The sequence below is a fragment of the Pseudonocardia xinjiangensis genome (assembly GCF_050948425.1).
Taxonomy (GTDB): domain Bacteria; phylum Actinomycetota; class Actinomycetes; order Mycobacteriales; family Pseudonocardiaceae; genus Pseudonocardia; species Pseudonocardia xinjiangensis.
In genome coordinates, this window is record NZ_CP192009.1 from 1,585,226 (window position 1) to 1,642,068 (window position 56,843).

A 56,843-nucleotide genomic window follows, 5' to 3' on the forward strand; every position below is an offset into this window, starting at 1 on the left:
GGTGCTGCGGCTGCTGGGGAGCACGGACCGGCCCCTCGGGCTGAAGGAGATCGCGGCGGCCCTGGACCTCCCGCCTCCCACCGCCCACGGGATCGTCCGGACCCTGCGGGAGGTCGGGTTCGTCGAACAGGACGTGGAGAGCTCCCGCTACCGGCTCGGTCCGGGGCTGCAGGAGCTGGGCGGTGGCGGCTGGGACCCGCACGACCTGCGTGCCCGGGCGATGAACTGGGCGGACTCCCTCGCCGGCAGCACGGGGATGGCGGTGCAGGTGGGCATCGCGGCATCGACGTCGGTCCGGCTCGTCCACCACGTGTTCCGGCCGGACGGGTCACCCCAGCGGATCCGGACGGGGGAGGAGCAGCCCCTGCACGCCACCGCACTGGGCAAGTGCCTGCTCGCGTTCGCGCCGGTGGCCACCCCGCACGCCCGGGAGCTCGACCTGCAGCGCTGGACCGGCCGCACCTGCACCACGGTGGCGGCGCTGGAAGCCCACCTCGCCGTGGCCCGCCGTCGCGGCTGGGCGAGCGACACCGGCGAGTACGAGACGGGGGTGGGCGGGGCGGCGGCCCCGTTGCGGTCCAGCGGCGGAATGGTCGTCGCGGCGATCGCCGTGGTCGGTCCGGTGGAGGAGCTCTTCGGCCTGGGCGGGGAGTTGCGGCCGTGGATGCTGGAGCAGATGGTGGGCGCTGCGCGGGAGATCTCGGCGGCGCTGATGGAGGGGCGATGACGCGGCGGAGGGGGCAGCCATGACCGAGCGCGTCGTCGCCGCGATCGACCAGGGCACCACGTCCACCCGGTGCCTGTTGTTCAACCGGTCCGGGCGGATGATCGCCGTGGCGCAGCGCGAGCACCGCCAGTACTACCCGCGCCCCGGGCTCGTCGAGCACGACGCGGCGGAGATCTGGCGCAATGTCACGCGCGTCGTCCCGGCCGCCCTGCGCAACGCGGGCCTCACCCCGGACAACATCGTCGGGCTGGGGATCGCGAACCAGCGCGAGACCACCGTGATCTGGAACCGGCACACCGGCGTCCCCCTCGCGCCCGCGATCACCTGGCAGGACACGCGCACCGACGGCATCGTCGCCCGCCTGGCCGACGACGGGCACGCCGCCCTGATCAAGGACATCTGCGGGCTGCCGCCCGCCACCTACTTCGCCGGCCCGCGGCTGCGCTGGCTGCTGGACCACGTGCCGGGCGCCCGGGACGGCGCGGAGGCGGGCGACGTCCTGTTCGGCACGATGGAGAGCTGGCTCATCTGGCGGCTCACCGGCGGCCCGGACGGCGGCCGGCACGTCAGTGACGTCACCAACGCCAGCCGCACGATGCTGATGGACGTCCGGACGCTCGAGTGGTCGGAGAAGCTGCTGGAGGTGCTGGCGGTGCCCCGGCGGATGCTGCCCGAGATCCGCCCCAACGCCGAGGTGTACGGCACCTGCACGGCGGTGCTGCCCGGCGTTCCGGTGGCCGGGGCGCTCGGCGACCAGCAGGCCGCGCTCGTCGGGCAGGCGTGCTTCTCGCCCGGCGAGATCAAGTGCACCTACGGGACGGGCGCGTTCCTGCTGATGAACACCGGGACGCGGCTGGCCGAGTCGACCCACGGGCTGATCCCGACGGTCGGGTACGTGCTCGGGGACAAGCCCGTCTACGCGCTGGAGGGCGCGATCGCCATGACGGGGTCGCTCGTGCAGTGGTTCCGCGACTCGCTCGGGATGATCGCGACGGCCGCCCAGATCGAGACGCTCGCCAGTTCCGTCCCCGACAACGGCGGGTGCTACATCGTCCCCGCGTTCTCGGGGCTGTACTCACCGCGCTGGCACCCCGATGCGCGCGGCGTGATGGTCGGGCTGACGTCGTTCATCAACCGCGGCCACCTCGCCAGGGCCGTGCTCGAGGCCACCGGCTGGCAGACGCGCGAGGTGATCGACGCGATGAACGCCGACTCCGGGGTGCCGGTCACCAGGCTCAAGGTCGACGGCGGCATGACCGCCAACCACCTGCTGATGCAGTTCGTCGCGGACGTCCTCGACGTGCCGGTGGAGCGGCCGCTGGTGTCGGAGGCCGTCTCGCTGGGCGCTGCGTACGCGGCCGGGCTGGCGGTCGGGCACTGGTCCGACCTGGAGGTGCTGCGCGCGAACTGGCACCGTGCTGCCGCTTGGGAGCCCGCGATGGACGCGGCCCTGCGCCGGCGCGAGCACGAGAACTGGGGACGCGCGGTGAACCGCAGCTACGGCTGGGTGCAGACGCCCGCAGGCGACTGACCACCCCGTCGCGACCGGCACCGCGTCAGCTGGTCGCCGGGACCGGCACGGGTCCGTCGGGGTCGCGCTCCGACCAGCGCACCCCGCGACGGGCACCGGCGATCACCAGCACGACGGTGCCGAGCGCGATCGGGAAGAGCCACATCGCCACCACGTCCAGGGTCCCCCGGCCGTCGACGGCGAAGGCGCCGTCCGGGGCCCCCAGGTACTGGGCCACCCACTGGAACGCGAGGTGGAACCCGATGGGCGCCCATACGCTGCCGGCCACCACCCGCAGTGCACCGAGCGCCAGGCTGAACGAGAAGAACAGGAGCACCCGGTCCACCGAGCCGGCCGCCCCCAGCACCGTGCCCCAGACGGTGAACAGCGCCGCCTGCCCGGTGACGGCCGTCCAGCGCGTGAAGCGGTCCGCCAGGTTGCGGTACAGGTAGCCGCGGAATATCAGCTCCTCGGGAAGGGCCTCGAAGAGCACCACCAGCACCGGCAGGTAGAGGGCGAGCAGCAGCGCCTGTGCGTCGATGTCGACGACGGCGATCGTGGCCCCGCCCGCCGCGATGGTCACGGCCGTCCCGACGGCGGCCGCGCCGAGCCAGAACGCGGCCCCGGACAGCAGGGACCGCAGCCCCCCGCCGCGCAGCGGCGTGAGGGCCAGCCCCGCCCACGGGCGCGCGTCGAGGTGGCGGCGGCCCAGCACCACCAGTGGCACGGCCAGCACCGCCGTCAGCACGGCGCGCAGGGCGTGGCCGAGCCGGTCGTCGGGCGGGTTGCCGAAGAACGGGTCGAGCCCGGCGTCGACGGCGACCCAGATCAGGGTGGCCGCCCCGAGCACGACGACCGTCCGGACGGCCGGCGGTGGGCGCCATGACCTCAGCCGCCGGGATGCGGACGGTCCAGGCGGTACGGCCGAGCCCAGGTCCCCCATGGTCGTCGAGTGTGGCGGCGGGGAGCCGTGGCGGTCGTCATCCCTTCGTCGGATCCACGGCCCGCCGGCGGGAGAGCATCCAGTGGACGGCGAAGGCGATGCCGGCGCCGATGAACCAGCTGAACGCGGCGGCGCCCGCGGAACCGAGGAGCACCACGGCCATCGCGAGCGCCGCGCCCACCGCCGTGGCTCCGATCGCGATCGGGTTGTAGCCGCGGTGGAAGTGGTAGCTGCCGTCGGGGCGCAGCGTGTAGAGGTCGTCCACCACGACCCGGCGCCCCTTGATGAGGTAGTAGTCGGCGATCAGCACGCCGTAGAGCGGGCCGATGAACGCACCGAGCGTGTCGAGCGTGTAGTGGATGACGTCCGGGCTGGAGTACAGGTTCCACGGCGTGATCAGCACGGAGCCGACGGCGGCGATCATCCCGCCGGCCCGCCAGCTGATCTTCTGCGGGCTGACGTTGGAGAAGTCGAACGCGGGCGAGACGAAGTTGGCGACGATGTTGATCCCGATCGTGGCGATCATGAAGGTGAGGGCGCCGAGCACCACCGCGTAGGTGTTGTCGAGCCGCGCGACGGTCTCGACGGGGTCGGTGATGAGCTCGCCGAACACCGGCTGCGTCGCGGCAGCGGTGATCACCACGAGCAGCGCGAACACCAGGAAGTTCAGGGGCAGCCCGAGCAGGTTGCCGCGGCGCACCGCCGCGAAGCTGCGGCCGTAGCGGGCGAAGTCGCCGTAGTTGAGCATCGGCCCGGAGAAGTACGAGACGACCAGCGCGATCGCCGTGAGCATCACCGGCACCGTGGCCCAGCCGTGGATGCTCACCTCGGCGAGGTTCAGGTCGATGTTGCTCCAGCCCGCCTCCAGCACGAGGTAGCCCGCCAGCAGGAACATCACGACGTACACGGCGGGCCCGCAGAAGTCGATGAACTTCCGGATGGCCTCCATGCCGTTCCAGAACACGGCGGCCTGCAGCAGCCACATGGCCACGAACGCGACCCAGCCCACCAGCGACAGCCCGGCGAAGCCGTGCTGTGCCACGTCGGCGTAGGGCCCGAGCCCCGGCCACAGCTTGAGCCCGACGATCACCAGCGAGTGCGAGGCGAGGTAGGTCTGGATCCCGTACCAGGCCACCGCGATCAGCCCGCGGATGATCGCCGGCACGTTGGCGCCGAGCACCCCGAACGACGCCCGGCAGATCACGGGGTAGGGCGTGCCGGTCGCCTGGCTCGGCCGCGCGACGAGGTTGCACAGGACGTAGACGATCGAGATGCCGACGAGCAGCGCGACGAGCACCTGCCAGGCCGCGAGGCCGAGGGCGAACAGGCTGCCCGCCGTGACGTACCCGCCGACGCTGTGCACGTCGGACATCCAGAAGGCGAAGAAGTTGTACGAGGTCCAGTGCTGCTCCCGCAGCGGCGCGAGGTCCTCGTTGGTGAGCCGCGGGTCGTGCTCGGCGACCGGGGCCGGGCGTTCTCCGGCGTGTTCGAGCGAATCGGTCATGCTGACCTCCCGGGCGCGGCGATCGTGTACCGGAAAGGTAGGTGTCACGCCCGTACGCGGAGAAGCGATGCACAGCCCGTCACGAGATCTTCGCGCCGGGGAAACACCGGCCGCCTGGTTCAGGCGATCGTGAAATCTCGGAGCAACCCGGTGTAGGTCTTGGGTCGGGGAGCCGCGAACTCACCGCGCGCGCCGGTGCGCAGCCCGAGCGCCACCAGCGACTCCACGGTGCGCGTGGCGGCCGTGACGCCGTCCACGACCGGCACGCCGATGCGCGCGCTGATGTCCGTGCACAGGTCGGCCATGCCGGCGCACCCGAGCACGATCGCGTCCGATCCGTCCTCGGCCACCGCCCGGCGGCACTCCTCGGTGATCACCCCACGGGCGTCCGAGCCCGGGTCGTCCAGGTCGAGCACGGGGATCTCGCAGGCGCGCACCGCGCGGCAGAAGCGCTGCACGCCGTACCGCTCGGCGAGGTCCCAGGCGCGCCCGCAGGTCCGTCCCAGCGTCGTGACCACGCTGAACCCGCGGCCGAGGTACGTCGCCGTGCGCATGGCCGCCTCGGCGATGCCAACCACCGGACCGGTCGCGAGCTCGCGCGCGGCGTCGAGGCCGGGATCACCGAAGCACGCCACCACGTACCCGTCGACGCCGTCGGCCTCCCCGCGGGCGATCTCCGCGAGCAGGCCGGGGACGGCGAGCGCCTCGTCGTAGTGGCTCTCGATCGACGCAGGCCCCATGCCCGGGTTGACGGCGCGGACCGTGGTGCCCTCCGACGCCGCAGCCTGCGCGCACGCGCCGATCCGCTCCGTCATCGATGCGGTGGTGTTGGGGTTGACGACCAGGATCCGCACGGCGGTCAGTGGCGCGGCACGGGCGGGAGGGTGGACCAGACCTCGTCACCGCGCAGCGCCTCCGCCAGCGCCTCGATGTGGGGGACCACCAGCCGGGCCCCGTCCAGCTCGCCCGGCTCCGCGTACCCCCACGCCACCCCGACCGTCGGGATGCCGTGCTCCGCCGCGCCGTCGACGTCGTGGTGGCGGTCACCGACCATCACCACCGGCTGCCGGGCCGGGTCGACACCCAGCCGCTCGATCACGGACCGGACGACGGCCGCCTTGCCCACCCGGCCGCCCACGTGGTCGGCCCCTCCGACGAGGTCCAGGAACCCGGCGAGCCCGACACCCGCGACGATCTTGCGCGCGAGCTCCTCGGGCTTCGAGGTGGCGACCGCCAGCCGCAGGTCCGCCTCGCGCAGGCGCTCCAGCAGCGCGGGGACGCCGGGGTAGACGGGGGTGACCGTGGCGGCCACCGCGTCGTAGGAGGCGCGGTACGCGGTGATCGCGGCGGAGGTCTGCTCGTCGGTCAGCCCGAGCTCCGGCAGCGCGGTCTCGAACGGTGGCCCGACCAGCCGGCGCAACCGTTCCGCGTCCGGCACCGGGAAGCCGACCTCGGTCAGCGCGGCTGCGAGATGCTCGGTGATCGTGGCGGCGGAGTCGACGAGGGTGCCGTCGAGGTCGAGCAGGACAGTGCGCACCGACCCGAGCCTACGTCCCGGGCCGCGGGGAGCCACCGGTGCGCCGGGTGACGCCGTGCGGGGCCACCCCGCGGTGGCACTGCCGCACGGGGTGCGGTAGCCCTTCTCCCGTGACGGACTGGGGCAAGCTGATCATCGCGGTGGGACTGCGGGTGGAAGACTTCGCGGAGTCGGTGGTCGCGGCGCTGGCCCGCCTGCGCGGCCGGCGCCACCCGGTGATCGTCCCGTTCATCGGGCACGGCACCACCCGGCGCGTCCGGGTGGGTGCCCGGCTCGTGCTCGGGCGGGAGGCCGCCGCGCCGTCGGTGCTGGCCACGGCCTCGGGGGAGGGTCCGGCCACGCCGCGCTCGCGGCGCGCGGTGCTGCGGGCGAGCATCGCGCGGTTCCTCACCATCGAGGTGCCGGGTGCGGAGGTGACGATCCATCTCCCCGGCGGCGACGTCGTGGTCCGGACCGACCGTGACGGGTACGTCGACCACGAGGTCGAGCTGACCGACGTCGCGCCGGGGTGGCTGGAGGTCGGGCTGACCGGGCCAGCGGGATCCACCGCCACGGCGCGCGTGCTGGTGACCGACCCGGATGCGCGCATCGGGCTGGTCAGCGACGTGGACGACACGATCGTGGACACCGGGCTCACCCGCGGCCTGGACTTCCTGCGCGTCACCCTGCTCACCGACGTGCAGGACCGCACCCCGCTGCCCGGCGCCGCGGCCCTCTACCGCGCGCTCGTCACCACCCCGGCGGGCGAGCCGGCGCGTCCGGTCTTCTACGTCTCCACGAGCCCGTGGAACCTGCACGAGATGCTCCTGCAGTTCGTGGGCCTGCGCGGGTTCCCGCTCGGCCCGCTGCTGCTCACCGACTGGGGGCCCTCCCACACCGGGCTGTTCCGCATCGGGGCGCAGGCCCACAAGCTCGGGCTGGTGCGCCGGTTGCTCGACGAGCACCCGCACCTGCGGCTGATCCTGATCGGGGACAGCGGGCAGGAGGATCCCGAGATCTACGCGACGCTCGCCCGCGCGACCCCCGACCGGGTGGCCGCGGTGTACATCCGCCGCACCACGGGAGCCGATCCGGTGCGGCTGCGCCAGGTCGACGACCTCGCCGCCGAGATCACCGCTGCCGGGGTCCCGATGCTCGCCGTGGACGACAGCGCGCAGATCGCCGTCCATGCCGCCACGCTGGGACTGCTCGACCGGGCCGCGGTGGCTTCGGTCCGCGCGGAGCTCGCCCGCTGAACCGGCATCTCAGGTGTCCATGTCGCGCAGCGCACCGTGGGCGGTGGTCGTCGGCCTGACCTCGACCAGTTCGAACACCCGCATCCAGCCCGGCACCGTGGCTGCGCAGGTCAGGGGCCGCCCCGTCTCCACCCGCCGCTCGCGCAGCCGGACCGAGCAGGCGGGGTCGGCCAGCTCCACCCGCCAGCCGGGGCTGCCGTCCGCCTGCTGTTCGGCGACGATGTCGACGGGCCGCAGGGCATCCACCCCCGTCGCCCCGGTGGCCATCCGCGCATGGTGCTGCGCGGCCTGGACGGCCGGGGGCAGCGACGAGCGCCCGCGCATCCAGAGCGGGTCCAGCCGCCCGTCGGCGTAGTCGCGCACGACCGCGGGCGCGTCCTGCGCCGTCAGTCCGCCGAGCACGTAGCCGTGGGGGAGCAGGACCAGCGCCGGGGCGAAGCGGCAGCCGCCGATGTGGCTGCACTCCCAGACGGGGGCGGGGTCGGCGGCGGCGAGTGCGGCGGCCAGCGGGCGTCCGCGCACCGCGCAGCAGGTGTCGTGGCGGCCGTGGGTGCACACGAGGTGCAGCGGCCCCACGTACGGCACACCGGGGGCGTGCACCGCCTCCACCAGCTCCGCCTCGTCGACGAAGGTCCCGGTGCGGATCGACTCGTGCCCGGGGCGGGAGTCGACGCGGAACCAGCGGCGCGGCCACCCGGGGGTGTCGCCGGGGACGACGTCCTCGGTGGGGCCCGCCGCCCGGCCCGGCCGGCGCACGAGGACCAGCCGCCCGGCCTCGGTGGCCACCCAGGCCGAGATCGCGGCGACCGCCGCGGGATGTATCCCCGACTGCGAGAGGGGGACCCGGCCCCACGGTCCACCGTGTTCGACCACGAACCAGCGGTCGGCCGGGGGTGCCGTGCCCTCACGTGGGTCGTGTGCAGCGTCGGCGACGAACGAGCAGCGTGGCCAGGGCCCCGCCGCTGTCATGCGTGAGTGGCCGGCACCAGCACGCCCTCCCGAAGCAGGCGGCGCACCAGCACGAGCTGGTCGGCCTCGTCCATTCCCGGAAGGCTACCCACCGAGCAGGTCGTCCCGCTCACCAGCGCGCGCACCGCGGCCTCCGTGGCCGCGGGGAGCGTGATCTGCCGGTCGGGCAGGCTCAGCACGACTTGCTCGTCGCGCAGGGCGACCCGGTGGCGCAGCCCCACCCGGCGCCGCACGCCGTCCCCGGTGGCGAGATGCTCGATGAACGTCGCCACGGCCACCGGCCGCACCGGCTCGGGCCGCCCACCCGTCCAGACCCGCCCTCGGACGCGGCGTGCCACGTCCTCGGCGCTCACCTGCGGTAGTGCCTCGGCGAGGGCCGAGCGCACGGCGTCGAGATGCGGCGCGAGCTGCTCGGGGTCGGACACGTCGATGCCCAGGGGCAACGACGCCCGCAGCGCCGCGTCGTGGGCCACGAGCGCGGTCAGCGCCTCCACCAGCGCGTAGCGCGTGACGACGTGGACGCCGACCGTCAGGTGCGCCGAGACGTCGCCCAGCGCGGTGGCGGCGTGCAGCCAGCCCCGCGGCAGGTACATGACGTCGCCGGGCTCCAGGACCGTGTCGATGACCGGGGTGTCGTCACGCGCGCGGGCGGCCACCGCGGTGGCGTGCGCGTTCCACGGTTGGTCGCGCAACGGGTCGGCGTGCACCGGAGCGTGCACCGTCCAGTGCTTGCGCCCGGCGAGCTGCAGGACGAACACGTCGTGCACGTCGTAGTGGGCCGAGAACCCGCGCGAGGACGGGGGAGTCACGTAGGCGTTGGCCTGGACGGGATGGCCGAGCTCCTCGGACAGCAGCGTCGCGAAGTCGATCACTGCGGGCCACGTGCGGTGCAGCGCCTGCAGCACCACGGTGGTGCCGTCGGCGAAGAGCGCCGCCACCTTGTCGTCGTGGACCTGGTCGCCGATCTCCGCGCCCGCCCCGCCCGGGCCGGTGAACGAGCCGGAGTCGACAACGGAGCCGTTGCGCGCCAGGCGCAGGAACGGGGTGCGCAGGCCGCGCCGCGAGAGCAGCTCGTCCACGCCGTCGAGGTCGAGCAGGTCGCGGAAGCCGTCGGGGTCGGCGCCGCGCACGAGCCGTGGCTCCCGTCCCCAGTGCCGGGCACCGAAGGTGTCGGCGTCGAGCCCGGTGACCCGGGCGAGAGCACCGGGGGCGACGGCGTCCGGAGGCGGGGCGGTGGGTGCCGGCCGCCCCAGCACGGGGCGTCCGGCACCACCGGGTCGGGTGACCTCAGCGGGCACCGCTGTCCGCTCCGCCGTCGGCTCCGCCGTCGTGGACGCCCGGGGTGCCGCCGCCCGCCCCGGAGTCGGCCGGTCCCTCGGCGCCGGAGTCGGCCCCGCCGTCGGCTCCACCGTCGTGCACGCCCGGGGTGCCACCGCCCGCCCCCGAGTCGGCCGGTCCCTCGGCGCCGGAGTCGGCCCCGCCGTCCGCTCCGCCGTCGTGGACGCCAGGGGTGCCACCTGCGCCGGAGTCGGCCGGTCCCTCGGCGCCGGAGTCGGCTCCGCCGTCAGCCCCGCCGTCCGCTCCACCGTCGTGCACACCAGGGGTGCCGCCGCCCGCGCCGGAGTCGGCCGGGCCCTCGTTACCGCCGCCTGCAGTCGTCGTCATGTCGTCGTCGTCGAGCGCCATCGAGCTCCTCCTCTGCTGGTGCGTCACCACTGCGATGACGGCCGGGGACTACCCGGTTCCCTCCGGTTATAGGCCGATGCGGGATCGGTCACCCTCCCCGCTGGTCGCAGCCACCCGGTTGTCGGCGGAACCCCACAGGTACCCCCACCGTTGGGTAAAGCGTTCGTAATGCCATGGGCGATGTTGGAGGACCACGTGCTGGAGATCAGCGGGCTCACCTGGGCGGTGACGATCGGACTGGTCGTCGCGCTACTGGCGCTCGACCTCGTGCTGGCGGCGGTGCGCCCGCACCGCATCGGCTTCCGTGAGGCCACGGCGTGGTCGGTGTTCTACGTCGGGGTCGCCGTCGCGTTCGGCGTGTGGTTCGCCATGACCTACGGCGGTGACTTCGGCACGCAGTACTTCGCCGGCTACATCGTCGAGAAGAGCCTGTCGGTCGACAACCTGTTCGTCTTCGTCATCATCATGACGACGTTCGCCGTGCCGGAGGAGCACCAGCACAAGGTCCTGACCTTCGGGATCGTGCTCGCTCTCATCATGCGGGCGATCTTCATCGCGCTCGGCGCCACGCTGCTCTCGTTGTTCTCGTTCATGTTCCTGCTGTTCGGCCTGCTGCTGGTCTACACCGCCGTGCAGATGTTCCGGCATCGCAACGAGGATCCGGACGTGGAGGACAACGCGGTGATCCGCAGCGCCCGGCGCGTTCTGCCGATCACCGACGAGTACGTCGGCGGCCGGATCGTCACGAGGGTCGACGGTCGCCGCATGCTGACACCGCTCTTCATCGTGCTGATCGCGATCGGCAGCATCGACCTGTTGTTCGCGCTCGACTCGATCCCCGCCGTGTTCGGGGTGACCGAGGAGGCCTACATCGTCTTCGCGGCCAACGCGTTCGCCCTGCTCGGCCTGCGGGCGCTGTTCTTCCTGGTGAAGGGCCTGCTCGACCGTTTGGTGTACCTGTCGATGGGCCTGTCGATCATCCTGGCCTTCATCGGGGCCAAGCTGATCCTGCACTGGGCCCACGTGGACCTGAGCCCGAGCGTCCCGGAGATCTCCACGCCGGTGAGCCTCGGCGTGATCGTCGTGGTGCTCGCCGTGGTCACCGTGGCGAGCCTGGCAAAGACCAGGAGCGACCCGACGGCGAAGGCCCACGCCGGTTCGTTGCGCGCCCGCAAGCATGTGACGGCCGATCAGGAGCGCGGCGGGGCCTGACCCCGCGCCCGTTCTCCGTGCACTAAATCGAGTGCGGCGCGGATATGTCGGGTTATGTCTGATCTATCGGTTTGGTCGTGTGGGAGCGCTCACCTTGCGAGCGCTGTTCCGATGATAGATATTAGGCATAATCTAATGCGGATCGCATTTCTGCCATGCCGCTGACCACGGAGAACGGGCGAATCTGCATGAGTTCCTTCACGGCCGGTTACGACTTCGTCATCGTGGGCGCCGGCTCGGCCGGGTGCGTCCTCGCAGCCCGGCTGTCGCAGGACGGGAGTGCGCACGTACTGCTGCTCGAGGCCGGCAGCAGCCAGCGTACGGAGTCGATGGCTCTGCCCCCCGCGTGGCCGACGCTGATCGGTTCGTCGGCGGACTGGGGTGACGCCACGGTCGTGCAGGCGGCGAACGGGATGGCCATCCCCTTTCCGAGGGGAAAGGCGCTCGGTGGGTCGTCGGCCATCAACGCGATGTTCTTCGTCCGCGGCCACCGATCGAGCTACGACGCGTGGCCGGCGGCCGGGGCGAAGGGCTGGGGGTTCGACGATCTGCTCCCGTACTTCCGGCGCTCCGAGCGGGCGCACGGCCGTGATCCGGCCCTGCGCGGGGACGAGGGCCCCGTGGTGGTCGCGCCGATGGAGCCGGACCCCTTCATGACGGCGGGGCTGCAGGCGGCAGTCGAGGCCGGCCACCGCGCGGCGACCGACGTCAGCGGCGGCCTGGAGGAGGGCTTCGGCTGGATGGACGTGAGCATCCGCGACGGGCGGCGCTGCGGTGCTGCTGAGGCGTATCTCGACGCGGAGGTCCGCAGCCGGCCCAACCTGACGGTGGTCACCGACGCGCTGGTGCATCGCGTGCGGGTGCACGACGGGCGGTGCACCGGGGTCGAGTACAGCGTCGAGCACGGCACGGGGTCCCAGGTGCTCGTCGCGGAGTGCCGGGGGGAGGTCGTGCTCACCGCCGGCGCGGTGGGCTCGGCGCAGCTGCTGATGCTCTCCGGTGTCGGCCCGCAGGCGCACCTCGACGAGAGGGGAGTCGAGGTGGTCCTGGACCTCCCCGGGGTGGGAGCGAACTTCCATGATCATCCGCTGTCCATGGTGGCCTACACCCCGGTGCAGCCCGTGCCGACCGGAGTCGGCAACCACAGTGGGGTGATCGGCCTGATGAGCAGCCCCGTCGCTGCGGACGGGCCCGACCTCCAGCTGATCATCTCGGACATGCCGCTGTACGGGCCCGGGCTGCGTGGACCGGACCATGCGTACGCCATCGTCTTCTCGGCCGTGCGGCCCTACAGCCGCGGCACGGTCCGCCTGGGCAGCGCCGAACCCGGAGCGGCGCCGCTCATCGACCCGAACTACTACGCCGACCCCCGTGACCTCGACGTCATGGCGGCCGGACTGGACGCGGCCCGGACGCTCGGTCGCACGCTCGCCCTTGACCCGTGGCGCGGCGAGGAGGTCGTGCCCGGGCCCGGCGTGCGGGATGCCGAGGGTGTGCGCGACTACCTGCGCCGGAGCCTCGGGACCTACTTCCACCCGGCGGGCACGTGCAGGATCGGCCCGGACGGCGACGGCATGGCCGTGGTCGATCCCGACCTTCGCGTCCACGGGATCAGCGGGCTCAGGGTCGCGGACGCGTCCGTGATGCCCTCGATCGTGTCGGGGAACACGAACTCGACCGTCTACGCCATCGCCGAACGTGCGGCGGACCTGATCCGGCGGTAGCAGCACGCCGCCCGTGCCCGGGGGCGACGGCGCCCCCGGGCACACCCCGCCGGTTCGGCTCCCGCGACCGAGCCTCCCGCGGGGCACCGCCATGTCCAGCACCAGGGAACGGAGTACTCCTTGTCACGCCCCACAGAGGCCTCGGACGCCGGCCCGGCTCGCCCGGGTGAGCAGGCGCCACCGTCAGGAGGAGGCACCGCCGTCACGGTGGCGGCCCGCCTGGACCGGTTGCCGATCACGCGCACCCATCGGCTGATCACGGTCACGATCGGCATCGGCATGTTCTTCGACATCTACGAGGTGTTCCTGACCAGCGCCGTGTCGGGTGCGCTGACCAGCGAGTTCCACCTCACCAGCGCCGTACTGGCCCCGGTGCTGGCCTCGACGTTCGTCGGCATGTTCATCGGTTCGATCGTGCTGGGCCGGATGGCAGACCGGGTCGGCCGCCGCCGCGCGTTCATGATCAACCTGGCCCTGTACTCGCTGGCATCGCTGGCCGGCGCCTTCAGCCCGAACGCGGTCTGGCTGATGATCAGCCGGTTCGTCGCCGGCCTCGGTGTCGGTGCCGAACTCCCGCTGGCCGACGCCTACCTCTCGGACATGCTCCCGGCCCGCCAGCGCGGCCGCTACACCGCGTGGGCGTACACCATCTCGTTCATCGCCGTGCCGATCGTCGGGTTCCTGGCCCGCGGTTCCGTCGGCCACCTCGCCGGGATCGCCGGTTGGCGCTGGATCTTCGCTCTCGGTGCGCTCGGTTCCGCCATCGTCTTCCTTCTCCGCACCACGCTCCCGGAGTCGCCGCGATGGCTGGAGGCCGTCGGGCGCGGTCCGGAAGCGGACCGCATCACGTCCCGGATCGAGGCGGAGGCCCTCCGCGGCGGTCACCGGCTCACCGAACCGACGCGGCGTGACCCGGAAGCCCCCGTCCGACCCGCTCGTGCCGGAGTGCGTGTGCTCCTGACGCCCCCGCTCCGCCGGCGCACGCTGATGATGGCCGTGTTCCAGGTCTTCCAGGTCTTCGGCTACTACGGGTTCGGCACGCTGGTGCCGCTGATCCTGGCCGCGAAGGGCTACGCGCTGAGCACGTCGTTGCTGTTCACGGCACTGACCTTCCTCGGCTACCCCGTGGGTTCCCTGCTGTCGCTCCCGCTGGTGGAACGATTCGAGCGGAAGTACCTCGTGGTGGGATCGGTTGTCGCGATGGCCGCGTTCGGGCTGGCGTTCGGCTTCTCGAACTCGATGGTGCCGATCGTGATCTTCGGTTTCCTCTACACCGCCGCCAGCAACGTCTTCTCCAACGGCTACCACATCTACCAGGCGGAGATCTTCCCGACGGCCGTCCGTTCGACCGCGGCGAGCGGCACCTACGCGATCTCCCGGCTGGCGACCGGTGCCATGCCGTTCGTCCTCCTGCCGGTACTGGCGGCGGCGGGGTCGGCCTGGGTGTTCGTCGTCATCTGCGGTGCCCTCGTCGTCGTCGCCCTCGACATCGGCCTCGTCGGGCCACGGACCACCGGGCTGTCCACCGAGGACGTCGTGGTGGCCTGAGTGGGCGCGCGCTCAGTCGGTGGCCAGCCCGGTGCCCCCGAGGGGGCGCAGGTCCACCAGCTCCGGCGGGCCGGCCAGCAGTTCGAGCACCTCGCCGATGCCGACCTCGCCGAGGTCGGCGGACAGGGCCCGATCGGACGCCTCCTCGTCGGCCCACACCTCGGTGACCCACACGGTGTCGGGCTCGTCGGCCGACAGGTTGATCACGTACAGCTCGCAGCCCGGGGCGCCGCGCAGTCCCTCCGCCACGCGGAGCAGGGTGTCGGCCAGAGCCGCTCCCCGGCCCGGCTGCGCGACCATGCGCACGTAGCGTCCGACACGCCCCGGGTCCTGCACGGATGACATCCGACGACCGTAGCGGCGCCGTCCGTGCGAGGTTGGGTCGGGTGGTGCGCGTGCCGGTGCGGATTCGCCGGCGGCCTCTGTCCGCTCACCCACCGAGTTCCCAGCGATCGGAGCGGCATGACCCTCATCACCGTCAACGACGTCGAGCTCGACGTGCAGATCAGCGGCGCGGGCCCCACGGTGCTCCTCGTGCACGGCTGGCCGGACACCCACGCCTGCTGGCGGCACCAGGTGGCTGCGCTCAACGCCGCGGGCTACCGCACCGTCGCCCCGGACCTGCGGGGCTTCGGCGCCTCCGGCAAACCGGAGGACCTGGCGCGGCTCACGGTCGGCGACCACGTCGGCGACCTGATCGGTCTCCTGCGTCACCTCGATGTCGAGAAGGCGCACCTCGTGGGGCACGACTGGGGCTCGGCCCTCGTGCAACAGGTCGCCATGGCGGCGCCCGTGCTGACCAGCAGCCTCACCTGCATGTCGGTCGGGCATGCGGCCGCCTTCTACGGCAGCGGGCTCGAGCAGCGGGAGAAGTCCTGGTACATGCTCCTGTTCCAGTTCCGCGGCGTGGCGGAGCAGTGGCTCAGCCAGGACGAGTTCCGGAACCTCCGGGAGTTCATCGCCACCCACCCCGACCTCGACGAGGTCGTCGAGCGCATGCGTGACCCGAAGGCCCTCAGCGCCTCGCTGGCGATCTACCGCACCGGCGTCCCGCCCGAGGTGCTGCTCGCGCGGATGGACGATTCCCCGCCGCTGCCCCCGGTGCCCACCATGGGCCTCTGGAGCACCGGCGACCGGTACCTCGTCGAGGCCGGGATGGTCGGCACGGAGAACTACGCGAGCGGCCCGTGGCGGTACGAGCGGATCGACGGCGCGGGCCACTGGATGCAGCTGGACGCGCCGGAGCGCGTGAACGAGTTGCTGCTCGACTTCCTCCCAGGACGGGGCGAGCATCGATGATTCTCTGCGCGTTCATGTCTCGTTCGTCGCACTGAGGTGCGCCCGCTCCACTCTGGGACACCAGTGCTCGACGACGAGCGTGACGGCTGGAGCATGGGGTGGATCGGGTGCACGACCGCAGTCAGTACGACCGTCCTGTCGGGCACGGGCACGGTTCTCGACGGCGCAAGGTGGGCGGGCAGCGCTCCCTGGCACCGATGGACATCGCGATGTTGCAGCGGTCGGCCGGCAACCTCGCCGTCACCCGGTTGATCGGCCTGCAGCGGGCAGGCGCGGTGCCGGGAGTGGAGCCGGAGCCGACGACGGTGCCTCGCACCCGGCCGGTGCAGCGGGCGTTCTTCGGGTCGTCCAGGGACGCGGACCTCGGCGCCACGATGGCGGCCCGCCGACGGCAACGCCTGGATCACGAGTACGGGCCACTGGTGGGACCGCACCGGGTCAAGGAGGAGTCCGAGCTCGCGGAGGACGGCGACGTCCGGCTCAACCCGGTGTGGTACCGGCTGGAGAACTTCCCTCCCGGGCTCCTCCTGGACCGGGGCAAGAGCGCCGTCTGGTGTTTCTCGGTGGGCGCCCGTGGCGAGATCCTGATGGGCAGCGAGGACATCACCACGGTTGTCGAGGACGAGGAATGGGCCAGGCTCCTCACGGCCATGCAGGAGAAGGACCCCACCCTCACCATGGACGAGCTCCAGCTGCGCCTGAACTCGTCGGGACATCCGACCATCGCGGCGGGCTTCCAGTCGCTCGGTCGCACGCAGGTCAAGCCGGCCAGGGTCTCGGGCGAGCTGCTCTGGAACGCCGAGCTGGAGCGCTTCGAGATCAACGACAAGTCCGGGCGCTACATGAGCAAGAAGGTGCGCGCCGGGCTGCAGCGTGCCGATGCCGTGCGCTGGATGACCACCGTCGCCGACCGGATGACCAGGCACTTCGGGGTACCGATCGGGATGGCGAACTCGAAGTACGGCGGGTGAGGCCGGTGACTACTCCCCGGTGAGCCCGTCCACCGACTCCCGCAGGATGTCGGCATGGCCGTTGTGCCGCGCGTACTCCTCGACGAGGTGACGCAGGATCCACCGCAGGCTGGGTGCCCGGCCGTCGGGCCAGGTGCGCCGGGCCGGCCGTTCCAGGCCCCCGTCGGCCAGCGCCTCCGCGACCCCGGAACGGGACCGGTCCACCGCGGCCTCCCACAGCGCACGGAGCTGCTCCGGCGTGTCCTCGGCGGCCGAGCGCCAGCCCCAGTCGGGGTCGGACTTCCAGTCCACGGTGTCCCACGGCGGGTGCGGGTCGCGCCCGTGCAGCGCCCGGGAGCACCAGTGGTCCTCGACGTAGGCCAGGTGCTTGAGCATCCCGCCCAGGGTCATCGACGAGGCGGCGACCGTGGCCCCCAGACCGGCTGCGTCGAGCCCCGCGCACTTCCACGCCAGCGTCGCGCGCTGGAAGTCCAGGAACCCCAGGAGGGTGGCGGTCTCGTCCGCCCCGAGCGGAGGCTCCGGGCGGCCCTGCTCGTCACGATCGATCATGGACGGCGAATCTACGGCGGGCCGAGCGCCGAGATCGACAGCAGCGTTGTTCGTCACGAGGAAAACCACGCTCACGGGATGACCGCGCCGACCCCGGTACCCCCACTTTCGTGTGGACTTACGTTGACATTCTGCTGTCGTTGGTTGGCAGGTCTGGCCGTTCTGTAGGTTGCGCGTGTGCGCAGGCTCCCCGGCACTGCGTGCTGAATCTGAGCGTCGACAGGGAACTGTCGGCCCGCCTGAGGAGACAGCAGTGCCGAAGAAGGTCGGAATCGTGGCGACCGCCGCCGCTGCCGGAATGCTCACATTGAGCCCATTGGCGTTCGCGAACGACGACCGCGGCACTACGTCGTTCTCCTTCGAGGGCGCCGGTGTCCAGCAGAACCAGGTCAACCTCTGCCGCTTCGACCAGGACGTCGATGTGCTGCCGGCCGCACCCGTCGGGGCGGTTCTGCCGCTGGTGAGTCAGGAGCAGAACGGCAACTGCATCAATGTTGGTGACGGTGGAAGGGCTGCCGCTCCCGCGCCACCGACCACGCCGTCCCCGGCTCCCACCACCACTCCACCCCCGGACGAGGGACAGACCCCTCCTGCTGACCGCGTCGAGGCGTCCGACGGCCAGTCCGTCTTCTTCTGGGATCGGTCGATTCCGGCCGACGTCCAGAACGGCGAGGTCATATTCGAGGCTGCTCGGGCTTGCCCCGCGGACTGGAACCTCGTCTCGGCGGGGGCCGGGTGGTCGACGATCGAGAATGCCGATAACTCGGTCTCCGAGTACACCGACGATGGACAAGGTCTACGGATCACCTGGATCTCCGACGACCCGCCGACCGAGCCGCGCGTTTTCTATGCCTACGCCATCTGCGAACCGCCCGCGGCGTAGCGCGCCGGTGCCGGGGGCGGGTTGCTGTGCCGTCCTTCAGTTCGGTCCGGGTGACCAGGCCGTTGGCGTTCGGGTGACGAAGATGCGAGTCGCCGGCCTGGGTGCTCGGCGACACGAGCCGCCCCCACGCGCGAGATCGACAGCAGCGTTGTTCGTCACGGGGAGAACCACGCCCACGTCGATCTCACCGTGGAACATTTGTCCAAGCCACCGGCTCGTGTGGACGGCGACTGTGGGCTCATGAGCCAAGGCCGTCGACAGCGCCGGGTCATCGCGTCAGCGACCGTCCTCGCGGTCGTCGGGCTGCTTCTGGTCAATGCGGTGGTGGTGGCGCGCCAGGACGAGGAGGCCGCCTGGAGTCCGGCCCTGCCTCTCGACGGCGGGAACATCCACGTGAGCCAGGACGGCCCCGGCGATGCCCCGGCACTCGTCCTGATCCACGGCTTCGCCGGGTCGACCCGCTGGTGGGACGCGCTGGTCCCGATGCTGGCGAGGTCCCATCGGGTCATCCGGATCGACCTGCTCGGGTACGGCCGGTCGGCCAAACCGGCCGGCGGGGGCTACGGGATCCCGGAGCAGGGAGCCCGGGTCGGGGCGGCGCTGGATCGGCTCGGCGTGAGGCGCGCCACAGTGGTCGGTCATTCCAGCGGCGGCTCGGTCGCCACCGCCCTCGCCGAGCAACGACCCGACCTGGTCACCGCGCTCGCGCTCGTCAACACCGGACCGCGCCTGGAGGCCTTCATCTCGAACGGGGTCGCCGGGCAGCTCATGTTCACCCCGGTCGTCGGGCAGCTGCTGTGGCGGTTGCGGACAGACAGCCTGCTCCGACAGGGTCTGAGCACCGGGTTCAGCCGCGCCGGCTACGAGATCCCTCAACAGCTCGTCGACGATGTGCGCGCCACGACCTACCACGCGTTCACCGCGACGTCGCAGGCCGTCGACGACTACCTGGAACAGCGCGCGCTCCCCGAGCGGCTGACCGCCGTCGGCAAGCCGTTGCTGGTGATCTTCGGCGAGGACGACCGCAGATGGCGGGCCTCGTCCGCCGCCGAGTACCACGCGGTTCCGGGCGCGAGGGTCACGTTGCTGCCCGGTGTCGGCCACTCGCCCATGCTCGAGGATCCGCCACTGACCGCCGAACATCTCCTGGCCTTCACCGGGATGCACGCGCACTCGTGAGGGTCGCTGCTGTGACAGAACGCTGCTGTCACAGAAAGCAGTCAGGGGCCCGGTCCGAAGACCGGGCCCCTGGTGGAGCTGGTGCGCCGCGAGGGAATCGAACCCCCAACCCGCTGATTAAGAGTCAGCTGCTCTGCCTATTGAGCTAGCGGCGCCTGCCGTGGCGCCCTACCGCCCGGCGCCGAGGAAGAACGTTACACGTTCATCCAGACGCGCCGTGCGGCGGGGGCCGCGGCATGGGGTGAGTGACGGGACTTGAACCCGCGACTTCCTGGACCACAACCAGGTGCTCTACCAGCTGAGCTACACCCACCATGGACCCCGGCCTCGGCCGGGACCTTCAACAGCTTAGCGTGGCCGCTACGCCGGATCGAAGCGGGTTCCCGCGGGGCCTGCGACCTGCGCAGCAGCGGCCTGAGCCTGCTCCGACGTCGGTCCGGGCTGCGGGACGAACAGGGTGCGTCGGTAGTACTCGAGCTCGCGGATCGACTCCTCGATGTCGGCGAGTGCCCGGTGCGCGAGGCCCTTCTCGGGCTTCGCGTAGAACACCCGGGGGAACCAGCGACGGCACAGCTCCTTCACCGAGCTGACGTCCACCATCCGGTAGTGCAGGTGGGCGTCGAGGGCCGGCATGTCGCGGGCCAGGAACCCACGGTCGGTGGCGATGGAGTTGCCGGCGAGCGGGGCCGTTCGTGGCTCCGGGACGTGCTCGCGGACGTAGTCCAGCGCTAGCTGCTCGGCCTCGGCGAGGGTGACGGTCGAGGCCCGCACGGCCTCGGTCAGTCCCGAGTGGGCGTGCATCTCGCGGACGATGTCGGGCATCCCGGCCAGCGCCTCGTCGTCGGCATGGATGACGACGTCGACCCCGTCGCCGAGAACGTTCAGGTCGGCATCGGTCACCAGCACGGCGATCTCGATGAGGGCGTCGCGCTGGAGGTCCAGCCCGGTCATCTCGCAGTCGATCCATACCAGACGGTCGTTCATCCCCGAAACATTAGGCCCGGCGCCGCCACCGTTGCCCGTCGCGCGCCGTGAGTCGCGTTTCATCCGTCCGGGAACGGGTGACCCGGCTACGCTCCGGCCGCGTGGAGAACACCGTCGGAGCTGATCAGAGCCCTGCAGCACGTGAGATCGCGGCCGGGTACGCCACCAAGGGGGCGGCCCTCGAGCTGGGCGCGGTCGTCGTCGACGGGGTGGTCGATCCGGCGGCGCGGGTGCGCATCCCGTTCGCCACGCTCAACCGGCACGGCCTCGTGGCAGGCGCCACGGGCACCGGGAAGACCAAGACGCTGCAGGGGATCGCCGAGCAGCTCTCGGCCGCCGGGGTCCCGGTACTCCTGGCCGACATCAAGGGCGACGTGTCCGGGATGGCGCGGCCCGGCGAGCCCGGACCGAAGATCGAGTCGCGGGCCCGGGACACCGGCGACGACTGGACGCCCACCGCGTACCCCGTCGAGTTCCTGTCGCTCGGCGGCACCAGCTCGGCCGTCCCGATCCGGGCGACGATCACGCAGTTCGGGCCGATCCTGCTGTCGAAGGTGCTGGACCTCAACGACACCCAGGAGTCCACGCTCGGGCTGATCTTCCACTGGGCCGACGAGCGCGGCCTGCCGCTGCTGGACACCAAGGACCTGCGCGCGGTCATCCAGCACCTGACCAGCGACGAGGGCAAGGCCGACCTGAAGGGCATCGGCGGGGTCTCCCCGGCAACGGCAGGGGTGATCCTGAGGGCACTGGTGAACCTGGAGGCCCAAGGTGGGGAGGACTTCTTCGGCGAGCCGGAGTTCGAGCCGGCCGACCTCCTCCGGCAGGTCGACGGCCGGGGCGTCGTCACGCTGCTGGAGCTGTCCGACCAGGCGGGCAACCCGCGCCTGTACTCCACGTTCCTCATGTGGCTGCTCGCCGAGCTGTTCGAGGATCTCCCCGAGGCGGGCGACCTCGACAAGCCGAAGCTCGTGTTCTTCTTCGACGAGGCGCACCTGCTGTTCACCGACGCGTCCAAGGCGTTCCTGGAACGCATCGAGCAGACCGTGAAGCTGATCCGGTCCAAGGGCGTCGGGGTCTTCTTCTGCACGCAGCTGCCCACCGACGTCCCGAACGCGGTGCTCTCCCAGCTCGGCGCGCGGGTCCAGCACGCACTGCGGGCGTTCACCCCCGACGACCAGGCCGCGCTGGTCAAGACCGTCCGGACCTACCCGAACACGAAGCACTACGACATGGAGGAGGCGCTCACCTCGCTGGGCACCGGTGAGGCGATCGTCACGGTGCTCTCCGAGCGGGGCGCGCCCACTCCCGTCGCGTGGGCCAGGATGCGCGCGCCGCGCTCGCTGATGGGCGCGATCGGCGGCGACGCCGTCACCGCAGCGGCGAAGGCGTCGCCGCTGTACGGGAAGTACGGGCAGACGGTCGACCGCGAGTCGGCCTACGAGATCCTCACCGCGAAGATCGCCGCGCCGCCCCCGGCGCCCGAGGCCCCGCCGGTCGCCGTCCCGCCGCCCCCGGCGCCCGAGCGGCGCCCGGAGCGTGAGGACCCGGGTGTGGTGGCGGAGGTGCTCGGCTCGCCCGTGGTGAAGTCGTTCCTGCGGTCCGCGGCGAGTGCGCTGGGGAGCGAGATCACCCGTGGCCTCTTCGGCACCCGCACCCGCCGGCGTCGCTGACAGCGACCCAGGCTTAGGACCCAGACTCGGGACCCGTCGCGAGGAACGGCGTGAGCAGGTGTGGGACGGCGGCGTCGGCGAGCGCCGCGCCGTCGGCGGCGCCCACGTCGAGCACGGTGTAGCCGCCCGCGCCCGCCGCCGTGATCGCCTCCACCGACACCACCCCCGACCGGCGCTGGAAGACGCTCTGCCGGAACGTCCAGCCGATCACACCGGCCCGCTGCAGGGCGACGGTCCGCCGCTGCACGGAGCCCTGCCGGCTCACCAGGTGGCGGCTGGTGAGCTCGTGGCCCAGGTTGCGGTAGCGGTCGAGGCCGAGCAGCGCGGCGAGCGGGAGCAGCAGCAGGCTCGGCGGGCCGAGCCACGCCAGGCCGGGCACGGCCGCCCCGGCGGCGAAGACGCCCGCCACCAGCACCGCGGTGGGCCCGAGCGCCCGGGTCATGCGCCGGAGCAGGGCAGCCCGCGGATGCCGGCGCAGCAGGGCGAGGGTGATCTCCTGCGGGTGCTCGCGCAGCGCCGCCGACGCCACCCGGTGGGCCTCGTCGCGGGGGCACGGCGGTTGCAGCGCCCCGCCCTGCGCGTCCCGGGACAGGCCGGCGGAAAGCGCCTTGCACTGCGCGCCCCGCCCGGCGCGCAGCAGCAGCGACTCCACCACCTCCGCACCCCGCAGCCGCTGCTCCGACACCGACAGCGAGCGCCGGGTGAGCAACCCGCGCCGGACGTGCAGCGTGCCGGTGCCGATGCCCGCGCCACCGGACGCGATGCCGGCGGAGCCGTCCGCCGCGGCCTCGCGGGTGAGCCGGTAGTCGTACCAGCGCTCCGCGAACAGCAGCATGGCCCCGACCACCGCGACGGCCACCAGGACCGCCGCGAGCACCACGACGGTCAGCCAGATCGGGGTGTGGGTCAGCCGCTCGGTGGCGTCGTCGACGGCCGTGATGTCGCGCGGGTTCAGGCCGAGGTCGTCGAACAGGTTGAACACGGCCGCGCCGACCGCGCCGACGCCGGCAATCGCGGAGAACGTCAACGGCGCGAAGCGCAGCCAGGACCAGCGCAGCCGGGCCAGCTCCGTGGCTCGTGGGCGCGGCGGGTCGGCGACGGCGTCTCCGGCCGGGGCGGGACCGGCCACCCGGGAACGGTCCAGCAGCTCCCGGCGCAGCCGCTCGGCCTCCGCCGTGGTCACCGCATCAAGGCTCAGCCCGGAGGACTCCGCGGTGGACCCGGACGCGGCGCCGATCTGCACGACGCTGAGCCCGAAGATGCGGTGCAGGAGCTTGGCGGTGAGGTCGACGGTGCGGATGCGGTCGCGCGGCACCGAGCGCTGCTGGCGGCGCAGCCACCCGCTGTGCAGCTCGACGCGTTCGGCGGTGATCCGGTACTGCGTGGTGCGCCAGCGCACCACGCCGGCGAGGATCGCCAGCACCCCGATCGCGACGGGCAACCACAGCCGCATCGGGTCGCCCCCGCGTCCGGTGACGAGCACGATCAGCGCCACCGGCAGGAACCGCACCAGGCTGCCGAGCGGGCCCACCACGAGCATCCGCTTGTCGAGCCGCCGCCAGGGCGTCTCGACGGCGGGGCGCGCGTCGGTGTCGGACGTCATGTCGCATCACCCGGGGTGGCCTGGGTGGTCTCGGTGAGCATGCGGGCCAGCTCGGCCGCGGCGTGGTCCTCCAGGCCGTGGATCTTCACCGGGCCGCGTGCCGAGGCCGTGGTGACCGTGACACTGGCCAGCTTGAGCAGCTGCTGCAGCGGCCCGTGCTCGGTGTCGACGGTCTGCACCCGCGAGATGGGGGCGATCCGCCACTCCCGGACCAGCCAGCCCGACAGGGTGTACACGGCCTCCGGCGTGACCTCCCAGCGGTGGATCCGGTAGAGCAGCGGCGGCACGACGACTGTGTAGACCAGGGTCACCGCGGCGGTCGCACCGGCGGTCCAGGCGAGCCATCCCGGGGCGCTCCCGCCCATCGCGACCAGCACGATCATCTGCGGCGCGACGAGCACCACCAGCGTCACCAGCGCGCGCAGCTGCCACCACCGCACGGCGCGCGGGCTCACCTGGTGGGCAGGTGGTCGGAGCGGGAGAGCGGTGGGGACGGCGGTGGCCATGGCAGGAGTCTGCCGGTGATCGCCACCCGGGCGCGAGCACGGCGCGGCCACGACGGGCTCAGGGGCGGCCGAACGCCGTGAGCTGGGCCGTGCGGACCCCGGCGGTCTGCGCCTGGATCAGATGGAACGCCGCTTCGCGGGCCCAGCGCTGCTCCGGGCTGGTCAGGAGCAGCGCGCTGCCCGAACGGGCCGCGATCAGCGCGTTCGCGGTGCGGACGGTCAGCTCGGTGACCTCGGCGCGCACCGCGGTGCGCTCGGGCACCCGCTCCGCCACCGGCACGGTGAGCAGGGCGTAGGCCACGCTGCGGAGGTGAGCGGCGCGCTCGGCGAGTGTCATGGCCAGCTCGACCGCCGCCGGGCGGTCCTTCGCGGTCCCCAGCTCGGCCAGCGCGCCGAGCAGGCGGCGCAGCAGGCCGAGGGAGGCGGGAGTGGTGTTCGCGGTGCGGGCGGTGTCGTGGGCCCGCCAGGCCGGGACGTCGAGGGTGGCGAGCACGTCGTCGGCGCCGATCTCGAGGCCGTCCATCTCGAGCGCGACGGTGCGCGTCCCACCCATGACGGCCAGCGGCAGCGGCGCCCCGGCCCGCAGGCCGGGGCGCTCCGAGGCCGGCAGCAGGGCCAGTACGAACCGGTCGTCGGGGGTGGTCGCGGCGATCATGACGACGTCGATCAGGCCCCAGCCGGTGCACCAGTCGGCCGTGCCGGAGAACGTCCACCCGCTCCCCCGGGGCTCGGCCCGCACCGCGGGTGGCCCCGGCCGCCGGATGTGGGCGATCGCGATGCCGGCGGCGGTGCTCGCCGCCGCCAGACCGGCGCGGTGGCGCTCGGCGGCGGGACCCAGCGTGATGGCCTCCGGTGCGAGCCCGGGGAGCGGGCCGCGGGACAGCGCCTGCGGGAAGCGGTGCTGGGTGGTGACGAACCAGGTGGCCCCGCACGCTCCGCTGGTCAGCTCGACGGTCTCGGCGTCCACCCGCTCGTCGGCGCCGTGGCCACCCTCGGCCACCGGGATCCGCACCGACAGCAGCCCGAGCCGGGCCAGCAGCGCGGGATGCGCGGGATCGACGCCGCGGGCAGGGTCGTCGGCCGCCACGGCGTGCGGGAAGAGGACGTCGGCGGCGATGCGGGCGGCGGAGCGCACGGCGGGATGCTCGGCCACCCGCGGGTCCGGCGCGAACAACGCCTCCACGGCCGCGGCCGCAGCGCACATCACGGAGACCGACGCTACCGCCCGTCGAGCGGGCGCACCTCCGTGGCGCGCAGGGCGGTGTAGGGCAGCGCGTCGGCTCCGCAGGACGCCGGCCGGGGCGCGGAACCCTCCGCGGCGGCGACGTCGACGGCCCAGCGCCGCCCGTCCCGGGCACTGACGACGACGGTGCCGCCGTCGGCGTTGCGTGCGTCGTCGGCCACCTCGAGCGCATGCGCGTCCCGTAGCCCGGTGGCGGCGCGCACGGCCAGCTCGGCCACCTGGCCGGCGGGCGACCACGTCGAGCGGCCCCGGCACAGCGCCGTCTCGACCTCGTCGGAGCCCGCGGCCTTGAGCGCCGCGACCGCGGCCGCCGGGTCGAGGCGCCCGTAGGCGTAACCGGTGGGGAGCACGAGCGCGGTCGGGGCGAACCGGTGACCGCCGAGGTGGCTGCACTCCCAGACGTCCACACCGCCCAGTTCCATCAGCCCCAGTGCGAGCGCCCGGCCGTCGAGGGCGCAGCAGCGGTCGCGCCTGCCGTGGGTGCACACCATCAGGAGGGGATCGGTGACCGTGCCGCCCGGCAGCGGCGCGCCCGCGGCCGGCAGGACCACGTCCCCGAGCTCCGACGGGCCGGCCACCGTCAGCAGCGTGGTGCGCGCGGTGGCCGGAGCGGTGTCGGTGAGGTACACCCGCGCCGGACCGTCACCGCGCCTACCCGGGCGCCGCACCAGCAGCAGACGCCATCCGGTGGCGGCGGCGTGGGCGGCGAACGCGGCCACGGTGGGGTCGGGATGGTTCTCGACGCTCTGCGGCCACGCACCTCGATGCTCGACGCACACCCAACGGGGCGCGACCGGGGCCGTGGCCGCCAGTGGTTCGTCGAGGGAGCGGGCGAGTGCCGCGCACCGCTCTCCCGTCTCCGTTGCCGCGTCCATTGCGCCGACCATATCCAAGCCTGCCCTAACTCAGGCGGGTGACTCCCTCATCCGAGACCGGCCCTCATACGAGATCGGCGTCCTTGTCGGGCCCGCGCAGCTCACGGTGCACGACCTTGCCGGTGGCGTTGCGCGGGAGCCCGTCCACGAACTCCACGTCCCGGGGCACGGAGAAGCGCCCGAGCTCGCCGCGCACCCAGGCGCGGACGTCGTGGGCGTCGACCGAGGCGCCCGGCTCCAGCACCACGAACGCGGCCAGCCGCTGGCCGTACTGCGCATCCGGGACGCCCAGCACGGCGGCCTCCCGCACCTCCGGCCGGGCGGTCAGCAGATCCTCCACGGGGCCGGGGTGCACGTTCTCCCCGCCGGAGACGATCATGTCGTCGGCGCGGCCGGTGAGCTGCAGCCTGCCGTCCTCGTCGAGCCTGCCGATGTCGCCGGTGCCGAGCATCCCCCCGGTCCGCTCGATGTCCGCGCCCTCGCGCGTGTAGCCCTCGAAGGGCATGTCGTTGCGGACGAAGACCCGGCCCTCCGTCCCGGTCGGTACCGGCCTGCCGTCCTCGTCGAGGATGACCAGCCGGGTGCCGGCCGGGGCCCGGCCCGCCGTGCCGGGTGCGGCGCGCAGGTCGGCGGGGGAGGCGATGCTGACCCAGGACACCTCGGTGGAGCCGTAGAGGTTGTAGAGCACGTCGCCGAAGCGGTCCTGGAACGTGGTGGCCAGCTCGGCCGGCAGCGCCGACCCGCTGACGGCCACGATTCGCGGCCGGTGCTGCGTCCACGCGGCGTCGAGCTGCGCGGCGGGCAGCTCCAGCACCCGCTGCAGCATCACGGGCACCGCGAACACGGCCTCGCAACGCTGCTCCTCCACGACGCGCAGGAACTCGGCGGGGTCGAACTTGCGCCGCAGCACCACCGGCGATCCGTGCAGCGCGGCCAGCTGCAGCGCGGCGTAGCCCCAGGTGTGCAGCAGCGGAGCGGCGATCAGCACCGGCTCGGCGGCCCGCAGCGGGATGGTCGAGAGGATCGCCGCCGCGGGGGCGAGGCTGCGCGGCGGCGGCCGACGGGCCCCCTTCGGGGTGCCGGTGGTGCCGGAGGTCAGGACGATCGTGCGGCCCACCCGGGGGCGCCGCGGCAGTGCACCGGTGCCGTCGAGCTGTGTCAGGTCGTGGACGACCGGGCAGTCGGCGGGGAGCCCGGCCAGCGCCGCGTCGAACTCCGGGTCGGCGACGACGGTGTGCAGCTCCAGCTCGGCCGCGACCTCCTTGAGCTGTCCCGCCGAGAGTCCCGTGTTGAGCAGCACCACGTCGGCGCCCAGCTTGCCGACCGCCACCTGGGCCTCGATCGCTCCGCGGTGGTTGCGGCACAGCACCCCGACGCGCACGCCCGGGCCGACGCCCGCGTCGGCGAAGCCCCGCGCCATCGCGTCGGTGCGCCGGTGCAGTTCGCCGAAGGTGACCGCGCCCTCCTCGTCGATGACCGCGATGCGGTCGGGGTGGCGGGCGGCGCCCACCACGTACGCGGCCGCGATCGTGAACCGGTAGCGCAGTAGGCCGAGGCCCATCCCGAACAGCCGGTCGGGGCGCTCGATCCGGACCACCCCGGAGCGTCTCAGGGCGACGATCGCCCGGCCCGAACCGGCCACCTGTTCGGCGCCCGCCCGCATCGACCCCAGTACCCGCGTGAACACATCGATCACCGGCCCAGTCTGGCAGCGCCGGGGCCTGCCCCGCAGTCCGCCGTCAGGCCGACGCAGCTCGTGAAGACCTGTCCAAAGGGGACGATCCGGATGGGGTGCAGAAGGCGGTTCACCGGACGAACCTCCTCCTCCGGGCGATCAGTGCGTGGGCCGGGTGAGGTCGTAGACCGTCTGGCCGCCGATCGTGCTGTAGAAGAAGTTGTCCTGCACCCACGTCGCGATCGGGGACCGCTCGCCACCGAACCCGCCCGCGAAGAAGTAGTGCACCTGGCCTGCGGCGACGTAGCGCTGGAACTGTTCGAGGGTGGGAGCGGGGTCGGAGCCGTAGAACCCGCCGATGGCCATCACGGTCGTGCCGCTCGCCAGCGCGAGCTGGGAGCTGACCTGGGACCCGATGGAGGCGGCCGACCACTCGGTACCGGCGTGCTGCAGGAGGGAGACCAGCTCCGGGTCGGTCCCCTGCGCGGGCCCTCCGACCATCGCGGCGATCCCCAGGGGGAGGGCATCCGGGCGCTTGTGCAGCTGGTCGAGGAAGTAGGCCGCGATACCGCTGGGAGGTCCCGCTGCCGGGAGGCTCCCGGTGTGCGGGGTCGCCGCGGTGTCCACGGCGTAGGCGGCGGGCGCGACGAGTACCGACAGCGCCACGACCGTCGCCGTGACGGTCCAGCGGCGCCGTCCGGAGACGGGCACCAGCAGCGCGAGCACGGCGAGGACGCCCAGTGCGGCCACGACCCAGCGCAGCCACGGCAGGAACTCCGGGGACCGGTCGAGCAGCACCACCGCCCACGCCGCCGTCCCGGCCACGACCAGCGCGAGCGCGAGACGTCCCGCCCACGAGCCGCGGCGGCGCCACAGCTCGTATCCACCGATCCCGACCAGCGCCGCGATCCCCGGGGCGAGCGCCACCGTGTAGTAGGAGTGGAAGATCCCCTCGGCCAGGCTGAAGACCAGGGCCGACACGACCGTCCAGGTGCCCCACAGCACGAGGGAGGCGCGGGTGCGGTCGATGCGCGGCGCCCGCCGCGTCAGCCAGAGCCCGATCACCAGCAGGGCCAGCGCGGCCGGGAGCAGCCACGACACCTGCGCGCCGACATCGGTGCCGAACATGCGGGCGAGCCCGGCCCCGCCGCCGAAGCCGCCTCCGCCGGGGGCGCCGTGGGCGCCGTGGGCCATGTCGGCACCGGGAGGCATGCCACCACCGGCTCCGTGGGCCATCCGGTCCCGGACGGCATCGCCTGCACCGGGCGCCCGCCCGGTACCACTCCGGTGCCCGCCAGGGTCCCCGGAGCCACCGAAGATCCGGCCGAGGCCGTTGTAGCCGAGCGCGAGCTCGAGCACGCTGTTGGTCTGCGAGCCGCCGATGTACGGGCGGTCGGCCGCAGGCCACAGCTCGACGGTCGCCACCCACCAGCCGGCCGCCACCACGAGCGCGACCCCCGCCGCGAGGAGCTGCCTGATCCGGTGCCAGAAGCCGGTGGGCGCCGCCACGAGGTAGGCCAGCGCCAGTGCCGGGACCACGACGAGGGCCTGGCCCATCTTCGCCAGGAACGCGAAGCCGACGAGCGCGCCGGCCAGCACCAGCCACCGGGTGCCGGCGACCTCGACCGCGCGGACGGTGGCGTACGCCGCGGCCACGATCAGCAGCACGAGGAGCGCGTCGGGGTTGTTGAACCGGAACATCAGAGCCGCGACGGGGGTCAGCGCCATCGCCGCGCCCGCGAGCAGCCCGGCCCGATGCCCGGACACCCGGCGTACCGCGGCGTAGATCAGGGCCACCGTCGCGACGCCCATGAGCGCCTCCGGCACCAGCATGCTCCAGGAGGAGAACCCGAAGATCCGGCCGGAGAGTGCCATCACCCAGAGCGCGGCAGGCGGCTTGTCGACCGTGATGATGTTGCCCGCGTCGAAGGAGGCGAAGAAGAACGCCTTCCAGCTGCGCGTCATCGACTCGACGGCCGCCGCGTAGAAGCTGTTGGCGAAGCCGGACGCGCCCAGGTCCCACAGGTAGAGCACCGCGGTGGCGGCGAGCAGCACGCCCAGCGCGAGCCGCTCGTGCCGTCTCTTGGGCGGCACTGACGCGACGGGCGCCGGATCGGCGGGGGCCAGGGTGGTGGTCATGTCCGGATCTCCTCGACGGTGGGGGTTGCCGGGCGGCGCGAACGGAAGATCCACGAGCGGAACGCGACGAAACGCAGGATCGTCGCCGCCCCGTTCGCGGCGACGAGCACGATCAGCTCGGTGGTGTGGCTCGCCCCCGGCGCCCAGTGCGCCAGCGCGGCCAGCGCGGCGGTGGTGAGCACGAGCCCCAGTCCGAACACGATCAGGCCCTGGAGCTGATGGGTGGCCCCCGCGCCGCTGCGGACTCCGAACGTCAGCCTGCGGTTGGCCGCGGTGTTGGCGACGGCGGTGACGACCAGGGCCACGAGGTTGGCGCCGAACGCGCCGAGCGGGTCGCGCAGCAGCGCGTAGAGGACCAGGTAGGCCAGGGTGCTGACCACGCCGATCGCCGCGAAGCGGACGAGCTGGCCCGGCAGTCCCCTCGGCACGCCTGCGACCTCCGGGCCGGAGAGTGCTCCCCGGCCGAGCTGCCCGCGCAGCTCCTGCACGGGCAGCCGCCCGGTGGCGAGCGCCCGGCCGAGCCGGACCACGCCCCTGAGGTCGGCGAGCGCCGTCGCGACGATGTCGACCCGGCTGTCCGGGTCGTCGACCCAGTCGACGGGCACCTCGTGGATGCGCAGTCCGCTGCGCTCCGCGAGCACGAGCAGCTCCGTGTCGAAGAACCAGCCCGTGTCCTCCACCAGCGGCAGCAGCCGTTGCGCGACGTCGGCCCTGATCGCCTTGAAGCCGCACTGGGCGTCGGAGAACCGCGTGGCCAGCGCGCCGTGCAGGAGCAGGTTGTAGGCGCGGGAGATGAGCTCCCGCTTGGCGCCGCGCACCACCCGGGAGCCGCGCCCGAGCCGGGTGCCGATCGCGAGGTCGGAGTGCCCGGAGATCAGCGGCGCCACCAACGGGAGCAGGGCCGCCAGGTCGGTGGAGAGGTCGACGTCGCAGTAGGCGAGCACCTGCGCGTCGGACGCCGTCCAGGCGGCGTGCAGCGCCCGGCCGCGGCCCTTCTGCGCCATCGTCAGCGCCGTCACGCCGGGCAGCTGCGCGGCGAGCTCGGCGGCGATGCGCGGGGTCGCGTCGGTGCTGGCGTTGTCGGCGATCGTGATCCGGAACTGGTAGGGGAACTGCTCGGTGAGGTGGGTGTGCAGCCGGTGGACCGACGGCGCCAGGTCGGCCTCCTCGTTGAACACCGGCACGACCACGTCGAGCACGGGAGAAGCCTGCGGTCCCCCGGGAACGGGGTGCGGCGCACTGTCGACGCTCATGGTCTCGACCGTCGGGGGAGGCGCTGTCCCGGCCTTGTGGCGCTGATGTGGAACAGCTGTGTGTCCGGTCGACCCCGGAGTGACGGTGCTCATGGCGCCACCGGTGCCGTGAGGTCGAAGAGCGTCGTGCCGTCGACGGTGGTCGAGGGGAAGGTGGCCGCCACCCAGGTGGCGATCCGCCCGGCCTGGTCACTGCCCCCGCTCGTGGTGTCGTCCGACCCGCGGCCGCCGATGAACCAGTGCACCTGCCCCTGCGCCACGAGCTGCTGGAAGCGTTCGAGCGTGGGAGAGGGGTCCGTGCCGTTGAATCCGCCGACCGCCATCACGGGCGAGCCGGTCGCGAGCTGGTAGCCGGCGGCGCTGTTGGAGCCGACGGCGGCGGCCACCCACGTGTGGGCGGCGGCGTCGCGCTGCAGGAGCGTCACGACGTCGGCCGGCGGTGTCGGCGACCCCACCAGGGACGCCAGGCCGGCGAACCCGCCGAACCCGCTGCCGGGCGGCGCGTCCCGGTGCGGTCGGGCCCGGTGGGCCGGGCCGGCGGGTGCGGCACCCGGGCCGGTACCGAACCGGCCCGCCTCGGCCCCGAACCCCGGGAACTGCCCGGGTCGGCCGAACGCAGCCGGCCACCTGCCGCCGAAGCCGCGCAGACCGGTGCCCACCGGCCCCGCCGAGGGAATGGCGCCGGTGTGCGGGACGGCCGCCGTGATCAGCGAGTACGCCGCCGGCCCGGCGAGCGAGGCCAGCACGGCCACGGCCGCGACGCACGTCGTGAGCGCTCGCGGCAGCCGCGGCACGGCGAGCAGGCCCACCGCGCCGACCGCACCTGCCGCCAGCACCACGGGCGCCAGCCACGGCTGCCACTGCGGGGTCCGCTGCAGCAGCACGAACGCCCACGCCGCCGTCAGCGCCACGACCGCGGCCAGCGTCACCCGCGGTGCGACCGTGGCCCGCGCCCGCCACAGCACCGTTGCCCCGATCCCCACGAGCGCAGCGATGGCCGGCGCGAGCGCGACCAGGTAGTAGGGATGGAAGATCCCGGCCATCAGGCTGAACACGGCGCCGGTGACGATCAGCCACCCGCCCCAGACCACGGCCGCCGCCCTGAGCCGGTCGGTGCGCGGGGCCGCGCGGGTCCGCCAGAGCAGCACGACGAGCAGCACCAGCGCCGCAGGCAGCAGCCACGACGCCTGCCCGCCGAGCTCGCCGTCGAACAGCCGGGTCAGGCCGGTCTCACCCCAGCCGCCCGTCCGGCCGCCCGCACCGCCGCCGACGCTGCCGACCTCGTCGCCCGTCAGCCGCCCGAAGCCGTTGTAGCCCAGCACGAGCTCCAGCACGCTGTTGTGCTGCGAACCGCCGATGTAGGGCCGCGACCCGGCAGGCCACAGCTCGACGGCCAGCACCCACCAACCGGCTGTGACCACCAGTGCGACGGTGGCGAGCCCGAGGTCCCGCAGCCGGCGCCCGACCCCGACCGGGGCGGCCAGCAGCCACACCGCGGTGAGGGCGGGCAGCACGAGGAACGCCTGCAGCATCTTGGTGAGGAAGCCGAGCCCGACCAGTGCCCCCGCCAGCACCAGCCAGCGCGTCCGGCCGCCCTCGACCGCCCGGAGCGTCGCGTACGCCGCCCCGATGAGCAGGAGGGTGAGCAGCGCGTCGGGGTTGTTGAACCGGAACATCAGCACGGCCACCGGGGTGAGCGCGAGCGTCGCACCGGCCAGCAGCCCGGCTGCGGTCCCGGCGGTGCGCCGCACCGTGGCGTGGAGCAGCCCGACCGAGGCCACCCCCATCAGCGCCTGCGGGACGAGGACGCTCCAGCTGCTCAGCCCGAAGATCCGTACGGACAGCCCGCTCACCCACAGCGCCGCGGGCGTCTTGTCGACCGTGATCGAGTTGGCGGCGTCCGACGAGCCGAAGAACCACGCCTTCCAGCTCACGCCACCGGCCTGCGCCGCCGCGGCGTAGAACGAGTTGGCCCAGCCCGACGCGGACAGCCCCCAGAGGTAGAGCACTGCGGTAGCGGCGAGCAGCACGGACAGCGCCGCCCACCGGGCTCCGGACGCGGGACGCGACGGGGGAGGTGCGGTGCGCGGCGGGTCGACCGCGGTCGGAAGCGTCGTGGTCACATGGGCCGAGGGTGGTGCCCCGGGCTGTGCCGTCCCGGTGCGGAACCTGTGGGGCGGCTGTGACTGAGCGGCCGCGGTCACCGTTCGGACCAGCGACGATCTGCCGTCCGCCCGGCACGGGCGGTCCGCCGGTCAGCGTCCGCGCGGCAGTGGTACCGGCGCGGGTACGGGGCCGGGGTGCACCACGCGCAGCGGCGTCGTCCGGGCGGGCGGGACGCTGGGGAGGTGCACGGTGAACGCGGTGCGGCCCGGGACGCTCGACACCGACACCGATCCGCCGTGTGCCGCCACCACCGCGTGGACGATCGCGAGCCCCAGCCCGCTGCTGCCGTTCGCCCGTGACCTCGACGAGGAGCCGCGCGCGAACCGCTCGAACACGTGGGGCAGCAGTTCGGGCGGGATGCCCGGCCCGTCGTCCACCACGTCCAGCCGGGCGCCGTCGGCCTCCAGGGCGAGTGCGACGGTCACGGCCGTGCCGGGCGGCGTGTGGGCACGGGCGTTGGCCAGCAGGTTGGCCAGCACCTGGGCCAGCCGCGAGGCGTCCCCGGGCACCGTCACCGGCTCCTCGGGGAGCGCGAGCTGCCACCGGTGGCCGGGACCGGCGGCGTGAGCGTCGCTCACCGCGTCGACGACGAGCCGGGTGAGGTCGACCTCGCGGCGCTCGAGCGGGCGACCGGCGTCGAGCCGGGCGAGCAGGAGGAGGTCCTCGACGAGCGTGGTCATCCGCTCGGACTGCGCGGAGATCCGCACCAGTGCGTACTCCGCGTCGGCCGGCAGCTCGCCCCGCCTGCTCAGCTCGGCGTATCCGCGGATCGCGGCCAGCGGGGTCCGCAGCTCGTGGCTGGCGTCGGCGACGAACTGGCGCAGCCGCGTCTCGCTGTCCTGGCGGGCCTCCAGCGCCGCGCCGACGTGGTCGAGCATGTGGTTGAGGGCCGCGCCGACCTGACCCACCTCGGTGCGCGGGTCGGCGGCAGGCACCCGCTCGACCAGCGAGACCTCGCCCCGGTCCAGCGGGAGCGTGCTCACCCGCCGCGCCGTGGCCGCCACCCGTTCCAGCGGCCGCAGCTCGCGCCGCACCAGCACGGCCCCGGCGAGGCCCGCCCCCAGCAGCGTCACCGCCGCGACGATCAGCTCGGTCGTCACGAGCCGCGCCACGGTGTCCTGCACCTGGCGCTCGGACAGGCCCGTGATGATCACGTTGCCGTCCGGGCCCGGCAGCGCCTCGAGCCGGTAGACGCCCAGCGAGCCCAGGTCGGCGCTCACCGGCGGGTGGTCCACGACGACGGTGGTCAGGTCGGGGAACTCCATCGGGGACACCGGCTGCACCGCCCCGTCACGCGTGTACACCCACGCCGAGACGACCTGGCCGTGGCGCAGTACGGCGCTGAGACTGTCGGGCGGCCGCAGGCCGGGCCGGTCCCCGAGGTTGGGCAGGGGCAGCGGGTTGCCCGCGGAGTCGACGCGGGCGAGCACCCTGCTCGACACCCGCAGGTCCCCGTCGAGCCTGCCGATGAGGAAGCCGCGCAGCGTGAGGACGGTGACCAGCGCGACCACGGCCGTCGCAACGGCGAGGAGCAGCAGCAGCGTCGCGACGAGTCGCGTCCGCAGCGAGCGGCTCCTCACCCCCCGGCCGCCGGTTTGAGCACATAGCCCGCGCCGCGCACGGTGTGGATCATGGGCGGACGCCCGGCGTCGATCTTCTTCCGCAGGTAGGACACGTAGAGCTCGACCACGTTGGACTGGCCGCCGAAGTCGTAGTTCCACACGCGGTCCAGTATCTGCCCCTTGGACAGCACGCGCTTGGGGTTACGCATGAGGTAGCGCAGCAGCTCGAACTCCGTGGCGGTGAGCTCGACGGGCGCGTCGCCCCGGCGCACCTCGTGGCTGTCCTCGTCCAGCACGAGGTCGCCCACCACGAGCTCGGAGCCCTGCCGGGCCGCGGCCATCCCGGAGCGGCGCAGCAGCCCGCGCAGCCGGGCCACCAGCTCCTCCAGGCTGAACGGCTTGGTGACGTAGTCGTCGCCACCCGCGGTGAGCCCGGCGATCCGGTCCTCGACGGCGTCCTTGGCCGTCAGGAACAGCACCGGCACGTCCGGGGTCTCCGCGCGCATCCGGCGCAGCACCTCCAGGCCGTCGAAGTCGGGCAGCATCACGTCGAGGACGACGGCGTCGGGCCGGAACTCGCGCGCGCCCCGGACGGCCGAGCTCCCGTCGGCGGCGGTGCGGACGTCCCAGCCCTCGTAGCGCAGGGCCATCGACAGCAGGTCGGAGAGTGAGGCCTCGTCATCGACGACCAGGATCCGGATCGCGCTGCCGTCGGCCCGCCGCAACGCCGTGGCCTGGTCCCTCATCGTCGACATGCTAGCCAGCGTCGCGCGCGGGACTGTGGCGCCGATGGGCGAAACCTGTGTGCCCGCTGTGGAACCGGAACGGCCGTCGCGTCGTCCAAGTGCGCATCGATCACGTGCGATCGACCGTACCCGAGGAGGGCGAGATGGACGCGTTCGACGGCTGGCCTGCCGACGCCACCACGTTCCTGGCCGAGATCACCGCCGACAACAGCCGGGAGTTCTGGGTGGCGCAGCGCCACCGGCACGCCGCCGCGGTGCACGCCCCGATGAAGGCGCTCGCCGGGGAGCTCGAACCCGAGTTCGGGCCGGTCCGCGTGTTGCGCCCGGTGGTCAACCGCCGGTTCCGGCCGGACGCCCCGCCGTACCGCACCGACACCGGTGGGGTGGCCACCAGCGCAGGGGGCTGCGCGCTCGCCGTCGTGTTGTCGGCCACGGCACTGTCGGTGACGGCGGGGCACTGGTCGTTCGACGCGAGCCAGCTCCGGCGCTACCGCACCGCGGTGCACGGCACGGCGGGGGAGGAGCTCGCCGGGCTGCTCGCCGGCGTCGGCGAGGGTGCGCTCGACCCCGGCCGTCCCCTGGTCGGTGCGCCGCGCGGCGTCCGGGCCGACCACCCGCGGATCGTCCTGCTGCGCCGGCGCGGGCTGCAGCTCACCCGGTCGCGGCCGGCCGGCCCCTGGCTCGCCACCCGCGAACCGCTGGCGTGGGTGCGGGCGCAGTGGCACGCGGCGGCCCCGGTGGTCGCCTGGCTCGACGAGCACGTCGGTGCGGCCGAGCGCGTCGAGCCGCAGCCCCGGCCCGTGCAGCCGGCCCCGGCGTGACCGCCCGGCTCACGAGAGCGCCGGTGGCGGTCAGGGCGTCAGCGGGCGCGCCAGTAGCCCGTGGCGTACACCCGGCGGCGGTCGAGGCCGCGGTCGTCGAGCAGGTGCTTGCGCAGGTCGCGCACGCAGGCCGACTCGCCGGAGAGCCACGCCTGCCCGGCGCCTGCCGGGAACGTCGCGGCCCGCACGGCCTCGGTCAGCGGGGTGCCCGGCTCCCGGTCGCCGCGGTGCACCCACCGCACGTCGGCCGTGCCGGGCAGATCCTGCTCCTCGACTGCGTCGGCCACCTCGAGGAACGCGAGTGCGGGCACGCCGGGGGGCAGGGCGTCGAGCACCGTGGCCACGGCGGGCAGTGCCGTCTCGTCGCCGATGACCACGTGGAACTCGGCGGCCGGGTCGGGCTCGAACCGGCCGCCCGGCTCCGAGACACCCACCCACGAGCCCGGCCGCGCGTCCCGGGCCCACGCCGCCGCCGGCCCGTGCCCTTCGTGGAGCACGAAGTCCACGTCGAGCTCGCCCGAGCGGGGGTCGAAGCGCCGCACGGTGTACGTGCGGATCGCGGGGCGGGGCTCGCCGGTGGGCCACAGCGGACCACCCGAGGTGGCCCGGGGCACCGCGGGCCGGTCCTGCCCGGGCACGGGGAAGAACATCTTGATCCGGCGGTCGGGCCCCTCGCCGCCGAAGCCGGCCAGCTCCTCGCCGCCGAGCGTCACGCGGACCATCCGGGGGGTGATCCGCTCGCTGCGCCGCACCTGCAGCAGCCGGGGTGCCGTCGTCGTCATCGTGACGATTGTGCCGCTGCGCCGCCCAGGGCAGCGAGGCCCGTCCAGACGAGGTCCATCAGGTACTCCGTGGCCTGTTCGCTGGTCACGCTCCGCGCGTTGCCGCGCCACAGGGCGAGCCGTTCGCACGCGCCGACGATCACCTGTGCCCATCCGGTCAGCCGCTGCGGGTCGGCGTCGGGCGCCTGGGCGGCGAGCAGGGCGGCGATGAAGTCGGTCTGCTGCGCGCGGATGCCCTCCAGGGCATCGCCCGCCACCGTCGACTCCGAGTACAGGAACGTCCAGGCCGGCTCGCGCTGCTCCAGGTACGCGAAGAAGGCCAGCGTCCCGCGCCGGAGCATCTCCTCGGGGCCGTCCGCCGACGCCGCGGCCGTGGTGGTCACCTCGAGCAGCTCGGCGCGGGCGCGCGCGATGCAGGCGAGGAGCAACCCCTCCTTGGACCCGAAGTGGGCGTAGAGCACCGGCTTCGTCACGCCCACCCGCTCGGCCACCATGTCCATGGAGGCGGCCTGGTAGCCGCGCTCGCCGAACACCGCGACGGCCGCGTCCAGGATCTGCCGCTCGCGGTCGGCGCGGCTCACCCGGCGGCGAGGTGTCCTGGGCTCCACGCGGCCAACCTACCGCAGGTAGGAAGGAACCTACCGGCGGTAACCTACTCGTGGTAACTTCCGGGGAGCCGTCGATCGGAGGAACAGGATGAGCGCGCCGACCGCTGACATCACCGTGGACATCGCGATCGTCGGCAGCGGTTTCGCCGGCCTCGGTGCCGCCGTCCGGCTCGCGCAGGCCGGCCGCAACGACTTCGTCGTCCTGGAGAAGGCCGACTCGGTCGGGGGGACGTGGCGCGACAACACGTATCCGGGCTGCACGTGCGACGTGCAGTCGGCCCTGTACTCGTTCTCGTTCGCGCCCAACCCCGACTGGACCCACCGCTTCGCCCGGCAGCCGGAGATACGCGCGTACCTGGAGGACGTCGCCGACCGCTACGACCTGCGCTCCCGCATCCGGTTCGGAGCCCGGGTCACGTCGGCCGAATGGACCGGAAAGCGCTGGACCCTGCGGATCGCCGACGGCTCCACCGTCAGCGCACGCGCGGTCATCTGGGCCCCCGGGGGGCTGCGCGAGATGTCGGTCCCGGACATCGAGGGGCTCGCGGAGTTCCGGGGCACCACGTTCCACTCCGCGCACTGGAACCATGACCACGACCTGCGCGGGCGCCGGGTCGCGGTGATCGGCACGGGCGCGAGCGCGATCCAGTTCGTCCCGGCGATCCAGCCCGACGTCGAACACCTCACGCTCTTCCAGCGCACCGCTCCGTGGGTGGTGCCCAAGCCCGACGGCGAGGTCTCGCCCCGGCTGCGTCGGCTCTACCGGGCCGTACCGCTCCTGCAGAAGCTCAAGCGCGCCACGGTCTACGCGCGCGGTGAGGCCGTGGTGGCCTTCTTCCTCCGCACGAGCCGCACGAAGATCCCGGAGAAGGTGGCGCGGGCCTACATCGACCGGGCGTTCGCCGACCGGCCCGATCTCCGGGCGAAGGTCACGCCCGACTTCGCGTTCGGCTGCAAGCGTGTCCTGCTCTCCGACGACTACTACCCGGCGCTCAAGCAACCGAACGTCGACGTGGTCACGGAGAAGATCGTCCGCGTCACGGAGTCCGGCGTGGTGACGGCCGACGGCGTCGAGCACGAGGTCGACACGATCATCTTCGGCACGGGTTTCAAGATCGCGGCGAGCTTCCTCGACTCGATGGCGGTCACCGGTCGCGACGGCGTGAGCCTGAGCGAGGTGTGGCGCGACGGCGTCGAGGGCTTCCTCGGCACCACGGTCGCCGGGTTCCCCAACTTCTTCGTGATGACCGGTCCCAACACCGCGATCGGGCACACGTCGCTGGTCGTGATGATCGAGGCCCAGCTGAACTACATCCTGGACGCGTTGCGGCTGCTCGACCGCACCGGCGCGACGGCCCTGGACACCCGCCGCGACCGGCAGGACGCCTACAACGCCGCCACGCAGCGGAAGTTCGCCGGCACGGTGTGGACGGCCGGTGGGTGCCAGAGCTGGTACCTCGACGAGGACGGCCGCAACCGCACCATCTGGCCGAACTTCACGTTCGTGTTCCGGCGCCGCACCCGCAAGGTCCGCCCGGCCGACCACGAACTGCTGGTGTGAGAGTGGATGCCGCGGGCCACCGTCAGGGTTTGAGGACGACCTTCTCGCAGTTGTCCTGCTTGTTCTTGAAGATCTCGAAACCGTGTTCCGCCTCGTCCAGCGCCAAGGTGTGGGTGATGATCCGGGTCGGATCGATCTCTTCGCGCTCGATGCGCTGCAGCAGCGGCTTCATGTAGCGCTGCACGTGACACTGCCCGGTCCGCAGGGTCAGCGACCGGTTCATCCACGCGCCGGCGGGGAACTTGTCGAGCAGACCGCCGTACACACCGATCACCGAGACCACGCCGCCGCTGCGGCACGACAGGATCGCCTGGCGCAGCGCGTGCGGGCGGTCGGTCTCCGACCGTACGGCCTGCTTGACCCGGTCGTACGCGGCGATATGCGCGCTGCCGTGGTAACAGACCTTCCGATTGACCGGAGGAGCATCCCGGGTAGACCGAGGGATGAACGCCTGGACCGAGGAACTCCGGTGCGGTGATTGTGCCCGGCCACCGGTGATGAGCTCATGACCCCCGACGAACCGCACCGCCCGGAGATCGTCGTCGGGCTGGTGGCGACCCCTCCGGACCACCCGGCCCAGGTTGCCGCGCGGCTCACCGCCGAACTGGCCGACCGGCTCGCCGAGCGGGTGAGCGCCGACGTGCGATGGACCGCCCGGCAAGGCTGGGGTGACGTGGCGCCGCGCCGCGACGGCGGCGCTGAGGCGCTGCTGGACGATCTTGCCCGCCGGCGCGCCGACGAGAGCTGGGACGTCGCGGTCTGCCTGACCGACCTGCCGCTGCACGCCGACCGGATGCCGCTGGTCGCGCAGACCTCCGCCCAGCGCCGAGTCGCGATGGTGTCTCTGCCCGCGCTGGGACTGCGCCAGCTGCAAGCCGTCCGCACGGTCGTCCCTGATCTTGTGGGCCGGCTGCTCACCGACTCTTCCGACCAGCGGGTGCCCCCGGCCGGTGGGGAACCGGCCGGGTTGACGAGCCGGGTCCCCGCCATCGGCGGGATGGTCGGCGAGGGCGACGCCGGGGAACTGCGCTACGTCGCTTCGCGGCTGATCGGCCGGGTGCGGCTGCTGATCGGAATGGTCCGCGCAAACCGCCCGGGACGCGCACTGCTGGGCCTGTCCAAGCTGCTGGTTGGCGTGCTCGGCACGGCCGCGTTCTCGCTCACCACCTCCACCATCTGGCAGGTGGGCGATGCGCTCGGTGGACTCCGCCTCACCGTGATCATGCTGCTCGGGTTGACCGCGCTGGTGGCGTGGCTGATCGTCGCGCACGATCTGTGGGAGAAACCGGACCGGGAGACACCGGCCGAGCTGGCCCGGATGTTCAACGTGGGCACGATCCTCACCCTCACCCTGGCCACGGCGGTGTCCTACGTGGTGCTGTTCGCCGGGACGCTGCTCGCCGCGGCGCTGCTGATCGACACATCCGTACTGGAACAGACTCTGCGGCGGCCGGTCGATGTCACCGACTACCTGACACTCACCTGGATCATCAGCTCGCTGGCCACCGTCGGGGGAGCGATCGGCTCCGGGCTGGAGGACGAGGAGACGGTGCGGGCCGCTGCCTACGGATACCACCCCGAACCCGGTGGCTGGCAGGACGAAAAGACCGGTGACCCGGCCGCAGGTCAGGCATCCCCGAGCCACGATCGGGCCGCCGGCTGAGCTGGTCGTCGGCACTCTTCGACGGCGACCTTGCAGACCATCTTCGCCCGGTACCACGTCGAGGGACCCGACCGGGTTCTCGTGGCAGCGCCCGCCCGGGCGGGACGGCCGTCGAAGGCCGTCGGCGACCGCTCTACGGTGGGAATCGTGGTCGATGCCGCCGTCTATGCCATCCCCATGACCGCCCGGTTCCGCGGCATCACCGTGCGGGAGGGGATGCTGCTGCGGGGCCCTGCCGGGTGGGGCGAGTTCTGCCCCTTCACCGAGTACGACGACGCGGAGTCGGCCCCGTGGCTGGCCGCCGCCGTGGAGGCCGCAGAGGAGGGCTGGCCGGAGCCCGTCCGCGACCGGGTGCCGGTGAACTGCATCGTCCCGGCTGTCGGGCCGGAGCGCGCGCAGGAGATCGTGCGGGCGTCGGGCTGCTCCACGGCGAAGGTCAAGGTGGCCGACGCGCCCGGCTCGCTGCCGGACGACCTCGAACGCGTGGCGGCGGTCCGGGACGCCCTCGGCCCCCACGGCGCGGTGCGGGTGGACGCCAACGCGCTCTGGGACGTCGACGACGCGGTCACCGCGATCCGGGCACTGGAGCGCGCGGCAGGCGGGCTGCAGTACGTCGAGCAGCCGTGCCGCACGGTCGAGGAGCTCGCGGCGGTGCGGCGCCGGGTCGACGTGCCGATCGCGGCCGACGAGTCGATCCGCCGGGCCGAGGACCCGCTGCGGGTGGCCGTCGCGGGTGCGGCCGACATCGCCGTGCTCAAGTGCGCCCCGCTCGGCGGGGTCCGCCGCGCGCTGGCCGTCGCCGAGGCGTGCGGGCTGCCGTGCGTGGTGTCGTCCGCGCTGCAGACCAGCGTGGGGCTGGCGGGGGAGCTGGCGCTGGCGGGAGCGCTGCCCGACCTGGACTTCGCGTGCGGGTTCGGCACCGGCGCCCTGCTGGCCACCGACGTGGTCGCCGACCCCCTCCTGCCCCGCGACGGCTGGCTCCCCGTGCTGCGCCAGGCACCCGAACCGGTGCTCCGCGATGCTGTGACCGCCGACCCCGAGCGCACGCGCTGGTGGCAGGACCGGTTGGCGCGGGTGACGGCCGCGGTGCACTGACCCCGGACCCGCGAGCGGGAAACGGGCGACTCGCGCGTCCGGAACGGGCGACTCGCGCGTCCGGAACGGGCGACTCGCGCGACCGGAACGGGCGACTCGCGGGCGGGAGGTCCGGACTCTTCCGCGAGTCGCCCCGAAACCGTGCGCGAGTCGGCCCGAAACCGTGCGCGAGTCGCCCGGATTCGGTGCGCGAGTCGCCCTCTCCGGTGGGTGACCCGGTACTCGCGCCGGCAGGGGCGGGGCCAATACGGTTCGGGGCGTGTCGGTACTGGTGGTCGGAGCGGGGCTGGCGGGCGTGGCGTGCGCCGTGGAGCTCACCGCGGCGGGGGTGCCGGTGCAGGTGCTGGAGCGCGCCGCGTCCGTCGGGGGCCGGATGGCCAGCAGGACGGTCCACGGGCGGCCCGTCGACATCGGTGCGGCCTACTTCACCGTCCGGGACCCGGAGTTCGCCGAGGTCGTGGCCCGCTGGCGGACGGCGGGCCTGGCCCGGCCGTGGACGTCCGAGCTCGCGGTGCTCGGCGACGGCACCCGCGGCCGGTCGCCGGGGCCGGTCCGCTGGGCGGCGCCCCACGGGCTGGCGAGCCTCGTCGCGGAGCTGGCATCCGGACTGACCGTCGAGCTGGAGCACGAGATCCACCACGTGGGCCCCGGGCCCGTGGTGGACGGCAGACCCGCCGACGTGGTCGTGCTCGCGATGCCCGACCCGCAGGCGCTGCGCCTGCTCGACCCGGCCTCGCCTGCCGTCCCCGAACTGGCCGGCCGGGAGTGGCGGCCGGTGATCACCGTCGTCGCGGGTTGGCCGTCGCGGGAGTGGCCGGAGATGCCCGCGGCGTTCGTCAACGACCACCCCGTCCTGTCGCTGATCGCCGACGACGGGGACCGCAGGGGTGACGGCGCGGCGGTGCTCGTGGCCCATACCACCGCCGATGCCGCCCGGCGGCACGAGAGAGACCCCGCCGGTGCCGTCGGGCCGGTCGTCGGGGCCGTCCGGGACCTGCTCGACGTGCCCACCGCACCGTCCTGGACCGCCGTGCACCGCTGGGACCACGCCGCGCCCGCCGCCGCCCGGGACCAGCCCTTCCACCTCGGTGACGACGGCATCGCCGTGGCAGGCGACTCCTGGGGCAGCTCGCGGGTGGAGACGGCGTGGCGGTCCGGGACGTTGCTGGGCCGGGCGGTGGCCGCCCGGCTCGGTGCGGCCCAGCCCCGCTGAGTCGCGGCAGGAGGAGCGGATCAGCCGGTCGACTGACTAGCGTCACCTCATGGCCGTTACCTCCGACGCGTCCGCCCCGCCCGATCCCGTCGTCGCCGAACTGCTCGCGGCGCTTCCCGCCGACCGCGTGCTCCTGGATCCCGACGTGATGGCCACCTACCAGCACGACGAGGCGGAGTGGGCGGAGTTCGGGCGGGCCGCCGCGGTGGTCCGCCCGCGCAGCACCGAGGAGGTCGCCGCGGTGGTGGCCGCGTGCGCCCGGCACGCCCGCCCGCTCGTACCCCGCGGTGCGGGCACGGGCCTGTCCGGTGGCGCCAACGCGGTGGACGGGTGCGTCGTGCTGTCCACGGAGCGGATGCGCGAGATCGTCGAGATCAACGCGGCGGAGCGGCTCGCGGTGGTGCAGCCGGGGGTCGTGAACGACGACCTGCGCGCGGCCGTCGCCGAGCACGGCCTGTGGTACCCGCCCGACCCCGCGAGCTCCCCGTGGTCGACGGTCGGCGGCAACGTCGCCACCAACGCGGGCGGCTTGTGCTGCGTGAAGTACGGGGTGACGCGCGACTACGTGCTCGCGCTGGAACTCGTCACGGCGGCGGGCGAGGTGGTGCGCGTCGGCCGCCGCACCGCGAAGGGGGTGGCCGGGTACGACCTGGCCGGGCTGATGGTCGGATCCGAGGGCACCCTCGGCGTGATCACCGAGGTCACCGTGAAGCTGCGGCCGCTGCGCACGAGCCCGCGGCGCACGGTCGTCGGGTTCTTCGACACCCTCGCCGCGGCGGGCGACGCCGTCTCCCGGGTCACCGCGCGCGGCGTGCAGCCCGCGGCGTTCGAGCTGATCGACCGGGTCTGCCTGCATGCGGTCAACGCGTGGAAGCACGCCGGCCTCCCGGAGACCGCCGCGGCGCTGTTGCTCGCCCAGACCGACCTCCCCGATCCGGCGGGACAGCAGGAGGCCGAGGCCATCCACGCCGAGTTCGTGGCGGCGGGGGCGAGTGACGCGATGCTGTCCACCGACGAGGTGGAGGCCGACGCGCTGTTCGAGGCCCGCAGGCTCGCCTACCCCGCGATGGAGCAGCTCGGTGGGGCGATCCTCACCGAGGACGTCTGCCTCCCGCGGGGCGAGCTCGCCGAGATGCTCGCCCGCATCGAGCAGATCGCAGCCCGCCACGACACGCCGATCGCAACCGTGGCGCACGCGGGCGACGGCAACCTGCACCCCATGTTGCTCACCAGGCACGGCGACGAGGCCGGGAAGGCACGGGCGCAGGCGGCGTTCGAGGACATCCTGGACGCCGCGCTGGAGCTCGGTGGCACCGTCACCGGTGAGCACGGGGTCGGCCTGCTGAAGCTGTCCGGGATGCGGCGCGAGCTCGGCCCGGAGGTCGTCGCGATGCAGCGGGCGATCAAGGCCGCCCTCGACCCGCAGGGAATTCTCAATCCGGGCAAGGTGGTCGGGTGACCCGTCTCCTTCCCCACCTTCACGACCCGCAGGACCGTCCCGCGTTGCGCTTCGGCGCCGGGGACTCGAGCCTCGCGCTGAGCTACCCGGAGCTGGCCGCCGCCGCAGGTGCCCTCGCCGGTTCCCTGGCCGGCCGCGGACGGGTGGCCGTGCACGCCACGCCGACCCTGCACACCGCGGTCGGGGTCACCGCGGCGCTGCTGGCCGGCGTCACCGCCGTGCCGCTGAACCCGAAGCTGGGGGAGCGGGAGCTCGGGCACGTGCTCGCCGACTCCGCGCCCGAGCTCGTGCTGACCGCGCCCGGCGCCCGGCTACCCGGCCCGCTCGCGGCACTTCCCCGGCTCGACGTCGACCTGGCCGGCTCCGGGGCGGTGCCTGCCGGGGAGCCGCCTGCGAGCGCCCCCGCCCTCGTGATCTACACCTCGGGCACGACCGGTCCGCCCAAGGGAGCGGTGCTGTCCCGCGGCGCCGTCGCGTACAACCTCGACGCGCTGGCCGACGCGTGGGCGTGGACCGCCGAGGACCTGCTGGTGCACGCGCTGCCGCTGTTCCACGTGCACGGCCTGGTGCTCGGGGTGATCGGGCCGCTGCGCCGGGGTGGCAGCCTGCACCACATCGGCACGCTGGATGCGCCCACCCTGGCCCGGGCGGGCGCCACGATGGTCTTCGGGGTGCCGACCCAGTACCACCGGCTGGCCGACCAGCTCGAGACCGACCCGGACGCCGCTGCCGCGGTCGGCCGGGCGCGGCTGCTGGTGTCCGGCTCGGCGGCGCTCACCGCCGTCGACCACGCCCGGTTGCGCCGCGCCACCGGGCTCGCGGTGCGCGAACGGTACGGGCTCACCGAGACGCTGATCCTCACCGCCGCCCGCGCGGAGGACGAGCCGGAGCCCGCCACCGTCGGGCGGCCGCTGCGGGGCACCGAGGTGCGTCTCGCGCCCCTGGCCGGGGAGCAGGCCGACGGGCTGGGCTCCGTCGAGGTGCGCGGGCCGGGGCTCTTCGACGGCTACCTCAACCGGCCCGACGCCACGGCCGCCGCGCACACGGCGGACGGCTGGTTCGTCACCGGCGACATCGGGCGCTGGACGGAGAGCGGCGTTCTGGCGCTCGTGGGACGCAGCGCCACCGACCTGATCAAGTCGGGCGGCTACAAGATCGGCGCGGGGGAGATCGAGAACGCGCTGCTCGAGCACGCGGGCGTCGCCGAGGCGGCCGTCGTCGGAATGCCCGACGACGACCTGGGAGAGCGGATCGTGGCGTTCGTCGTGCCGGCCGGGGTGGCGCCTGCCGAGCGGGAGCTGGTCGACCACGTCGCCGCTTTGCTCGCTCCCCACAAAAGGCCCCGGGAGGTACGGTTCTGCGAGGCGCTGCCCCGTAATGACATGGGCAAGGTGATGAAGGCCCGGCTCCCGCGGGACTGAGGCGCCGGTTGGTGCGGTCGAGTGATCCTGGCCGCAGACGGCTCTACGGACCGATTGACGAAACGTCACTGGGGGCACCCGATCGAATGACGGACACGACGACGCGCACCTGGAACCGCACCTACCGCGGACCCGCAGGCACGGGAGCTCCCCGCCTCGCGGCACTGCTCGGCGTCCATCGGGACGAGGCCACGCCGCAGCAGGTGCTCGAGACGGAGCGGTTCGACACCGACGACCATCGCCTCAGTGCGGCCGACATCCGGCTCACCCTGCACCGCGGGGGGGAGGAGCAGGACCAGTGGCACCTCGACCTGCCGGACGGCGACGAGGCCGAGCAGCTGCGTGTCCCGCTGGCACCCGACGCCGGGGCCACCCCCGAGGTGCCGGCCGAGCTTCAGGAGCTGATCCGTGGGGTCGTCCGTGACCGCGCGGTCCGGCCCGCCGGCCGGATCCGTCGCGTACGCACGGAGACCCGTCTGCACGGCGACGCCGACCGGCTGCTCGCCGTGGTCGTGCACGACGACGTCACGCTCGCCACCCTGGGCCGGGCCACCGAGGTCGAGGCCTGGACCGAGGTGGAGCTGCACCGGGCGGAGGCCGACAACGCGCTCATCACCGAGCTCGAGAACCGGTTCGCCGAGAGCGGGCTCCGCCCCGCCGCACCTGCTGCTGAGGAGGAGCTCGAACGCCTGCTCCGTCCGGCACCCAAGGTCCGCAAACGGCGCAGTGGTCCGCGCGGCTCGGCCGGAGCGGTGTTGCTGGACTACCTCGCCGCCCAGGCCGACCGGCTGGCCGCCGAGGAGCTCCGGGTGCGCCGCGGCGGCCCCGACTCCGTCCACCAGCTGCGCGTCGCGTCCCGCCGCATGCGCAGCGCACTGCAGGCCTACCGCCCGCTGCTCGACCGCAGGCGCACCGACCCGATCGTCGACGGCCTCCGGGAGCTGGGCCAGGAGCTCGCCCCGGCCCGGGACGCCGAGGTGCTGCACGAGCGGATCTCCGACGGGCTCGCCGGGCTCCCGCCCGAGCTGCTGCTCGGGCCGGCGCAGGCGCAGATGACCAGGCACTTCGCCCGCGTCGAGGCCGAGGCCACGGCCGCGGTGCTCACCGCACTGGACGGCGAGCGCTACGCCACGCTGCGCACGGCGATCGACGCGCTGCTGGAGCGGCCTCCGCTGACGAAGCGTGCCGCCCGGCCCGCCCGCAAGGAGCTGCCCGCGCTGGTGGCGCGCACCGCCAAACGGCTGGAGGACGCGGTCGGCATCGCCACCGACCCCGCGGCGCCTGCCGACCACCGCGACGCCGCGGTGCACACCGCCCGCAAGGCGGGCAAGCGGCTCCGGTATGCCACGGAGGTGGCCGAGTCGGTGGCCGGGAAGGACGCCAAGCGGTTCGCGAAGTCGCTGAAGGGCTTCCAGTCGGCGCTCGGTGAGCACCAGGACACCGTGGTCGCCCGCGAGGCACTGCGTGAGCTGGGCTCCCTGGCCCACCCGGCCGGGGAGAACGGCTTCAGCTTCGGACTGCTGTACGGGCGCGACGCCGCCCGCGCCGAGCAGATCGAGCGCGAGCTCCCGGAGTTGTGGGCGACGGCCTGGTCGCGCCGCAACCGCCGCTGGCTCCGCTGACGTCCCACTCGCCTGCACCGGACGGGCGACTCGCGCGTCCGAAACGGGCGACTCGCGCGTCCGAAACGGGCGACTCGCGCGCGCGAAACGGGCGACTCGCGCGTCCGGAACGGGCGACTCGCGCGTCCGGAACGGGCGACTCGCGCGTCCGAAACGGGCGACTCGCGGGCTGGCCGTTCCGGTGCTCCGCGAGTCGCCCCTTCCCACCCCGCGAGTCGCCCCGTTTCCGTCCGCGAGTCGCCCCTTCCGTTCCGCGAGTCGTCCTGAATCCGGGCACGAGTTGCCCCGGGATCCGTGCGTGACGGGGGACGGGGGATCGCCATCGTGCGACCATCGCCGCTGTGAGCGAACCCCGGGACGCCGTGGCCGACCTGCGACGGATCGCCTTTCTGCTCGAACGCGCACACGAGTCCACCTACCGCGTGCGGGCGTTCCGCACCGCGGCGGCGGTGCTGGGTGGGCGGGACTCCGACGAGATCGCCGGCCTCGTCCGGTCCGGCGAGCTGGTGCGGCTCAAGGGCGTGGGTGAGGTGACCGCCCGCTGCGTCACGGAGTCGGTGGCCGGGGAGGAGCCGGTGTACCTGCGGAGGCTGGAGGCGACGGAGGGCACGCCGCTCGACGAGGCCGCCGCGGCGCTGCGGTCGGCCATCCGCGGCGACTGCCACAGCCACACCGACGCCTCCGACGGCGGCTCCCCGTTGCGGGAGATGGTGCTGACGGCGCAGGAGCTGGGCCACGACTACCTGGTGATCACCGATCACTCGCCCCGGCTCACCGTGGCCAACGGGTTGTCGGCCGAGCGCCTGCGCGCCCAGCTCGCCCAGGTCGCGGAGCTCAACGTCGAGCTCGGCGACGGGTTCCGCGTGCTCACGGGGATCGAGGTCGACATCAACGAGGACGGCTCGCTCGACCAGGACGAGGAACTGCTCGCCGAGCTGGATGTCGTCGTCGCGTCGGTGCACTCGAAGCTGCGGATGCCCCGGATCGAGATGACCGAGCGGATGCTCACGGCGATCGCGAACCCGCTCGTCGACGTGCTCGGGCACTGCACGGGCCGGATGGTCACGGGCAGCCGCAAGCGGCCGGAGTCGGAGTTCGACGCAGGCGAGGTGTTCGCCGCCTGCGCGGAGTACGGCGTCGCGGTGGAGGTGAACTCGCGACCCGAGCGGCTCGACCCGCCGAAGCGGCTGCTGCGGCTGGCCGTCGAGGCGGGCTGCTCGTTCACCATCGACACCGACGCCCACGCGCCGGGGCAGCTCGACTGGCTGGGCAACGGGTGCGAGCGCGCGGCCGCCTGCGGGGTGGCGCCGGACCGGGTGCTGAACACCTGGACCGCCCAGCGGCTGCTGGAGCGCACCCGTTGATCCGGCCACCCGGCAGCGGATCCGGCCCTCTGGTGTGACGTAAATCCGACCCGACCGAGTGGTCGCCCTGTGCACCGGGACGACTACCGGGGAGGATGATCGTCTACATCATCAGGGGAGGGGTGGCAGGCCGCCACCGGCGACCGATAGGTTTTCCGCCCCGGTCCGATGACCCTGATGGCGAATGTGGACGACGTCGGAGAGGCTGGCACGGGACAGCACGACCACCCACCCGGAGCGCGCGCTCCGGGTCGGCAACCCCGGGTAGGGCCGGGGACCACGAGCCGTGGGCGGCGGGGGGCGAAAGGATCTGGGGCCGTCACCCGCCGCCCACGTACCACGAGTCACACCTGCCGGGCGAGCAGATCGTCGGCGGAGGGCGGGTCGGCGCCGCGGCGGGAACAGGTGATCGCCGCGGCGGTGACGGCCTCGTCGAGCAGGGTGTCGAGCGTGTCGGCGGCCATCGCCCGGAGCTCGGCGCGCGCCGGTGCGCCGAGCAGCCCGCGTCGGTGCAGCCCCGCGAGCAGGGCTGCGGAGAACGTGTCGCCCGCCCCCACCGTGTCGATGACGTCGACCGTGAGGCCCGGGCGTCGCGACCGCACGCCGGACGCGGTGCCGGCGAGCGCACCCCCGGCGCCGAGGGTGACGGTGACGAGGGCGGGTCCGCGGCCCAGCCAGTCCTCCAGCACGGCCTCCGGAGTCGAACCGGGCACGAGCCACTCGAGATCCTCGGAGCTGACCTTGACCATGTCGGCCACGGCGAGCAGCTCGTGGGCGCCGGCGAGCACGTCGCCGGGATCACCCATGAGCAGCGGACGGCAGTTCGGGTCGTAGCTGATCGTGGCGGTGACCGCGGAGCGGGTGAGCAGCTCGCGCAGGACGCGGGCGCCGGGCGGGGTGGTGAGGGCGAGCGACCCGGAGTGCAGCGCGACGACGGGCCCGTCGAGGGCGCCGGCGAGCTCGTCGGGCGTCCACTGCCAGTCGGCCGTGCCCGCGATGCGGAAGTCGTAGCTCGGCACGCCGTCGGCGTCGACGGCGACCATCGCGAGCGACGTCTGCTCCTGCGCGCGCACCGCGTGGTCGAGCTCCACCCCGTTGGCGGTGAGGTGCTCGCGGACGCGGCGGCCGAGCATGTCGTCGGCGATGCGGGCCAGCAGCCGGGACGGCACGCCCAGCCGGGACAGGGCCACGGCGACGTTGGCGGGGCTCCCGCCCGGCGCGGGCTCGAAGTAGTCGCCGACGGGCGCCGGGACGAGGTCGACGAGCGCCTCGCCCGCCACGGCGACGATGCCGGACTCGCTGGGTGGACTGATGACGGCTCCCCTCGTCGGGGCGGACCCGTGCCCGCCGCCGATCATGCTGACGGGTGGACGACGCTTCGCGCCACTGCGCTGCCCAGCCCGGTGATCAGCCCGGCGGTGCCGGGGCGGTGGAGGCGCGCACCACGAGCTCGGGGCGCAGCCGCTCGGACTCCGCCTGCTCACCCCGCAGCAGCCGGGTCAGCAGGTCGACCCCTCGACGGCCCACCTCGCGCATGGGGGAACGCACGGTGGTCAACGGCACCGGCAGCTCGGCCGCCAGCGGGGTGTCGTTGAAGCCGGCCACGGAGATGTCCGGGCCGGCTCGCAGGCCGCGGTCGCGCAGGGCGCCGAGCACGCCGATCGCGGCGAAGTCGTTCACCGCGAAGATCGCACTCGGCGGCGGACCGCAGGCCAGCAGCTGTTCGGCCGCCGCTCGGCCGCCCGGCGCGTCGAACCCGGACGCGACGATCCGCGGGGCGGGGATCTCGATGCCGGCATCGGCGTAGGCCGCGACGAAGCCGGCGGTGCGGTCGATCCCGGTACTCGCGTACGGCTCACCGGCGACGACGGCGACGTCCCGGTGCCCGATCGCGAGCAGGTGCTCGCCGACCATGCGGCCGCCGAGATGGTCGTCGCACGTCACCGACGGCAGGTCACCGGCGCGGCGGCTCACGAGGACGAAGGGCACGCCCCGTGCGGTGACCTCGGCGAGGAACCGCGCGTCGGCGTAGGCGTCCCCGAAGATCATCCCGTCCACGCGGCGGGCGAGCACCATCTCGGTGCGGCTGCGCTGGATCTCCGGATCGTCGTGGGTGTTGGTGACGAACGTGGACAGCCCGTGGTCGGCCGCGGCCTCCTCGATGCCCTCGTAGATCAGCGCGAGAACGATGTCGCTCAACCGCGGGACGAGTACGCCGATCAGGTTGCTGCGCCTGGTCCGCAGGCCCGTGGCGTGGGGGTTGGGCCGGTAGCCGAGCTCGTCGGCCAGCCGGCGAATCCGTTCGACGGTGGCCGGACCGGCCGCTCGTCCGCTTTCCCCGGACGTACCGTGCAGAACTCTCGAAACGGTCGATACATGTAATTCGAGTTGATCGGCGATCATCCGCAGCGTGATCGGGAATGATCTGTTCGCGCTCACCGATTGCACTGCCTTCCCTACCGCCGGTTTTCGCGACCGTAACAACGGATCATTGACATCCGCCGCCCGGGGCTGGAATGTTACCCGAACGTTTGGGTTGCGAACGGCTGTGCCGCCGTCCCCAGTAAAGCCGGAAGGACCGATTGATGCCCAAGGAAATCTTCGTCGCATTCGGGGTCGATGTCGACGCCGTGGCCGGGTGGCTCGGCTCCTACGGCGGGGAGGACTCGCCGTGCGACATCTCGCGCGGCATGTTCGCGGGCGAGGTGGGGGTGCCGCGGCTGCTGAAGCTGTTCGAGCGCAAGAACCTGCGCACGACCTTCTTCGTGCCCGGGCACTCGCTCGAGACGTTCCCCGACCAGACCAGGATGATCGTCGACGCCGGGCACGAGGTGGGGGCGCACGGCTACTCGCACGAGAACCCGATCGCCATGACGCGCGACCAGGAGAGCGCGATCCTGGACCGCAGCATCGAGCTCATCGAGAAGCTCGCCGGCAACCGCCCGACCGGCTACGTGGCGCCGTGGTGGGAGTTCTCCCCGGTCACCAACGAGCTGCTGCTCGAGCGGGGCGTCAAGTACGACCACTCGCTGATGCACAACGACTTCTCCCCGTACTACGTGCGGGTCGGCGACAGCTGGACGAAGATCGACTACTCGCGGCCGGCCGAGGAGTGGATGAAGCCACTGGTGCGCGGCGAGGAGACCGGCCTCGTCGAGATCCCCGCCAACTGGTACCTCGACGACCTGCCTCCGATGATGTTCGTCAAGGCGAGCGCCAACAGTCACGGGTTCGTCAACCCGCGCCAGCTCGAGGAGATCTGGCGTGACCAGTTCGACTGGGTCTACCGGGAGATGGACTACGCCACGTTCACGATCACCATCCACCCGGATGTCTCCGGGCGCCCGCAGACGCTGCTGATGTTGGAACGGCTGATCGAGCACATCAATGGACACGACGGCGTGCGCTGGGTCACGTTCGACGAGATCGCTGATGACTTCCTGAATCGTTTCCCGCGGTCCTGAGAGTCCGTTTCCCCCGTTATCCACCATTCTGAAGAGGGCACCGCCATGTCCGCTGTACCCGAGACGGGCGCCACTCGCGCGACCAGATCATTTCCGCGAGTAGGGGTTCGGGCCACCCGCAAGGCGACGATCATCGCCTTCTTCGCCTGGCTGTTCGCGGTCTTCGACTACATCATGTTCGGCACCTTGCTACCGCAGATCGCCGGCAGTTTCGGGTGGACCGACGCCACGGCGGCACTGGTCTCCACCCTCGTGTCCGTGGGCACCGCGGTCATCGCGCTGGCCGTGGGGCCGATCGTCGACCGCATCGGGCGCCGCAAGGGCATGATCCTCACCGTGTCGGGCACGGCGGTCGCGTCGGCTCTCTCGGCGGCGACGCCCGGCGCGGGCTACCTGATCGGGGTGCGGTCCCTCGGCGGTCTCGGGCTGTCGGAGCAGGCCGTCAACGCCACCTACCTCAACGAGCTCTACGCCGTCACCGACGACGAGGTGATCAAGCGGCGCCGTGGCCTGGTCTACAGCCTCGTGCAGGGCGGCTGGCCGCTCGGGGTGCTCCTGGCCTCGGCGTGGGTCGCCATCTTCCTGCCGCTGATCGGATGGCGGGGCTGCTTCCTGCTCGCGGTGTTCCCCGCGGCACTCATCGCCCTGATGCGCCGCGGCCTGCGCGAGAGCCCGCAGTTCGAGCTCGAGCTGAAGCTGCGCGCTCTGCGCAAGGAGGGCAAGACCGCCGAGGCGGCGGAGCTGGCGCGCTCCTACGGCGTCGACGACCAGCCCGCTGCCCCGCTGGCGGCGATCTTCCGGGGGCAGGCGCTGCGCAACACGCTCGTGCTCGGCTTCGCCTGGTTCATCAACTGGTTCGGCATCCAGCTGTTCAGCGTCCTGGGGACGAGCGTGCTGACCGAGGGCAAGCACGTCAGCTTCGAGAACTCGTTGGTGCTCCTCATCGTCGTCAACGCCGTCGGCTACCTCGGTTACATCGCGCACGGCTTCCTCGGCGACCGGCTGGGCCGCCGCAACGTGATCGCGTTCGGCTGGATCATCTCGGGGATCCTGTTCGCCCTCATGCTGACGGTCGCGAGCGGCACGGTCAGCGTGGTGGTGCTGTACTCACTCGGCATGTTCTTCCTGGTCGGCCCGTACGCCGCGATGCTCTTCTACATGGGCGAGTGCTACGACACGACATGCCGGGCCACGGGCACCGGCTTCCTCAACGCACTGTCCCAGCCCGGCGCGATCGTGGCCGGGGCCATCGTCACGGGGATGCTCGCGAGCGGCTCCACCTGGGGTCACGCCGCGCTCCTGGTCGGCGCGGTCGGCACGTTCGTGTCCGGGTTCGTCATGTTCGGTGCCCGCAAGGCACCGCTGCTGCAGGGTTGATCGGAGGATCGATGTCCGAACCGGCACGAGTCGCGGTCATCACCGGCGCCGCGAGCGGGATCGGCCGGGCGCTGGCCGTGTCCTATGCGGAAGCCGGGGTGCGCACGGTGGTCGGCACCTTCCCCGGCGACCCGCACGACCCGCACGAGACCGCGAAGGCGGTGGCCGAGGCGGGCGGCGAGTGCGTGGTCCACGAGGTGGACGTGCGCGATCCGCGGCAGGTCGACGCCTTCGCCCAGCGCGCGGTGGACGAGTGGGGGCGGCTCGACATCGCGGTGGCCGCCGCCGGCGTGCTGCGCCGCGCGGCGCTGGCCGACCTCACCGACGACGCGTGGGACGACATGCTGTCGGTCGACCTCACGGGGGTGCTGCGCACGCTGCGGTCGGCCGCGGCGCGCATGGACGGCGGCGCGATGGTCGCCGTGTCGTCCATCGCGGGCGGCGTCTACGGCTGGGGCGACCACGCGCACTACGGGGCGGCCAAGGCCGGCGTGCTCGGGCTGTGCCGGAGCCTCGCGGTGGAGCTCGCACCGCGCGGGATTCGGGTCAACACGGTGATCCCCGGCTACGTGGTCACACCGCAGTCGCTGGACCCGGTGAACTCGCTGGGACCGGAAGGCCTGGAACGCGCCGGGCGGGACATCCCGCTGGGCCGCGCGGGCCGTCCCGACGAGGTGGCGGCGGTGATCCGGTTCCTGACCTCGGAGCAGGCGTCCTACGTGACCGGTCAGACCATGGTCGTCGACGGCGGGCTCACCGTCCGCATGCCCGCATGACGGGGGTGTCCGATGGCTGAGCCGCACGAGCGGGGCGTCCTGGCCGGCCGCACGTCGCTGGTCGTCGGTGGCGGCAGCGGGATCGGCCGGGCCATCGCGGAGGCGTTCGCCGCGGCCGGTGCGGACGTGGTGACCGCCGACCGGAAGAACGCGCAGGTGGTCATCGACGTCACCGACGAGGAGTCGGTGCGCACCGCGGTCGCCGAGGCGTCCGCCCGCCTGGGCCGGATCGACGTCCTGGTCAACTCCGCCGGCATCCTGACCGAGTCACCACTCGTCGAGATGGATCTCGCCACCTGGTCCGCGACGCTCGCGGTCGACCTCACCGGGGTCTTCCTCTGCTGCCGGCACGTGGTGCCCGGCATGGTGGAGCGCGGCTTCGGCCGCGTCATCAACATCGCGTCGCAGCTCGGCATCAAGGGTGGCCGCGACCTCACGCACTACTCCGCGGCCAAGGCGGGCGTCATCGGCCTGACGAAGTCCCTCGCCCTCGAGGTCGCCGGGCACGGGGTGCTCGTCAATGCCATCGCGCCGGGGCCCATCGAGACGCCGCTGGTGGAGGGCATCACCGAGGAGTGGAAGGCCGCGAAGCGCAAGGAGCTTCCGCTCGGCCGGTTCGGGCTCCCCGAGGAGGTCGCGCCCACGGCGGTACTGCTCGCGAGTGACCCTGGCGGCAACCTGTTCATCGGCCAGACGCTCGGGCCGAACTCCGGGGACGTGATGCCGTAGTGGCGCGGAGACACTGAATGTGCGGGGCGTGCGGGGACCGGACCGCGTCGGACTGGGCGAGGCCCTGGTTCTCCGACCTCGCGGCGCGGACCGCCGCGGTCACGGCGCTGCTGCGGCTGGTCACCCGGCCCGGGGTGCGGGCCGCCGCGCGCAGCGGCGGCTGGCTGGTCACCGGGCCGACCGGCGCGACGACGGCGTGCGGCGGCCTGAGCGCTCTCGTCGCCGCTGTGCGACCGTTCGGACCGGCCGTCCCGGAGTTCGACCCCGCCGCGTCCGGGCGCCTGGCCGTTCCCGAGCAGGACGGCCGCGAGGGGCTACGCCTGCGCGTGGATCCGGGCGCGCCGCGGACGGTCCTGCGCCCTGGCCTCACCGCGATGGTGGTGCCCGACGACGACGCCGCGCTCCGGGTGCTCGCCGCGCTCTCCACACCGCCGTGGTCGCTGCGGTACTACCTGCGCGAGCTGAGCGGTGTCGGTGCCCCGTGGGGGCGGCCCGGCTCCGTGCTCACCGGCACCGCGGTCGACGTCGTGGTCTGGCTGGAGTGGGCCAGGCAGGCGGGAGCCTTCGACGCCGGGACGGTCGCCGCGCGGTGCCTGCTCGACGACCGGCGGGAGCTCGACGTGGAGATCCGCGCCGGTCACGTCGTGCGCGCCCGCTGGGAGCCGGCGTCCCCGGCGAGCTGACCGGACTCAGCTCCGCACGACCCCCACGAGGTTGGACAGCACGCCGTCGTGGATCCGCTGCAGTCCCTTCGGCGCGAACGTCCGCTCGAAGAAGCCGCCGATCCCGCCCGCGCCGTTCCACGTGGTCTCCACCGCCACGACGCTGCGGTCGGCGCCTGCCGGCGTGACCGTCCACGTCGTGACCATGCTGGAGTTCGTGTCCCGCTCGACGATGCGGTCCTCCGCCGGGACGCCGACCTCGACCAGCTGGTCGCGCACCCGCTTCTTCGTGGCCTGCAGGGTCCAGTGCACCCGCGTGCCGGCT

The 56,843-nt window shown here is 73.2% G+C and carries 51 protein-coding genes and 2 tRNA genes (2 of these 53 running past the window's edge); 25 read left to right on the forward strand and 28 right to left on the reverse strand.

The genetic code is table 11. The annotated features are described in order from the left end of the window. Positions 1–727, forward strand: partial view of an IclR family transcriptional regulator gene (locus ACQPZA_RS07590; RefSeq protein ID WP_169398226.1) — the 3' portion only. It extends 38 nt beyond the left edge of the window; the window shows 727 of its 765 coding nt (coding positions 39–765); its start codon lies beyond the left edge, outside the window; it ends in the stop codon at positions 725–727. A 19-nt stretch (positions 728–746) separates the two neighbouring features. Next, the gene (gene glpK, locus ACQPZA_RS07595; RefSeq protein ID WP_169398225.1) at positions 747–2,258 is read left to right on the forward strand and encodes a glycerol kinase GlpK; all 1,512 of its coding nucleotides are present in this window, start codon (positions 747–749) and stop codon (positions 2,256–2,258) included. 25 nt (positions 2,259–2,283) lie between these two features. Here glpK and ACQPZA_RS07600 read toward each other — a convergent pair whose 3' ends face one another. From ACQPZA_RS07600 to ACQPZA_RS07615, 4 genes are all read right to left on the reverse strand, one after another. Further along, the gene (locus tag ACQPZA_RS07600) at positions 2,284–3,180 is read right to left on the reverse strand and encodes a lysostaphin resistance A-like protein (RefSeq protein WP_433279588.1); all 897 of its coding nucleotides are present in this window, start codon (positions 3,178–3,180) and stop codon (positions 2,284–2,286) included. Positions 3,181–3,217: 37 nt separating this feature from the next. Next, the gene (locus ACQPZA_RS07605; protein ID WP_433279589.1) at positions 3,218–4,684 is read right to left on the reverse strand and encodes an NCS1 family nucleobase:cation symporter-1; all 1,467 of its coding nucleotides are present in this window, start codon (positions 4,682–4,684) and stop codon (positions 3,218–3,220) included. A 119-nt stretch (positions 4,685–4,803) separates the two neighbouring features. Then, entirely contained in the window at positions 4,804–5,538 is a 735-nt protein-coding gene (locus tag ACQPZA_RS07610; RefSeq protein ID WP_433279590.1) for an aspartate/glutamate racemase family protein, read from the reverse strand. Positions 5,539–5,543: 5 nt separating this feature from the next. Continuing rightward, entirely contained in the window at positions 5,544–6,221 is a 678-nt protein-coding gene (locus ACQPZA_RS07615; RefSeq protein WP_433279591.1) for an HAD hydrolase-like protein, read from the reverse strand. Positions 6,222–6,331: 110 nt separating this feature from the next. On the opposite strand from ACQPZA_RS07615, the gene ACQPZA_RS07620 reads away from it, so the two are divergent. Next, complete coding sequence (locus ACQPZA_RS07620) at positions 6,332–7,456, forward strand: App1 family protein (RefSeq protein ID WP_169398221.1); 1,125 nt, start codon at positions 6,332–6,334, stop codon at positions 7,454–7,456. A gap of 9 nt (positions 7,457–7,465) precedes the next feature. Here ACQPZA_RS07620 and ACQPZA_RS07625 read toward each other — a convergent pair whose 3' ends face one another. The 3 genes from ACQPZA_RS07625 to ACQPZA_RS07635 are packed head-to-tail and all read right to left on the reverse strand — an operon-like array spanning position 7,466 to position 10,111. Then, positions 7,466–8,425 carry a sucrase ferredoxin gene (locus ACQPZA_RS07625; RefSeq protein ID WP_433279592.1) on the reverse strand — a complete coding sequence of 320 codons (960 nt, stop codon included), beginning with the start codon at positions 8,423–8,425 and terminating at the stop codon, positions 7,466–7,468. Beyond that, positions 8,422–9,723, reverse strand: a complete 1,302-nt coding sequence (locus ACQPZA_RS07630) for a cupin domain-containing protein (RefSeq protein WP_433279593.1) — start codon at positions 9,721–9,723, stop codon at positions 8,422–8,424. Before ACQPZA_RS07630 ends, ACQPZA_RS07625 begins: the two co-directional genes overlap by 4 nt. After that, complete coding sequence (locus tag ACQPZA_RS07635) at positions 9,713–10,111, reverse strand: BatC protein (RefSeq protein ID WP_169398219.1); 399 nt, start codon at positions 10,109–10,111, stop codon at positions 9,713–9,715. Before ACQPZA_RS07635 ends, ACQPZA_RS07630 begins: the two co-directional genes overlap by 11 nt. A 180-nt stretch (positions 10,112–10,291) precedes the next feature. Here ACQPZA_RS07635 and ACQPZA_RS07640 point away from each other — a divergent pair, with 180 nt between their 5' ends. The 3 genes from ACQPZA_RS07640 to ACQPZA_RS07650 all read left to right on the forward strand — a co-directional run bounded on the left by ACQPZA_RS07640 (position 10,292) and on the right by ACQPZA_RS07650 (position 14,595). Further along, on the forward strand, positions 10,292–11,323 hold the full coding sequence (locus ACQPZA_RS07640) for a TerC/Alx family metal homeostasis membrane protein (RefSeq protein ID WP_433279594.1): 1,032 nt from the start codon (positions 10,292–10,294) through the stop codon (positions 11,321–11,323). 188 nt (positions 11,324–11,511) lie between these two features. Then, positions 11,512–13,047 carry a GMC family oxidoreductase gene (locus tag ACQPZA_RS07645; protein ID WP_433279595.1) on the forward strand — a complete coding sequence of 512 codons (1,536 nt, stop codon included), beginning with the start codon at positions 11,512–11,514 and terminating at the stop codon, positions 13,045–13,047. A 120-nt stretch (positions 13,048–13,167) separates the two neighbouring features. Then, positions 13,168–14,595 (forward strand): MFS transporter, encoded by a 1,428-nt coding sequence (locus ACQPZA_RS07650; protein WP_433279596.1) that lies wholly within the window; start codon positions 13,168–13,170, stop codon positions 14,593–14,595. Positions 14,596–14,607: 12 nt separating this feature from the next. On the opposite strand, the gene ACQPZA_RS07655 is transcribed toward ACQPZA_RS07650, so the two are convergent. Continuing rightward, on the reverse strand, positions 14,608–14,940 hold the full coding sequence (locus ACQPZA_RS07655) for a putative quinol monooxygenase (RefSeq protein WP_433279597.1): 333 nt from the start codon (positions 14,938–14,940) through the stop codon (positions 14,608–14,610). A 117-nt stretch (positions 14,941–15,057) separates the two neighbouring features. On the opposite strand from ACQPZA_RS07655, the gene ACQPZA_RS07660 reads away from it, so the two are divergent. Further along, complete coding sequence (locus ACQPZA_RS07660; RefSeq protein WP_433279598.1) at positions 15,058–15,894, forward strand: alpha/beta fold hydrolase; 837 nt, start codon at positions 15,058–15,060, stop codon at positions 15,892–15,894. 107 nt (positions 15,895–16,001) lie between these two features. Beyond that, complete coding sequence (locus ACQPZA_RS07665) at positions 16,002–16,865, forward strand: hypothetical protein (protein ID WP_433279599.1); 864 nt, start codon at positions 16,002–16,004, stop codon at positions 16,863–16,865. 9 nt (positions 16,866–16,874) lie between these two features. Here ACQPZA_RS07665 and ACQPZA_RS07670 read toward each other — a convergent pair whose 3' ends face one another. After that, positions 16,875–17,414, reverse strand: coding sequence for a DinB family protein (locus ACQPZA_RS07670; RefSeq protein ID WP_433279600.1), 540 nt, complete (start codon positions 17,412–17,414; stop codon positions 16,875–16,877). Between the two features lie 253 nt (positions 17,415–17,667). Between ACQPZA_RS07670 and ACQPZA_RS07675 the strand changes: the two genes are divergently transcribed. Continuing rightward, the gene (locus ACQPZA_RS07675; protein ID WP_433279601.1) at positions 17,668–18,297 is read left to right on the forward strand and encodes a hypothetical protein; all 630 of its coding nucleotides are present in this window, start codon (positions 17,668–17,670) and stop codon (positions 18,295–18,297) included. Positions 18,298–18,537: 240 nt separating this feature from the next. After that, positions 18,538–19,476 (forward strand): alpha/beta fold hydrolase, encoded by a 939-nt coding sequence (locus tag ACQPZA_RS07680; RefSeq protein ID WP_433279602.1) that lies wholly within the window; start codon positions 18,538–18,540, stop codon positions 19,474–19,476. 79 nt (positions 19,477–19,555) lie between these two features. On the opposite strand, the gene ACQPZA_RS07685 is transcribed toward ACQPZA_RS07680, so the two are convergent. The 3 genes from ACQPZA_RS07685 to orn all read right to left on the reverse strand — a co-directional run bounded on the left by ACQPZA_RS07685 (position 19,556) and on the right by orn (position 20,460). Continuing rightward, a tRNA-Lys gene (locus ACQPZA_RS07685) sits at positions 19,556–19,631 on the reverse strand. Between the two features lie 82 nt (positions 19,632–19,713). Continuing rightward, positions 19,714–19,789 (reverse strand) — tRNA-His (locus ACQPZA_RS07690). Between the two features lie 47 nt (positions 19,790–19,836). Further along, positions 19,837–20,460 (reverse strand): oligoribonuclease, encoded by a 624-nt coding sequence (gene orn / locus ACQPZA_RS07695; RefSeq protein WP_169398215.1) that lies wholly within the window; start codon positions 20,458–20,460, stop codon positions 19,837–19,839. A gap of 101 nt (positions 20,461–20,561) precedes the next feature. Between orn and ACQPZA_RS07700 the strand changes: the two genes are divergently transcribed. Further along, positions 20,562–22,133 carry a helicase HerA-like domain-containing protein gene (locus ACQPZA_RS07700; protein WP_433279603.1) on the forward strand — a complete coding sequence of 524 codons (1,572 nt, stop codon included), beginning with the start codon at positions 20,562–20,564 and terminating at the stop codon, positions 22,131–22,133. Positions 22,134–22,146: 13 nt separating this feature from the next. On the opposite strand, the gene ACQPZA_RS07705 is transcribed toward ACQPZA_RS07700, so the two are convergent. The 10 genes from ACQPZA_RS07705 to ACQPZA_RS07750 form a co-directional block, all read right to left on the reverse strand. Then, complete coding sequence (locus ACQPZA_RS07705) at positions 22,147–23,736, reverse strand: PH domain-containing protein (protein WP_433279604.1); 1,590 nt, start codon at positions 23,734–23,736, stop codon at positions 22,147–22,149. Then, on the reverse strand, positions 23,733–24,242 hold the full coding sequence (locus ACQPZA_RS07710; protein ID WP_433279605.1) for a PH domain-containing protein: 510 nt from the start codon (positions 24,240–24,242) through the stop codon (positions 23,733–23,735). Before ACQPZA_RS07710 ends, ACQPZA_RS07705 begins: the two co-directional genes overlap by 4 nt. Before the next feature lie 58 nt (positions 24,243–24,300). Next, a complete protein-coding gene (locus tag ACQPZA_RS07715; protein ID WP_433279606.1) occupies positions 24,301–25,449 on the reverse strand; it encodes a hypothetical protein in 1,149 nt (382 codons plus the stop codon). An 11-nt stretch (positions 25,450–25,460) separates the two neighbouring features. Further along, a complete protein-coding gene (locus ACQPZA_RS07720; protein WP_433279607.1) occupies positions 25,461–26,360 on the reverse strand; it encodes a sucrase ferredoxin in 900 nt (299 codons plus the stop codon). Between the two features lie 64 nt (positions 26,361–26,424). Beyond that, positions 26,425–28,056, reverse strand: a complete 1,632-nt coding sequence (locus ACQPZA_RS07725) for an AMP-binding protein (protein ID WP_433279608.1) — start codon at positions 28,054–28,056, stop codon at positions 26,425–26,427. Positions 28,057–28,194: 138 nt separating this feature from the next. Next, entirely contained in the window at positions 28,195–30,174 is a 1,980-nt protein-coding gene (locus tag ACQPZA_RS07730; RefSeq protein WP_433279609.1) for an ArnT family glycosyltransferase, read from the reverse strand. Then, positions 30,171–31,427, reverse strand: coding sequence for a glycosyltransferase (locus tag ACQPZA_RS07735; RefSeq protein WP_433279610.1), 1,257 nt, complete (start codon positions 31,425–31,427; stop codon positions 30,171–30,173). Before ACQPZA_RS07735 ends, ACQPZA_RS07730 begins: the two co-directional genes overlap by 4 nt. An 89-nt stretch (positions 31,428–31,516) precedes the next feature. Then, positions 31,517–33,550 (reverse strand): ArnT family glycosyltransferase, encoded by a 2,034-nt coding sequence (locus ACQPZA_RS07740; RefSeq protein ID WP_433279611.1) that lies wholly within the window; start codon positions 33,548–33,550, stop codon positions 31,517–31,519. 132 nt (positions 33,551–33,682) lie between these two features. Next, entirely contained in the window at positions 33,683–35,173 is a 1,491-nt protein-coding gene (locus ACQPZA_RS07745) for a sensor histidine kinase (RefSeq protein WP_344017157.1), read from the reverse strand. After that, a complete protein-coding gene (locus ACQPZA_RS07750) occupies positions 35,170–35,901 on the reverse strand; it encodes a response regulator transcription factor (protein WP_407692202.1) in 732 nt (243 codons plus the stop codon). The genes ACQPZA_RS07745 and ACQPZA_RS07750 overlap by 4 nt, the downstream gene beginning before the upstream one ends. A gap of 143 nt (positions 35,902–36,044) precedes the next feature. Between ACQPZA_RS07750 and ACQPZA_RS07755 the strand changes: the two genes are divergently transcribed. Next, positions 36,045–36,722 (forward strand): DUF2461 family protein, encoded by a 678-nt coding sequence (locus tag ACQPZA_RS07755; protein WP_433279612.1) that lies wholly within the window; start codon positions 36,045–36,047, stop codon positions 36,720–36,722. Between the two features lie 38 nt (positions 36,723–36,760). Here ACQPZA_RS07755 and ACQPZA_RS07760 read toward each other — a convergent pair whose 3' ends face one another. Both ACQPZA_RS07760 and ACQPZA_RS07765 read right to left on the reverse strand, forming a co-directional pair. Beyond that, positions 36,761–37,504 (reverse strand): siderophore-interacting protein, encoded by a 744-nt coding sequence (locus ACQPZA_RS07760; protein WP_433279613.1) that lies wholly within the window; start codon positions 37,502–37,504, stop codon positions 36,761–36,763. Further along, on the reverse strand, positions 37,501–38,112 hold the full coding sequence (locus ACQPZA_RS07765; RefSeq protein ID WP_433279614.1) for a TetR/AcrR family transcriptional regulator: 612 nt from the start codon (positions 38,110–38,112) through the stop codon (positions 37,501–37,503). Before ACQPZA_RS07765 ends, ACQPZA_RS07760 begins: the two co-directional genes overlap by 4 nt. Before the next feature lie 88 nt (positions 38,113–38,200). On the opposite strand from ACQPZA_RS07765, the gene ACQPZA_RS07770 reads away from it, so the two are divergent. Continuing rightward, positions 38,201–39,673 carry a flavin-containing monooxygenase gene (locus tag ACQPZA_RS07770; RefSeq protein ID WP_433279615.1) on the forward strand — a complete coding sequence of 491 codons (1,473 nt, stop codon included), beginning with the start codon at positions 38,201–38,203 and terminating at the stop codon, positions 39,671–39,673. Positions 39,674–39,695: 22 nt separating this feature from the next. Here the strand turns inward: ACQPZA_RS07770 and ACQPZA_RS07775 are convergent, their stop codons facing one another. Continuing rightward, entirely contained in the window at positions 39,696–40,199 is a 504-nt protein-coding gene (locus tag ACQPZA_RS07775; protein WP_433279616.1) for a hypothetical protein, read from the reverse strand. Here ACQPZA_RS07775 and ACQPZA_RS07780 point away from each other — a divergent pair. The 7 genes from ACQPZA_RS07780 to ACQPZA_RS07810 all read left to right on the forward strand — a co-directional run bounded on the left by ACQPZA_RS07780 (position 40,179) and on the right by ACQPZA_RS07810 (position 49,510). Further along, positions 40,179–41,336 (forward strand): 5,10-methylene-tetrahydrofolate dehydrogenase, encoded by a 1,158-nt coding sequence (locus ACQPZA_RS07780; RefSeq protein ID WP_433279617.1) that lies wholly within the window; start codon positions 40,179–40,181, stop codon positions 41,334–41,336. The two genes, ACQPZA_RS07775 and ACQPZA_RS07780, sit on opposite strands and share 21 nt — an antisense overlap. 147 nt (positions 41,337–41,483) lie before the next feature. Next, the gene (locus tag ACQPZA_RS07785) at positions 41,484–42,431 is read left to right on the forward strand and encodes an o-succinylbenzoate synthase (protein ID WP_433279618.1); all 948 of its coding nucleotides are present in this window, start codon (positions 41,484–41,486) and stop codon (positions 42,429–42,431) included. A 259-nt stretch (positions 42,432–42,690) separates the two neighbouring features. Next, positions 42,691–43,644, forward strand: a complete 954-nt coding sequence (locus ACQPZA_RS07790) for an NAD(P)/FAD-dependent oxidoreductase (protein ID WP_433279619.1) — start codon at positions 42,691–42,693, stop codon at positions 43,642–43,644. A 49-nt stretch (positions 43,645–43,693) separates the two neighbouring features. Then, positions 43,694–45,103, forward strand: a complete 1,410-nt coding sequence (locus ACQPZA_RS07795) for an FAD-binding oxidoreductase (RefSeq protein ID WP_433279620.1) — start codon at positions 43,694–43,696, stop codon at positions 45,101–45,103. After that, positions 45,100–46,524: an AMP-binding protein gene (locus tag ACQPZA_RS07800; protein WP_433279621.1), complete on the forward strand. Its 1,425-nt coding sequence runs from the start codon at positions 45,100–45,102 to the stop codon at positions 46,522–46,524. The genes ACQPZA_RS07795 and ACQPZA_RS07800 overlap by 4 nt, the downstream gene beginning before the upstream one ends. A gap of 86 nt (positions 46,525–46,610) precedes the next feature. Then, positions 46,611–48,146 (forward strand): CHAD domain-containing protein, encoded by a 1,536-nt coding sequence (locus ACQPZA_RS07805; protein ID WP_433279622.1) that lies wholly within the window; start codon positions 46,611–46,613, stop codon positions 48,144–48,146. 341 nt (positions 48,147–48,487) lie between these two features. After that, positions 48,488–49,510: a PHP domain-containing protein gene (locus ACQPZA_RS07810; protein ID WP_433279623.1), complete on the forward strand. Its 1,023-nt coding sequence runs from the start codon at positions 48,488–48,490 to the stop codon at positions 49,508–49,510. Between the two features lie 344 nt (positions 49,511–49,854). Here the strand turns inward: ACQPZA_RS07810 and ACQPZA_RS07815 are convergent, their stop codons facing one another. Next, positions 49,855–50,868: a carbohydrate kinase family protein gene (locus ACQPZA_RS07815; protein ID WP_433279624.1), complete on the reverse strand. Its 1,014-nt coding sequence runs from the start codon at positions 50,866–50,868 to the stop codon at positions 49,855–49,857. Between the two features lie 49 nt (positions 50,869–50,917). Then, positions 50,918–51,913, reverse strand: coding sequence for a LacI family DNA-binding transcriptional regulator (locus ACQPZA_RS07820; protein WP_433279625.1), 996 nt, complete (start codon positions 51,911–51,913; stop codon positions 50,918–50,920). Between the two features lie 182 nt (positions 51,914–52,095). On the opposite strand from ACQPZA_RS07820, the gene ACQPZA_RS07825 reads away from it, so the two are divergent. From ACQPZA_RS07825 to ACQPZA_RS07845, 5 genes are read left to right on the forward strand one after another with little or no spacing between them, the layout of a single operon-like run. Further along, positions 52,096–52,974: a polysaccharide deacetylase family protein gene (locus ACQPZA_RS07825; protein ID WP_169395958.1), complete on the forward strand. Its 879-nt coding sequence runs from the start codon at positions 52,096–52,098 to the stop codon at positions 52,972–52,974. 45 nt (positions 52,975–53,019) lie between these two features. After that, complete coding sequence (locus ACQPZA_RS07830; RefSeq protein WP_433279626.1) at positions 53,020–54,351, forward strand: MFS transporter; 1,332 nt, start codon at positions 53,020–53,022, stop codon at positions 54,349–54,351. An 11-nt stretch (positions 54,352–54,362) separates the two neighbouring features. Continuing rightward, complete coding sequence (locus ACQPZA_RS07835; RefSeq protein WP_169395960.1) at positions 54,363–55,127, forward strand: SDR family NAD(P)-dependent oxidoreductase; 765 nt, start codon at positions 54,363–54,365, stop codon at positions 55,125–55,127. A 12-nt stretch (positions 55,128–55,139) separates the two neighbouring features. Continuing rightward, positions 55,140–55,856: an SDR family NAD(P)-dependent oxidoreductase gene (locus tag ACQPZA_RS07840; protein WP_433279627.1), complete on the forward strand. Its 717-nt coding sequence runs from the start codon at positions 55,140–55,142 to the stop codon at positions 55,854–55,856. 17 nt (positions 55,857–55,873) lie between these two features. After that, the gene (locus tag ACQPZA_RS07845; protein ID WP_433279628.1) at positions 55,874–56,539 is read left to right on the forward strand and encodes a hypothetical protein; all 666 of its coding nucleotides are present in this window, start codon (positions 55,874–55,876) and stop codon (positions 56,537–56,539) included. A gap of 6 nt (positions 56,540–56,545) precedes the next feature. Here the strand turns inward: ACQPZA_RS07845 and ACQPZA_RS07850 are convergent, their stop codons facing one another. Beyond that, positions 56,546–56,843: the 3' portion of an SRPBCC family protein gene (locus ACQPZA_RS07850; RefSeq protein ID WP_169395963.1), read on the reverse strand. 146 nt of this gene lie beyond the right edge of the window; only the last 298 of its 444 coding nucleotides appear in the window; the start codon falls outside the window, past its right edge; its stop codon occupies positions 56,546–56,548.

Coding starts and splice junctions, on each gene's coding strand:
- glpK (WP_169398225.1), top strand. CDS start 747: ATGACCGAGCGCGTCGTCGCCGCGATCGACCAGGGCACCACGTCCACC.
- ACQPZA_RS07600 (WP_433279588.1), bottom strand. CDS start 3,180: ATGGGGGACCTGGGCTCGGCCGTACCGCCTGGACCGTCCGCATCCCGG.
- ACQPZA_RS07605 (WP_433279589.1), bottom strand. CDS start 4,684: ATGACCGATTCGCTCGAACACGCCGGAGAACGCCCGGCCCCGGTCGCC.
- ACQPZA_RS07625 (WP_433279592.1), bottom strand. CDS start 8,425: ATGACAGCGGCGGGGCCCTGGCCACGCTGCTCGTTCGTCGCCGACGCT.
- ACQPZA_RS07635 (WP_169398219.1), bottom strand. CDS start 10,111: ATGGCGCTCGACGACGACGACATGACGACGACTGCAGGCGGCGGTAAC.
- ACQPZA_RS07640 (WP_433279594.1), top strand. CDS start 10,292: ATGTTGGAGGACCACGTGCTGGAGATCAGCGGGCTCACCTGGGCGGTG.
- ACQPZA_RS07645 (WP_433279595.1), top strand. CDS start 11,512: ATGAGTTCCTTCACGGCCGGTTACGACTTCGTCATCGTGGGCGCCGGC.
- ACQPZA_RS07655 (WP_433279597.1), bottom strand. CDS start 14,940: ATGTCATCCGTGCAGGACCCGGGGCGTGTCGGACGCTACGTGCGCATG.
- ACQPZA_RS07660 (WP_433279598.1), top strand. CDS start 15,058: ATGACCCTCATCACCGTCAACGACGTCGAGCTCGACGTGCAGATCAGC.
- ACQPZA_RS07670 (WP_433279600.1), bottom strand. CDS start 17,414: ATGATCGATCGTGACGAGCAGGGCCGCCCGGAGCCTCCGCTCGGGGCG.
- ACQPZA_RS07680 (WP_433279602.1), top strand. CDS start 18,538: ATGAGCCAAGGCCGTCGACAGCGCCGGGTCATCGCGTCAGCGACCGTC.
- orn (WP_169398215.1), bottom strand. CDS start 20,460: ATGAACGACCGTCTGGTATGGATCGACTGCGAGATGACCGGGCTGGAC.
- ACQPZA_RS07705 (WP_433279604.1), bottom strand. CDS start 23,736: ATGACGTCCGACACCGACGCGCGCCCCGCCGTCGAGACGCCCTGGCGG.
- ACQPZA_RS07710 (WP_433279605.1), bottom strand. CDS start 24,242: ATGGCCACCGCCGTCCCCACCGCTCTCCCGCTCCGACCACCTGCCCAC.
- ACQPZA_RS07720 (WP_433279607.1), bottom strand. CDS start 26,360: ATGGACGCGGCAACGGAGACGGGAGAGCGGTGCGCGGCACTCGCCCGC.
- ACQPZA_RS07730 (WP_433279609.1), bottom strand. CDS start 30,174: ATGACCACCACCCTGGCCCCCGCCGATCCGGCGCCCGTCGCGTCAGTG.
- ACQPZA_RS07735 (WP_433279610.1), bottom strand. CDS start 31,427: ATGAGCGTCGACAGTGCGCCGCACCCCGTTCCCGGGGGACCGCAGGCT.
- ACQPZA_RS07750 (WP_407692202.1), bottom strand. CDS start 35,901: ATGAGGGACCAGGCCACGGCGTTGCGGCGGGCCGACGGCAGCGCGATC.
- ACQPZA_RS07755 (WP_433279612.1), top strand. CDS start 36,045: ATGGACGCGTTCGACGGCTGGCCTGCCGACGCCACCACGTTCCTGGCC.
- ACQPZA_RS07760 (WP_433279613.1), bottom strand. CDS start 37,504: ATGACGACGACGGCACCCCGGCTGCTGCAGGTGCGGCGCAGCGAGCGG.
- ACQPZA_RS07770 (WP_433279615.1), top strand. CDS start 38,201: ATGAGCGCGCCGACCGCTGACATCACCGTGGACATCGCGATCGTCGGC.
- ACQPZA_RS07780 (WP_433279617.1), top strand. CDS start 40,179: ATGACCCCCGACGAACCGCACCGCCCGGAGATCGTCGTCGGGCTGGTG.
- ACQPZA_RS07795 (WP_433279620.1), top strand. CDS start 43,694: ATGGCCGTTACCTCCGACGCGTCCGCCCCGCCCGATCCCGTCGTCGCC.
- ACQPZA_RS07805 (WP_433279622.1), top strand. CDS start 46,611: ATGACGGACACGACGACGCGCACCTGGAACCGCACCTACCGCGGACCC.
- ACQPZA_RS07815 (WP_433279624.1), bottom strand. CDS start 50,868: ATGATCGGCGGCGGGCACGGGTCCGCCCCGACGAGGGGAGCCGTCATC.
- ACQPZA_RS07820 (WP_433279625.1), bottom strand. CDS start 51,913: ATGATCGCCGATCAACTCGAATTACATGTATCGACCGTTTCGAGAGTT.
- ACQPZA_RS07825 (WP_169395958.1), top strand. CDS start 52,096: ATGCCCAAGGAAATCTTCGTCGCATTCGGGGTCGATGTCGACGCCGTG.
- ACQPZA_RS07830 (WP_433279626.1), top strand. CDS start 53,020: ATGTCCGCTGTACCCGAGACGGGCGCCACTCGCGCGACCAGATCATTT.
- ACQPZA_RS07835 (WP_169395960.1), top strand. CDS start 54,363: ATGTCCGAACCGGCACGAGTCGCGGTCATCACCGGCGCCGCGAGCGGG.
- ACQPZA_RS07840 (WP_433279627.1), top strand. CDS start 55,140: ATGGCTGAGCCGCACGAGCGGGGCGTCCTGGCCGGCCGCACGTCGCTG.
- ACQPZA_RS07845 (WP_433279628.1), top strand. CDS start 55,874: ATGTGCGGGGCGTGCGGGGACCGGACCGCGTCGGACTGGGCGAGGCCC.